General features: G+C 37.8%; 68 protein-coding genes and 1 riboswitch (1 of these 69 cut by a window edge). Of the genes, 17 read left to right on the plus strand and 51 right to left on the minus strand.

What is annotated here, in order from left to right; translation table 11 throughout:
* Positions 1-164: 164 nt before the first annotated feature.
* Positions 165-2,102, minus strand: a complete 1,938-nt coding sequence (ltaS, locus tag ACFX4N_RS04455; protein ID WP_013056729.1) for a lipoteichoic acid synthase — start codon at positions 2,100-2,102, stop codon at positions 165-167.
* A 669-nt stretch (positions 2,103-2,771) separates the two neighbouring features.
* Here ltaS and ACFX4N_RS04460 point away from each other — a divergent pair.
* Positions 2,772-3,224, plus strand: coding sequence for a hypothetical protein (locus ACFX4N_RS04460; RefSeq protein ID WP_013056728.1), 453 nt, complete (start codon positions 2,772-2,774; stop codon positions 3,222-3,224).
* Here ACFX4N_RS04460 and ACFX4N_RS04465 read toward each other — a convergent pair.
* Positions 3,221-3,739, minus strand: a complete 519-nt coding sequence (locus ACFX4N_RS04465; RefSeq protein ID WP_235567290.1) for a glycosyl-4,4'-diaponeurosporenoate acyltransferase CrtO family protein — start codon at positions 3,737-3,739, stop codon at positions 3,221-3,223. The genes ACFX4N_RS04460 and ACFX4N_RS04465 overlap by 4 nt on opposite strands.
* Complete coding sequence (locus ACFX4N_RS04470; protein WP_057273052.1) at positions 3,682-4,785, minus strand: glycosyltransferase family 2 protein; 1,104 nt, start codon at positions 4,783-4,785, stop codon at positions 3,682-3,684. Before ACFX4N_RS04470 ends, ACFX4N_RS04465 begins: the two co-directional genes overlap by 58 nt.
* A 136-nt stretch (positions 4,786-4,921) precedes the next feature.
* Between ACFX4N_RS04470 and ACFX4N_RS04475 the strand changes: the two genes are divergently transcribed.
* Entirely contained in the window at positions 4,922-6,433 is a 1,512-nt protein-coding gene (locus ACFX4N_RS04475; RefSeq protein WP_029321365.1) for a phytoene desaturase family protein, read from the plus strand.
* 31 nt (positions 6,434-6,464) lie between these two features.
* Here ACFX4N_RS04475 and ACFX4N_RS04480 read toward each other — a convergent pair whose 3' ends face one another.
* Positions 6,465-7,217 carry an SDR family NAD(P)-dependent oxidoreductase gene (locus ACFX4N_RS04480; RefSeq protein WP_057273051.1) on the minus strand — a complete coding sequence of 251 codons (753 nt, stop codon included), beginning with the start codon at positions 7,215-7,217 and terminating at the stop codon, positions 6,465-6,467.
* 220 nt (positions 7,218-7,437) lie between these two features.
* Here ACFX4N_RS04480 and ACFX4N_RS04485 point away from each other — a divergent pair, with 220 nt between their 5' ends.
* Complete coding sequence (locus tag ACFX4N_RS04485) at positions 7,438-8,811, plus strand: MATE family efflux transporter (RefSeq protein ID WP_057273050.1); 1,374 nt, start codon at positions 7,438-7,440, stop codon at positions 8,809-8,811.
* 79 nt (positions 8,812-8,890) lie between these two features.
* Here the strand turns inward: ACFX4N_RS04485 and ACFX4N_RS04490 are convergent, their stop codons facing one another.
* Both ACFX4N_RS04490 and ACFX4N_RS04495 read right to left on the minus strand, forming a co-directional pair.
* Positions 8,891-9,169: an AbrB/MazE/SpoVT family DNA-binding domain-containing protein gene (locus ACFX4N_RS04490; protein ID WP_025752053.1), complete on the minus strand. Its 279-nt coding sequence runs from the start codon at positions 9,167-9,169 to the stop codon at positions 8,891-8,893.
* A 374-nt stretch (positions 9,170-9,543) separates the two neighbouring features.
* The gene (locus tag ACFX4N_RS04495; protein WP_013056721.1) at positions 9,544-9,924 is read right to left on the minus strand and encodes a replication termination protein; all 381 of its coding nucleotides are present in this window, start codon (positions 9,922-9,924) and stop codon (positions 9,544-9,546) included.
* A gap of 229 nt (positions 9,925-10,153) precedes the next feature.
* Between ACFX4N_RS04495 and ACFX4N_RS04500 the strand changes: the two genes are divergently transcribed.
* Positions 10,154-10,588 (plus strand): Hsp20/alpha crystallin family protein, encoded by a 435-nt coding sequence (locus ACFX4N_RS04500; RefSeq protein ID WP_013056720.1) that lies wholly within the window; start codon positions 10,154-10,156, stop codon positions 10,586-10,588.
* A gap of 42 nt (positions 10,589-10,630) precedes the next feature.
* On the opposite strand, the gene ACFX4N_RS04505 is transcribed toward ACFX4N_RS04500, so the two are convergent.
* On the minus strand, positions 10,631-11,392 hold the full coding sequence (locus ACFX4N_RS04505) for an anti-sigma factor (protein ID WP_057273049.1): 762 nt from the start codon (positions 11,390-11,392) through the stop codon (positions 10,631-10,633).
* On the minus strand, positions 11,389-11,955 hold the full coding sequence (locus ACFX4N_RS04510) for an RNA polymerase sigma factor (protein WP_013056718.1): 567 nt from the start codon (positions 11,953-11,955) through the stop codon (positions 11,389-11,391). The genes ACFX4N_RS04505 and ACFX4N_RS04510 overlap by 4 nt, the downstream gene beginning before the upstream one ends.
* A 149-nt stretch (positions 11,956-12,104) precedes the next feature.
* Between ACFX4N_RS04510 and ACFX4N_RS04515 the strand changes: the two genes are divergently transcribed.
* Positions 12,105-12,503 carry a thiol-disulfide oxidoreductase DCC family protein gene (locus ACFX4N_RS04515; RefSeq protein ID WP_013056717.1) on the plus strand — a complete coding sequence of 133 codons (399 nt, stop codon included), beginning with the start codon at positions 12,105-12,107 and terminating at the stop codon, positions 12,501-12,503.
* Positions 12,504-12,662: 159 nt separating this feature from the next.
* Here ACFX4N_RS04515 and proC read toward each other — a convergent pair whose 3' ends face one another.
* The 4 genes from proC to ACFX4N_RS04535 are packed head-to-tail and all read right to left on the minus strand — an operon-like array spanning position 12,663 to position 15,437.
* Positions 12,663-13,466, minus strand: coding sequence for a pyrroline-5-carboxylate reductase (proC, locus tag ACFX4N_RS04520; protein ID WP_057273048.1), 804 nt, complete (start codon positions 13,464-13,466; stop codon positions 12,663-12,665).
* A 3-nt stretch (positions 13,467-13,469) separates the two neighbouring features.
* Positions 13,470-14,132 (minus strand): bacillithiol biosynthesis deacetylase BshB2, encoded by a 663-nt coding sequence (gene bshB2, locus ACFX4N_RS04525; protein WP_013056715.1) that lies wholly within the window; start codon positions 14,130-14,132, stop codon positions 13,470-13,472.
* 23 nt (positions 14,133-14,155) lie between these two features.
* Entirely contained in the window at positions 14,156-14,503 is a 348-nt protein-coding gene (locus ACFX4N_RS04530; RefSeq protein WP_013056714.1) for a YojF family protein, read from the minus strand.
* 46 nt (positions 14,504-14,549) lie between these two features.
* Positions 14,550-15,437: a 5'-3' exonuclease gene (locus ACFX4N_RS04535; protein ID WP_057273047.1), complete on the minus strand. Its 888-nt coding sequence runs from the start codon at positions 15,435-15,437 to the stop codon at positions 14,550-14,552.
* 243 nt (positions 15,438-15,680) lie between these two features.
* Between ACFX4N_RS04535 and ACFX4N_RS04540 the strand changes: the two genes are divergently transcribed.
* Positions 15,681-15,992 (plus strand): hypothetical protein, encoded by a 312-nt coding sequence (locus tag ACFX4N_RS04540; RefSeq protein WP_016763842.1) that lies wholly within the window; start codon positions 15,681-15,683, stop codon positions 15,990-15,992.
* Positions 15,993-16,042: 50 nt separating this feature from the next.
* Here ACFX4N_RS04540 and ACFX4N_RS04545 read toward each other — a convergent pair whose 3' ends face one another.
* Both ACFX4N_RS04545 and panE read right to left on the minus strand, forming a co-directional pair.
* Positions 16,043-16,843, minus strand: coding sequence for a GIY-YIG nuclease family protein (locus ACFX4N_RS04545; protein ID WP_013056711.1), 801 nt, complete (start codon positions 16,841-16,843; stop codon positions 16,043-16,045).
* Complete coding sequence (gene panE / locus ACFX4N_RS04550; RefSeq protein ID WP_057273046.1) at positions 16,843-17,772, minus strand: 2-dehydropantoate 2-reductase; 930 nt, start codon at positions 17,770-17,772, stop codon at positions 16,843-16,845. The genes ACFX4N_RS04545 and panE overlap by 1 nt, the downstream gene beginning before the upstream one ends.
* A gap of 252 nt (positions 17,773-18,024) precedes the next feature.
* Here panE and ACFX4N_RS04555 point away from each other — a divergent pair, with 252 nt between their 5' ends.
* The gene (locus tag ACFX4N_RS04555) at positions 18,025-18,945 is read left to right on the plus strand and encodes a CobW family GTP-binding protein (RefSeq protein ID WP_013056709.1); all 921 of its coding nucleotides are present in this window, start codon (positions 18,025-18,027) and stop codon (positions 18,943-18,945) included.
* A gap of 33 nt (positions 18,946-18,978) precedes the next feature.
* Here the strand turns inward: ACFX4N_RS04555 and ACFX4N_RS04560 are convergent, their stop codons facing one another.
* A complete protein-coding gene (locus ACFX4N_RS04560) occupies positions 18,979-19,137 on the minus strand; it encodes a hypothetical protein (RefSeq protein WP_013056708.1) in 159 nt (52 codons plus the stop codon).
* Between the two features lie 297 nt (positions 19,138-19,434).
* Here ACFX4N_RS04560 and ACFX4N_RS04565 point away from each other — a divergent pair, with 297 nt between their 5' ends.
* On the plus strand, positions 19,435-19,761 hold the full coding sequence (locus ACFX4N_RS04565) for a MerR family transcriptional regulator (protein WP_013082852.1): 327 nt from the start codon (positions 19,435-19,437) through the stop codon (positions 19,759-19,761).
* Between the two features lie 91 nt (positions 19,762-19,852).
* On the opposite strand, the gene rarD is transcribed toward ACFX4N_RS04565, so the two are convergent.
* From rarD to ACFX4N_RS04635, 14 genes are all read right to left on the minus strand, one after another.
* On the minus strand, positions 19,853-20,779 hold the full coding sequence (gene rarD, locus ACFX4N_RS04570; RefSeq protein WP_013056706.1) for an EamA family transporter RarD: 927 nt from the start codon (positions 20,777-20,779) through the stop codon (positions 19,853-19,855).
* Between the two features lie 136 nt (positions 20,780-20,915).
* Positions 20,916-21,485, minus strand: coding sequence for a cob(I)yrinic acid a,c-diamide adenosyltransferase (locus tag ACFX4N_RS04575; RefSeq protein WP_013056705.1), 570 nt, complete (start codon positions 21,483-21,485; stop codon positions 20,916-20,918).
* A complete protein-coding gene (locus tag ACFX4N_RS04580) occupies positions 21,485-21,907 on the minus strand; it encodes a bifunctional adenosylcobinamide kinase/adenosylcobinamide-phosphate guanylyltransferase (RefSeq protein WP_029321350.1) in 423 nt (140 codons plus the stop codon). Before ACFX4N_RS04580 ends, ACFX4N_RS04575 begins: the two co-directional genes overlap by 1 nt.
* Positions 21,859-22,476 (minus strand): histidine phosphatase family protein, encoded by a 618-nt coding sequence (locus ACFX4N_RS04585; RefSeq protein ID WP_057273044.1) that lies wholly within the window; start codon positions 22,474-22,476, stop codon positions 21,859-21,861. Before ACFX4N_RS04585 ends, ACFX4N_RS04580 begins: the two co-directional genes overlap by 49 nt.
* On the minus strand, positions 22,434-23,207 hold the full coding sequence (gene cobS / locus ACFX4N_RS04590; RefSeq protein WP_013056702.1) for an adenosylcobinamide-GDP ribazoletransferase: 774 nt from the start codon (positions 23,205-23,207) through the stop codon (positions 22,434-22,436). Before cobS ends, ACFX4N_RS04585 begins: the two co-directional genes overlap by 43 nt.
* Entirely contained in the window at positions 23,204-23,764 is a 561-nt protein-coding gene (locus ACFX4N_RS04595) for a bifunctional adenosylcobinamide kinase/adenosylcobinamide-phosphate guanylyltransferase (protein ID WP_377260904.1), read from the minus strand. The genes cobS and ACFX4N_RS04595 overlap by 4 nt, the downstream gene beginning before the upstream one ends.
* A complete protein-coding gene (cobD, locus tag ACFX4N_RS04600) occupies positions 23,761-24,840 on the minus strand; it encodes a threonine-phosphate decarboxylase CobD (protein ID WP_057273042.1) in 1,080 nt (359 codons plus the stop codon). The genes ACFX4N_RS04595 and cobD overlap by 4 nt, the downstream gene beginning before the upstream one ends.
* Positions 24,815-25,801: an adenosylcobinamide-phosphate synthase CbiB gene (cbiB, locus tag ACFX4N_RS04605; protein ID WP_057273041.1), complete on the minus strand. Its 987-nt coding sequence runs from the start codon at positions 25,799-25,801 to the stop codon at positions 24,815-24,817. Before cbiB ends, cobD begins: the two co-directional genes overlap by 26 nt.
* Positions 25,802-25,805: 4 nt before the next feature.
* Positions 25,806-26,414: an adenosylcobinamide amidohydrolase gene (locus ACFX4N_RS04610; RefSeq protein WP_013056698.1), complete on the minus strand. Its 609-nt coding sequence runs from the start codon at positions 26,412-26,414 to the stop codon at positions 25,806-25,808.
* Between the two features lie 88 nt (positions 26,415-26,502).
* Positions 26,503-27,462: an ABC transporter substrate-binding protein gene (locus ACFX4N_RS04615; RefSeq protein ID WP_013056697.1), complete on the minus strand. Its 960-nt coding sequence runs from the start codon at positions 27,460-27,462 to the stop codon at positions 26,503-26,505.
* A 258-nt stretch (positions 27,463-27,720) separates the two neighbouring features.
* Positions 27,721-27,853, minus strand: a riboswitch (cobalamin riboswitch).
* A 90-nt stretch (positions 27,854-27,943) separates the two neighbouring features.
* Complete coding sequence (locus tag ACFX4N_RS04620) at positions 27,944-28,258, minus strand: thioredoxin family protein (RefSeq protein ID WP_013056696.1); 315 nt, start codon at positions 28,256-28,258, stop codon at positions 27,944-27,946.
* Positions 28,259-28,446: 188 nt separating this feature from the next.
* Positions 28,447-29,049 carry a YpjP family protein gene (locus ACFX4N_RS04625; protein ID WP_025752035.1) on the minus strand — a complete coding sequence of 201 codons (603 nt, stop codon included), beginning with the start codon at positions 29,047-29,049 and terminating at the stop codon, positions 28,447-28,449.
* 383 nt (positions 29,050-29,432) lie between these two features.
* Complete coding sequence (locus ACFX4N_RS04630; protein WP_041816686.1) at positions 29,433-30,209, minus strand: class I SAM-dependent methyltransferase; 777 nt, start codon at positions 30,207-30,209, stop codon at positions 29,433-29,435.
* Positions 30,210-30,343: 134 nt separating this feature from the next.
* Positions 30,344-30,781 (minus strand): BrxA/BrxB family bacilliredoxin, encoded by a 438-nt coding sequence (locus ACFX4N_RS04635; protein WP_057273040.1) that lies wholly within the window; start codon positions 30,779-30,781, stop codon positions 30,344-30,346.
* 240 nt (positions 30,782-31,021) lie between these two features.
* Between ACFX4N_RS04635 and ACFX4N_RS04640 the strand changes: the two genes are divergently transcribed.
* Entirely contained in the window at positions 31,022-31,888 is an 867-nt protein-coding gene (locus ACFX4N_RS04640) for a polysaccharide deacetylase family protein (protein ID WP_192100714.1), read from the plus strand.
* 30 nt (positions 31,889-31,918) lie between these two features.
* Here the strand turns inward: ACFX4N_RS04640 and ACFX4N_RS04645 are convergent, their stop codons facing one another.
* From ACFX4N_RS04645 to ACFX4N_RS04670, 6 genes are all read right to left on the minus strand, one after another.
* Entirely contained in the window at positions 31,919-33,043 is a 1,125-nt protein-coding gene (locus ACFX4N_RS04645) for a conserved virulence factor C family protein (protein WP_192100713.1), read from the minus strand.
* A gap of 63 nt (positions 33,044-33,106) precedes the next feature.
* A complete protein-coding gene (locus ACFX4N_RS04650) occupies positions 33,107-35,002 on the minus strand; it encodes an ABC-F family ATP-binding cassette domain-containing protein (protein WP_013056690.1) in 1,896 nt (631 codons plus the stop codon).
* Positions 34,983-35,636 carry an HD domain-containing protein gene (locus ACFX4N_RS04655; RefSeq protein WP_013056689.1) on the minus strand — a complete coding sequence of 218 codons (654 nt, stop codon included), beginning with the start codon at positions 35,634-35,636 and terminating at the stop codon, positions 34,983-34,985. The genes ACFX4N_RS04650 and ACFX4N_RS04655 overlap by 20 nt, the downstream gene beginning before the upstream one ends.
* A 124-nt stretch (positions 35,637-35,760) precedes the next feature.
* The gene (locus ACFX4N_RS04660) at positions 35,761-36,237 is read right to left on the minus strand and encodes a glutathione peroxidase (RefSeq protein WP_025752029.1); all 477 of its coding nucleotides are present in this window, start codon (positions 36,235-36,237) and stop codon (positions 35,761-35,763) included.
* Positions 36,238-36,298: 61 nt separating this feature from the next.
* A complete protein-coding gene (locus ACFX4N_RS04665; protein WP_025752028.1) occupies positions 36,299-36,817 on the minus strand; it encodes a hypothetical protein in 519 nt (172 codons plus the stop codon).
* Positions 36,818-37,095: 278 nt separating this feature from the next.
* The gene (locus tag ACFX4N_RS04670) at positions 37,096-38,784 is read right to left on the minus strand and encodes a formate--tetrahydrofolate ligase (protein WP_328125906.1); all 1,689 of its coding nucleotides are present in this window, start codon (positions 38,782-38,784) and stop codon (positions 37,096-37,098) included.
* A gap of 352 nt (positions 38,785-39,136) precedes the next feature.
* On the opposite strand from ACFX4N_RS04670, the gene metA reads away from it, so the two are divergent.
* Positions 39,137-40,048: a homoserine O-acetyltransferase MetA gene (gene metA, locus ACFX4N_RS04675; protein WP_013056685.1), complete on the plus strand. Its 912-nt coding sequence runs from the start codon at positions 39,137-39,139 to the stop codon at positions 40,046-40,048.
* 214 nt (positions 40,049-40,262) lie between these two features.
* Here metA and ACFX4N_RS04680 read toward each other — a convergent pair whose 3' ends face one another.
* Positions 40,263-40,979 carry a hypothetical protein gene (locus ACFX4N_RS04680; protein ID WP_057273035.1) on the minus strand — a complete coding sequence of 239 codons (717 nt, stop codon included), beginning with the start codon at positions 40,977-40,979 and terminating at the stop codon, positions 40,263-40,265.
* Positions 40,980-41,082: 103 nt separating this feature from the next.
* Between ACFX4N_RS04680 and ACFX4N_RS04685 the strand changes: the two genes are divergently transcribed.
* A complete protein-coding gene (locus ACFX4N_RS04685; protein ID WP_025752024.1) occupies positions 41,083-41,328 on the plus strand; it encodes a hypothetical protein in 246 nt (81 codons plus the stop codon).
* Between the two features lie 10 nt (positions 41,329-41,338).
* Here the strand turns inward: ACFX4N_RS04685 and ACFX4N_RS04690 are convergent, their stop codons facing one another.
* The 5 genes from ACFX4N_RS04690 to ACFX4N_RS04710 form a co-directional block, all read right to left on the minus strand.
* Entirely contained in the window at positions 41,339-41,536 is a 198-nt protein-coding gene (locus ACFX4N_RS04690; RefSeq protein ID WP_029321332.1) for a hypothetical protein, read from the minus strand.
* 345 nt (positions 41,537-41,881) lie between these two features.
* The gene (locus ACFX4N_RS04695) at positions 41,882-42,133 is read right to left on the minus strand and encodes a hypothetical protein (protein WP_034275938.1); all 252 of its coding nucleotides are present in this window, start codon (positions 42,131-42,133) and stop codon (positions 41,882-41,884) included.
* Between the two features lie 21 nt (positions 42,134-42,154).
* Positions 42,155-42,397 carry a hypothetical protein gene (locus ACFX4N_RS04700; protein ID WP_029321328.1) on the minus strand — a complete coding sequence of 81 codons (243 nt, stop codon included), beginning with the start codon at positions 42,395-42,397 and terminating at the stop codon, positions 42,155-42,157.
* Between the two features lie 312 nt (positions 42,398-42,709).
* Positions 42,710-42,898, minus strand: coding sequence for a hypothetical protein (locus tag ACFX4N_RS04705; RefSeq protein WP_013056683.1), 189 nt, complete (start codon positions 42,896-42,898; stop codon positions 42,710-42,712).
* Between the two features lie 84 nt (positions 42,899-42,982).
* Positions 42,983-43,393, minus strand: a complete 411-nt coding sequence (locus ACFX4N_RS04710; RefSeq protein WP_029321326.1) for a hypothetical protein — start codon at positions 43,391-43,393, stop codon at positions 42,983-42,985.
* A gap of 160 nt (positions 43,394-43,553) precedes the next feature.
* Here ACFX4N_RS04710 and ACFX4N_RS04715 point away from each other — a divergent pair, with 160 nt between their 5' ends.
* The gene (locus ACFX4N_RS04715) at positions 43,554-44,285 is read left to right on the plus strand and encodes a polysaccharide deacetylase family protein (protein WP_057273032.1); all 732 of its coding nucleotides are present in this window, start codon (positions 43,554-43,556) and stop codon (positions 44,283-44,285) included.
* 464 nt (positions 44,286-44,749) lie between these two features.
* On the plus strand, positions 44,750-44,914 hold the full coding sequence (locus ACFX4N_RS04720) for a hypothetical protein (RefSeq protein WP_013056680.1): 165 nt from the start codon (positions 44,750-44,752) through the stop codon (positions 44,912-44,914).
* 123 nt (positions 44,915-45,037) lie between these two features.
* Here ACFX4N_RS04720 and ACFX4N_RS04725 read toward each other — a convergent pair whose 3' ends face one another.
* Both ACFX4N_RS04725 and ACFX4N_RS04730 read right to left on the minus strand, forming a co-directional pair.
* Positions 45,038-45,733 carry a peptidoglycan-binding protein gene (locus ACFX4N_RS04725; protein WP_057273031.1) on the minus strand — a complete coding sequence of 232 codons (696 nt, stop codon included), beginning with the start codon at positions 45,731-45,733 and terminating at the stop codon, positions 45,038-45,040.
* Between the two features lie 132 nt (positions 45,734-45,865).
* Entirely contained in the window at positions 45,866-46,615 is a 750-nt protein-coding gene (locus ACFX4N_RS04730) for a Cof-type HAD-IIB family hydrolase (protein WP_057273030.1), read from the minus strand.
* Between the two features lie 245 nt (positions 46,616-46,860).
* On the opposite strand from ACFX4N_RS04730, the gene ACFX4N_RS04735 reads away from it, so the two are divergent.
* Positions 46,861-47,703, plus strand: a complete 843-nt coding sequence (locus tag ACFX4N_RS04735) for a sulfurtransferase (protein WP_192100711.1) — start codon at positions 46,861-46,863, stop codon at positions 47,701-47,703.
* Between the two features lie 75 nt (positions 47,704-47,778).
* On the opposite strand, the gene ACFX4N_RS04740 is transcribed toward ACFX4N_RS04735, so the two are convergent.
* The 4 genes from ACFX4N_RS04740 to ACFX4N_RS04755 form a co-directional block, all read right to left on the minus strand.
* Entirely contained in the window at positions 47,779-48,423 is a 645-nt protein-coding gene (locus ACFX4N_RS04740; protein WP_057273028.1) for a FusB/FusC family EF-G-binding protein, read from the minus strand.
* Positions 48,424-48,558: 135 nt separating this feature from the next.
* Positions 48,559-48,828, minus strand: coding sequence for a CD3324 family protein (locus ACFX4N_RS04745; RefSeq protein ID WP_013056675.1), 270 nt, complete (start codon positions 48,826-48,828; stop codon positions 48,559-48,561).
* 375 nt (positions 48,829-49,203) lie between these two features.
* Positions 49,204-49,332, minus strand: a complete 129-nt coding sequence (locus ACFX4N_RS04750; RefSeq protein WP_013056674.1) for a YuzL family protein — start codon at positions 49,330-49,332, stop codon at positions 49,204-49,206.
* Positions 49,333-49,397: 65 nt separating this feature from the next.
* Positions 49,398-50,078 (minus strand): class I SAM-dependent methyltransferase, encoded by a 681-nt coding sequence (locus tag ACFX4N_RS04755; protein ID WP_029321310.1) that lies wholly within the window; start codon positions 50,076-50,078, stop codon positions 49,398-49,400.
* Between the two features lie 104 nt (positions 50,079-50,182).
* On the opposite strand from ACFX4N_RS04755, the gene ACFX4N_RS04760 reads away from it, so the two are divergent.
* Together ACFX4N_RS04760 and ACFX4N_RS04765 are read left to right on the plus strand one after the other, a co-directional pair.
* Positions 50,183-50,407, plus strand: coding sequence for a DUF3892 domain-containing protein (locus ACFX4N_RS04760; RefSeq protein WP_013056672.1), 225 nt, complete (start codon positions 50,183-50,185; stop codon positions 50,405-50,407).
* Positions 50,408-50,419: 12 nt separating this feature from the next.
* Complete coding sequence (locus ACFX4N_RS04765) at positions 50,420-50,566, plus strand: hypothetical protein (protein WP_013056671.1); 147 nt, start codon at positions 50,420-50,422, stop codon at positions 50,564-50,566.
* A gap of 304 nt (positions 50,567-50,870) precedes the next feature.
* Here the strand turns inward: ACFX4N_RS04765 and ACFX4N_RS04770 are convergent, their stop codons facing one another.
* The 3 genes from ACFX4N_RS04770 to ACFX4N_RS04780 form a co-directional block, all read right to left on the minus strand.
* Positions 50,871-51,746, minus strand: a complete 876-nt coding sequence (locus tag ACFX4N_RS04770; protein ID WP_029321308.1) for a helix-turn-helix domain-containing protein — start codon at positions 51,744-51,746, stop codon at positions 50,871-50,873.
* A 395-nt stretch (positions 51,747-52,141) separates the two neighbouring features.
* Positions 52,142-53,233, minus strand: a complete 1,092-nt coding sequence (gene ribD / locus ACFX4N_RS04775; RefSeq protein WP_057273027.1) for a bifunctional diaminohydroxyphosphoribosylaminopyrimidine deaminase/5-amino-6-(5-phosphoribosylamino)uracil reductase RibD — start codon at positions 53,231-53,233, stop codon at positions 52,142-52,144.
* Positions 53,230-53,973 carry a GTP cyclohydrolase II gene (locus ACFX4N_RS04780; RefSeq protein ID WP_013056667.1) on the minus strand — a complete coding sequence of 248 codons (744 nt, stop codon included), beginning with the start codon at positions 53,971-53,973 and terminating at the stop codon, positions 53,230-53,232. The genes ribD and ACFX4N_RS04780 overlap by 4 nt, the downstream gene beginning before the upstream one ends.
* 362 nt (positions 53,974-54,335) lie before the next feature.
* On the opposite strand from ACFX4N_RS04780, the gene ACFX4N_RS04785 reads away from it, so the two are divergent.
* Positions 54,336-54,659 carry a winged helix-turn-helix transcriptional regulator gene (locus ACFX4N_RS04785; RefSeq protein WP_014460492.1) on the plus strand — a complete coding sequence of 108 codons (324 nt, stop codon included), beginning with the start codon at positions 54,336-54,338 and terminating at the stop codon, positions 54,657-54,659.
* Between the two features lie 118 nt (positions 54,660-54,777).
* Here ACFX4N_RS04785 and ACFX4N_RS04790 read toward each other — a convergent pair whose 3' ends face one another.
* Positions 54,778-54,951, minus strand: the 3' portion of a protein-coding gene (locus ACFX4N_RS04790) for an MFS transporter (RefSeq protein WP_050690042.1). Its footprint extends 1,035 nt past the window's final position; the window shows 174 of its 1,209 coding nt (coding positions 1,036-1,209); its start codon lies off the right edge, out of view — the gene reads right to left on this strand; it ends in the stop codon at positions 54,778-54,780.

Genomic DNA, 54,951 nt, shown 5'->3' on the forward strand with positions numbered 1-54,951 from the left:
CTTTCACTCCTATCTCAAATGTGACCGAACTTTTAAACGTATACATATTATACCATTGTCTTCCCGTCTCTTAAAACGATTACTGTTATAATTTATATACGGATAAAACCTTTAAAGGTTTCATAAAACAAAAAAACAGGCAGCTATTAAAAGCTGCCTGTTTTTTATTGATCTTCGCGCTTGTTGTAATCATACTTCGAACGTTCAATTGGTTTGAACCCTTCTGGTGTATGAAAGCGGAGTAAATCTCCGTAAACAAGTTTATCTGATAGTTCTAGCTTTTTCTTAACTAGTTCATCATACTTATCATACTGTTTCGCTTCCTTATCTGAAAGCTGCTTGCCCGTTGCGTTGTCATACACTTTCTGATCAACTTTTGTTACCTTAGGTGTAACAAAGTCACCGTTACGGAAAGGTACAACTTGCTGATGTTCTTTTGATAATAAGTCTGTACCAAAGTCAATATAGTCTTTTGTATCAAGACCTAATAAATGCATCACTGTTGGACGAACATCTACGTCTCCGCCATACGTATGATTTACGCCGCCTTTAAGGCCTGGTGAAGTAATAAATAATGGTACGCGCTGCAGTTGAGCTTGTTCAAAATCATTGATGTTTTTACCCATTACTTTGCCCATTGCACGCTTATGGTTTTCAGAAATACCGTAGTGGTCACCGTACATCACGACCATCGTATTGTCTGCTAAACCAGAGGCCTGTAAATCCTCAAAGAATTGCTTGATTGATTCATCTAAATAACGAGCCGTTTGGAAGTATTGGTCAACTGACTTATCTCCCGTATTGTGAGGTCCAATCGTTTGGTCTTCCTTATCTAGCGGATAAGGGAAGTGGTTTGATAACGTAATGAACTTCGCGCTAAATGGCTGCTTTAAGCCTTTTAGGTACGGCATTGATTCTTTAAAGAATGGTTTATCTTTTAAACCATAGTTCAGCGTATCTTCGTCTGACATATTGTAATAAGCTGAATCAAAGAATTTTTCTACACCCATTGATTTATACATTTCATCACGGTTCCAGAACGATTTTCCATTTCCGTGGAACACAGATGTTGTATAGCCTTGCTGATCTAGAATACCAGATAGCGACTGATAGGTGTTATTTGCTTTTGTTGTAAATACAGAACCTTGAGGTAAGCCGAATAATGAGTTCTCCATCATGAATTCAGCATCTGACGTTTTACCTTGCCCTGTTTGATGGAAGAAGTTATCGAAATACATTGTGTTCTGATCTTTTAATAGTGAATTTAAGAATGGCGTTACTTCTTCACCATTTAACTTATAACCAATCATAAATGACTGAAGTGACTCTAATGAAATATAGATGACGTTTTTGCCTTTTGCTTGACCGAAATATTCTTTGTTCGGCTCAGCATATGTTGCTTTTGCATAGTTCTCTACCTCAGCCACATCACTGCTATCTGCTAACGCGCGCTGTGCTGAAGATTTCGAGCTCTGGATGATGTCATAGATCGTATAGTTATACGTTCCTAAATATTTTACTAAATAGTTGCGGTCAAATGTTCTTGTTAATAGTTGAGGACGATCCATTTCCGCTAGTGCGATGTTGGCACTTAAGAATAAAATCCCTGATAAAAATACACCTGTCACAGTACGTCGACTAATTGTTGCTGGTAAGTCAACTTTTTTCCATAGTACTAAAACTAAAAGAATAAAGAAATCTGTGAAGTATAAAATATCAGTTGGGCTAATTAAAGCCATGGCACTGCCGCCTAATTGACCAAAGTTGTTTGACTGAGTCAATACAGGAACAGTAATAAAATCATTAAAGAAGCGATAGTATACTACATTTGCGTACAGGATGAATGAAAGTAAAAAATTCATTCCAAGCAGTGCTCGTACTTTTCCGCGCCCTTTAAATAGTAGTGCAATGGCAAAAAAGAAAATTGCCGAACCAATTGGGTTTATGAAAAGTAAGAACTTTTGCATAAAATTATCTAACCCTAAGTTAAATTCGATACGATAAACGGTATACGTTTTAATCCAGAACAACAAAACTGCAATTAGAAATAACGGCAGCTGTTTCGAAAAAATATTTTTACCGTTTGTCATGAGCTGTTTCATATTCCCACCTCTGTCTCTATTGAAATTTAAGCTCACTTTTATTTTTATAGTAAATGTAAAAAGAAATCTCTCTTACAAAAAATGTAAGAGAGCTAATCTGTTCTTTCACATTTTAACTCTTTTAAAAAAATTGTCAACACCGCTACGTATAATTTTCACCAAACGTGAGAAAATAACTACTTTCTTATTCCCAGCTCTATCGGCTTTCAAACACAAATGTTTTCTGTGCTTTTTTCTTCTCACTATTTAATACGGACAACTTCTCTTTAAGTTTCACTATTTTATATTTATTTTTTATTTTGTCCACTATACATATAAATTTAACACTTGCCTTAGTTTTCCTTCTCCTTTACAAGAGAATGCATAAAAGTACTTGTGAATATTTGTTATATCAATACCTCTTATTTTCTTTTCTTTCTACAGTAAACCACATATTTTGAGTTATTTCTTTCTTTAAATTTGAAAAAAATGTGTCAGTTTGCATCGAAAATTTTTATTTTTTTACCTTTTTGTTTATAATATAAATTATAAATATTATTTGAAATTTCAGATCTCTTTAACATCTGATCTAGAAAGTGCATTTTTTATATAAAATTGGAATTAGTACGGGCTATGCATGCTTGTATACCTAGAAGTTTAAACGTCTTACATTTTTATAAAGGAGAAAAAATGAAAGAATGTATTGTTTTCATTACAAATATTATTAATGTATTGCACGACGGATTAATTTATATTTTTTATTTACTAGGATTTTCTCTTTCAGATAAAGAACTTCACTTCTGGATTATTGGTATTATTGGACTGCTCACGTTTTTAAGCGTTTATATGATCTTTAAATTATTGTCAAAGTGGAAATTTAGTATTACAGCTATTTCTTTTATCTATACCCTTACCGTTATGCTTGTCTTAGTTTTTGCCATTGAAATTCAGCAAGGAATTACCACCCGGGGCAATATGGAATTTGATGATGCCATAGCAGGTTTATGGGGGTTTTTAGTCTTTTTTAGTATTTATATCGCCTTTGCTTCTTTTTTTCTTTTATCCAAGAAGTTATTGTCTTCGAATAAGGAGAAAAAAATAAAAACCGAGGCCCCTACTCGGAGCCAAAGGCACGTGAATTAATTTCGTTTGAGTTTCAAAACGACTTGATGAATTCGTATTCGATTATATCGTTGAACCAAAATAAACGGTACGTTTGCAACAATCGCATAAATAACCATCCAAACACCTACAGAAGGAGAGTTCCATATAAAAAAAAGAATAGAAGGAAGTATGCTGATCCAGTGAGTTAACTCTGCTCGATTTGTTTCAATTAAAAAAAGCTGTGCATATTCCTTCGTTCTACTCTCCCATTTCTTTTTATAAAATCCTCGTTTAAATAGCTTTCCTCCATCAGGAAGCCACGGTTTCCATCGGTGTACCCCGAATTTTTTATATAGCCCAACTGTTTCCCAGCTTTGAACCTTAAACAGCGCAAGGTCCTTCTTTAAATAAAAGGGAGAAATTTTTGTGCATCTGTAGGCGATCAACATGTGAATCACAAACCATGCCATGATATTAATTAAGAGCTGAGCACCTGTCATTTTATCACTTTCTTCTTTTTTTCTTCTTCTATAGATATGCTGCGTTCTTTCCATTTAACTTGCTTTCTCACTGCTGTTTGGATGAAAGACCATACGAATAGACCCAGAAAAAACAGCACATGAATAGGAAATAAGCACAAAGAAAAAAAAGGAAACGAACCTATTTTTCTTAAGCTATTAAATAAGAGACTTACATAGCAAACATAGCTGCTAATTGCCAAGCCTGCATGTTGATTCCATAGAGTAGGTAAAAAAAGGACATAATTAATCATGCTAGTAAGCCACAAACTTACTAGAAATAAATAAATGGCTTCCGTTTTCCCCGCACCTGAAGCAAAACTTTTACTCCACCCTCTTATAAGGCTTTTCATACCATTTGGATACATGCGCATGGAAAGAGCTCCCTGTCCACTCATACACGTAATAAATTCACCTTGATTGTTCATTTTCTCAACCAGCGCCATATTTTCAACCACTTCTTTTTTTATCCCTTCGTGGCCTCCGCTTTGAAAGTAGGAGGCTGCGCTGCAAAGCAAGCACTGCCCGAAACCGACAGAAGGACTTTTCCAATTTTTAAAGGGGTGAAACGCGCCAATCGATGCAAACGTAACATAGTGAAATAAAGCAGAAAACATTTCATAAGGCCTCTTAACAAGATGATAAGGATGAACCGACAGCACGCCCCCTTGCTGTTGATAATAGAAAAATACTTTTTCAATTCCGTCTTTCTCTACTGTAATATCAGCATCTAAAAACAAAAGCACCGAGCCTTTTGCTTCTCGTGCTCCATTCCAGCATGCCCATGACTTTCCTAGCCACCCAGCTGGAAGTGCGCCAGGGTGCACTACTTTTACGCCAAATGCTTTGGCTACCCTCTCAGTATTATCTGTTGAGTTGTCATCTACAACAATCACTTCAAAGTCAGCGTTCCGTAACTGGAGTGACTGCAATAAAAAGGTAAGGTTTCTTTCTTCATTTCTAGCTGGAATAATAATGGACAAACATGACATATCGTTTCTTACTATTTTTACACGTTTAAATGTAGGGATAGTGATGACAAGCGTACCTGTCAAGACAAGAGCAACCAGTAAAAAAGACATCCTTTTCTCCTTTCCTTCACGTATGAAAATTAGCGAACTGGACAAAATAAAAAGTTGTAGACCTATTTTTATTTTGCGTGAAGTCATTTTATACACATTGTTGACAACTCGCTTTTGTTTTATAAGGAGGAAAAAGATGAAAAAGAAAGTAATTGTTGTAGGCGCAGGTTTAGGTGGTCTGTCAGCTGCTATTCGTCTGTCAGCTGATGGATATGATGTAACAGTCGTTGAAAAAAGCGAGCGAATTGGCGGTAAGTTAAATATTCGCAGCGGCAAAGGGTTTTCTTTCGATACGGGACCTTCTATTTTAACAATGCCGTGGGTGCTAGAGCAGCTGTTTGACAGTGCAGGCCGCAATATCCACGACTACTTGACAATAGAACGAATTGAGCCTCAGTGGAGAACTTTTTTCCAAGATGGAACACAAATTGATTTGACCAGTGACCTTCCTCGCATGCTTCAGCAGCTTCAAGAACTTGCTCCAGAAGACATTGAAGGTTTTTTTGACTATTTATCTTATGCAAATAAAATGTACGAATCGAACTTAAAAAGTTTTTATAAAAAAAGTTTATCTGGACTGCACGATTTACGAACGATGCACACGGTAAAAGAACTGCTTCAAATGGATCCAATGAGATCTATGGATGCTACTACACGCAAATATTTTTCAAACAAACATTTGCGTCAATTGTTTAATTTTTTAATTATGTACATCGGCTCTTCTCCTTATCATGCACCGGCTGTATTAACACAGCTTGCTCACGTTCAGCTAGGATTAGGTATTTATTACGTAAAAGGCGGAATGTACAAAATTGCTGAAGCGATGGATAAGCTCCTTCAAGAACTTGGCGTCACTGTACATCTAAATACGCCGGTAAAAGAAATCACAACAAGCGGAGCAAAGGCAACTGGAATTACACTAGAAAATGGCGAGAATCTATCAGCAGATATTGTGGTATCTAATCTAGAAGCAATTCCAACTTACCGCTATTTATTAAAAAATCATGCGCAAGCAGCTAAACAAACTCAGCAGCTTGCAAAATTTGAACCTACTGTTTCTGGCCTTGTTCTTTTATTAGGGGTTAACAAACAGTACAAGCAGCTTCAACATCATAATTTCTTCTTCTCAAAGGATCAGAAAGAAGAGTTTGATACAATCTTTAACAAAGGTCAAGTAGCCATGGATCCGACAATTTACATTGGCGTATCGTCTAAATCAGACCCTACGCAAGCTCCTGAAGGAAAAGAAAACCTGTTCGTTCTTACTCATGTACCTCCTTTAAAAGAAGGCGACGACTGGGCTGCATTAAAAGACCGCTACCGTGATGTCGTATTGAAAAAGCTTGAGGCAATGGGATTAGAAGACTTACGTTCAAGCATTGAGTTTGAATATACGTTTACTCCTAATGATATCCAAGAGCTTTACGGTGCTAACGGCGGGTCCATTTATGGCGTAGCAACTGACCGTAAGAAAAATGGAGGTTTTAAAATTCCGGCAAGAAGTCAGCTTCTTTCTAACCTTTATTTTGTGGGCGGCTCTACACACCCTGGAGGCGGCGTGCCAATGGTGACATTATCAGGTCAGCTTACAGCGGACGCAATTAATGAAGATTTTCAGATTCCTCGTATGCAAAAAGATATTGGATAATGAAAAAGTGCAGGAAATTCCTGCACTTTTTTTAAAAGTTCATTTTTGACTGTCCACCGTCTACGTTTAACGTCGCACCCACTATCCATGAAGCTTGAGACGATGCTAAAAAAACAACGGCGTTTGCCACTTCTTCCGGCTCTCCAAAGCGCCCTGCTGGTATTTCATTTTCAACAAACTGCTTAATCTTTTCCGGATTTTCATCCATTCTTTTTTTCCAATTACCCGTTTCATGCAAAATGCTTCCCGGCGCTACTCCATTTACACGAATTCCTTTAGAAATCATTTCATCTGCAAACGACTTTGTAAAGCTGATAAGCGCTGCTTTTGCGTTATTGTACGTGACTTTCCCTCCACTTTCCCTTCCGAAAATAGACGTAACATTAACGATTGCCGCATCTTTTGTCATATGCGCCGCTGCTAGCTTGCTCAAGTGGATAGCTGAAAAGTAGTTAAGCTCCATCGCTTCTTTGAAAAGGGATAAATCTGTTTCCATCGCAGTGCTTCCATTACTTCCTCCAGCGTTATTAATTAAAATATCAATGCTTCCGAAGTCGCTAATGAACTTCTCAATTAATGCAACTCTGTCTGATTCGTTTGTTAGGTCTGCTGTATATGTACGCACGTTTTCTAATTCTGACTGTGCATCCTGTAACGCTTCCTCTCCTCTTGCCGCAATTCCAACATTTGCTCCTTCTTGAATAAACAAAGCAGCAATAGCCTTCCCAATTCCTTTTGACCCGCCGGTAATAAGTACATTTTTACTTTGCAACTGTAAATCCACACGTATCCCTCCACGTTAAATGATAATTACTATACTTTCTATCATAGCTCACTGCATGTCAAAATTAAAATCATATACTGTTTTACCTTTTTATTCCTTTTAAATCGCTGCGTTTTATGGATACATTCTTTGAATTTATTGTCAGAACTCTTAGCAAAAACAAGCCACGGCGTGATATAATGCTTTTTGGTGTAAATGTTTTCAAATTGGGGGTTTTTTAATGCAACAAACGTTTTCAACATCTCAAAAAGTTAAGCAGTTCGTTTTTATTTTATTTCCGATATTGGTCACCCAGTTTGGAATGTTTTCAATGACTTTTTTTGATACGATGATGTCAGGAAGGGTAAGTGCAGATGACTTGGCAGGGGTAGCAATTGGTTCAAGCTTATGGGTACCTGTTTTTACAGGGCTAAGCGGGATTTTAATGTCTATTACGCCAATTGTTGCACAGCTTGTCGGAGCTAATCAAAAGAAAAAGGTTCCGTTCTCCGTCATTCAAGGGCTTTATGTGTCCATTTTAATGGCCGTTGTTATTATTTTAATCGGTTTTTTTGTTGTTGATCCTATTTTAAAAGGGATGAATTTAGAAGCAAACGTAATGCGCATTGCCAAACAGTATTTAATTGCTTTATCTTTTGGTATTATTCCGCTTTTTATTTATACGGTTTTACGAAACTTTATTGATGCTTTAGGGCAAACTCGTACGTCTATGCTTATCACCATTTTAGGGTTTCCGGTTAATGTAGCTTTAAACTATGTATTAATCTTCGGTAAGCTGGGCTTCCCCCACTTGGGTGGAGTAGGCTCTGGTTATGCAACTGCCGTTACGTATTGGTGCATACTCATTGTATCCATTGTAATTATTCATAAAAAAGAACCTTTTTCTAACTTCGATTTATTTAAAAGATTTCACCGTATCTCTTTTTCTACTTGGAAAGAAATATTAAAAATTGGTTTACCTATCGGTTTTTCGGTCTTTTTCGAAACAAGTATTTTTTCAGCCGTCACGCTGTTTATGAGCTCGTATAATACCATTACAATCGCTTCTCACCAAGCAGCTATTAATTTTGCCTCATTTCTCTATATGATTCCGCTGAGTATTTCTATGGCTTTAACGATTGTTGTGGGATTTGAAGCGGGTGCTAAGCGTCATCAAGATGCAAGAAGCTATAGCAGGATCGGTGTAACTATCGCTGTTGGCATGGCTTTTGTTTGCGCAGGTCTTTTATTTACTCTTCGAGAATCAGTAGCTTCTTTGTATACAAAAGATGCAGATGTACTTGCATTAACTTCTCATTTTTTGATTTATGCAATTTTCTTTCAGCTTTCTGATGCTCTTCAAGCTCCTATTCAAGGCGCTCTGCGAGGATATAAGGATGTAAATGTTACCTTTTTAATGTCCTTGGTATCTTATTGGGTAATTGGTCTACCTTTAGGCATTGTTTTAGCAAAATACACCGATTTGCAGGCGTTTGGCTATTGGATTGGACTAATTGCGGGGCTTGCTGCAGGAGCAACAGGACTTGCGTATCGTTTGATAAAAATACAAAAAAAGCAGCTGCTAGAGGAGAATAAATCTTCTCGAACGGCTTAATCAAAAAAAGAACGTTCTCAAAAGAACGTTCTTTTTTAGTTTAAAGACGGATTGATATTCTTCCTTATACTAAAACTTCTTATTTATTTAAGGTACGCTCTAACTCTTGTAAAAGCTGTTCCGCACCTTTTTTACTTAACACAACGTTTCCATTCCCAAAGGTTAAGTTTTCACGCGTAATTTCCCCAGTTACTAAGCAAGCACCATACGGGCTATACTTTTGTAAAATAATAATATCTTCATCAACATATATTTCTACTGGATCACCTGTGTTGATATTTAAAATACGGCGCAATTCAATAGGAATTACTACGCGACCCAATTCATCTACTTTTCTTACAATTCCTGTAGACTTCATAAAATCCATTCCTTTCATAGTAAACAAATAATATCTTCTCGATACAAATCTAGTCAAATTCGTCAGAGTTGCTAAAACCAAAATGCTTCAATGATGGTCTGATAACGGTTTATAAGTTCTTAAAATATGGCAAATAACGCATTAAATAGATTTATATACACTTTGTATCATATCAATTCGTACACTATTTATGAATAGTGCATAATCTTTAAAATCGAATTCATCCATATATGTTAAAAGTGTGTATTTTATCCATAATATAACTATATATCCATCTTTTACACTACTTTGTACCCATTTTATAACTTTTATTCCGACATAAGACGACAAAATCAGCTATAGAAAAAACGTGTCTTTTCTAACTAAAGACACGTTCATTTGGACCCGAAGTTGTCACGAATAGCTTTTTGAATCATAGCTTCACACCGCTCCAGCTCTACTTTTAATTGTTTTTTATATAATTTAGCTTTCTCTTCTCCCTCATTTGTAAATGTATAATAAACCACTTCTTGAAGCTTCATTCCTTCTTTTTTACGCTTCACCTGTTTGAGGACACCGTCTTCAATCAAGTCATGAAGAGCTTTGTATACTTCAGAATGATTAGGTTTGAACCCAAAAGGTCGAAATTCATCTCTTAACACATCTAATAACCGAAGGCCATACAGACGCTCTTGTTCTGTCATCGTAATCATATATAATTTTAAGAAAGCACGTTGTTTTAATAGAAAACCACTGGATGTACGCTTTTCTCTCATCTCAACTTCCTCCTTCACATACTTGCTTTCATTCAGGATAATAGAAAGCTCTATACGTAATTATACTTTTTTTATTCTACATAATCCTTCTTTTTCACTCAAAATCTCTTTTTTTTCTCACATTTTTTCACTTATTTACGTGTTTTTCTCATTCTTTATAAGCAGGCATTGAATTTTCTTTTTTTCATATATATAGAAGGAATTTACGTGAATATAAGGAGGGGTTCCTTTGAGTAAAAAATATGAAGAGATTGATTGGGGTTCGATTCAGCATAAGGTAGAAGATATGCTTGGAAATCACTTTTGGAGCGATTTAAATCACATCTTGCCCAAGCGATTTCCAAACGTCGACTTATATGAAACCGATAAAGAAGGCATTATCGTCGTTGAGGTTCCTGGACTGCATTCAACTAACGACATTCAAATCAAGTTGGACGCAAATATATTAACAGTTGAAGGAAACGTTCCTTATGCTTATGAAGCATCTAAACAAAAGTTAAAGCTCAACGAACGCCATACAGGCATATTTTCTCGCACGGTCAAACTTCCTTTTCACTACACAGACGAACCAGTTCGCGCTAAGTACAAAAATGGATTATTGGAAATTCGACTGAATAAGATAGAAAATGATCAAACCATTGCCATACAATTTGAAGATGATTAACTGCACGTAACAAAAACCCTTCTGTTAGCAGAAGGGTTTTTGTTAGAGCGCTGAACTTAACACAATGTTTCCTTTTGGCGTCTTATTATTCGCATTCGGTTCTAAAGTAATCGCCATAACATCCCACTTTTCAGTCTGTTCTTTTTGGCTCATCGTATAGACCACTGTCCCGTTTCCATTTTTATCTGTTACAAAAGCACCTGCCGGATGAGGCTTATCACCTTTTATGAGCCACACCTGATAGACTTCATTCCCCTTTACGTTTTTCAAGTTATTCGCTTGAATGACCACATTTAAATTTCCACCTTTTTTCGTAAGAGATGCTGTTGCTTCGCCAGAAACGTTCGGCTCTGCCTGCAGCTTCATTGTTTTTTCAGATGTAAGAGGTTCGTTTTGAGGAGCAACCGAAACATTTGGTTCTTGTTTGCCTTTGTCTTCATCTTTCAACAGAAAGTAGCTGTTTCCTGCAAGGGATAAAAGAAGTGCCGCAGCTAATCCAATAATGATGGATTTTTTATTTGATTTCTTAGACGCAGCATGTTGTTTTTCATTTTTTAAAGCTATTGGTTCTCTCTTTGTCTCCCCTTGATCTTCTTCGAATACATTCGCAAGTATTCGCTGTTTCATTTCTGGCGGAGGAGATTGTTCTGGTGTCAAATACGTTAGATCTCCAAGAACTTCCTCCAGTTCTCTTAGTTCTTCTTGACAGCTTTGACAGTTTTTCAAATGCATTTCAAACTCTTTTTTCTCATGGGAAGTCAACTGATCATTATAGTAATCAATTAGTTTATTGCACATACTCATGAATCAGCTCTCCCTTCTGCATCAGTACCTAAATATGTTTTTAATTTCCGCAACGCTAATCGCACCCTACCCTTTACTGTTCCTAATGGGATTTGCTGCTCTTCTGCTACTTTTTGCTGCGTTAATCCCTTAAAATAAACGGATTGAATAATCTTTTTTTGGTCTTCAGACAATTTTGATACAGCGTGCCGTACTCTCTGCTGTTCTTCTTTCCACTGAAGCTGCTCGTCAATCTGAGGATGATCATCTTCAATAAAATCAAAAATCTCTTCTGAGAAAATAGGATCGGTTTTTCTTTTTCTCACAATATCAATCGCGGTATTTCTTGTAATCGTAAACAGCCATGATGAAAACTTCCCTTTTCCATCGCTGTAAACTCCCTTTCCTCTCCACAGCTTAATAAATACTTCTTGAACAGCTTCTTCAGCAATATCAGAGCTATTTGTTAACCGGTATACAAACGAATAAAGAATTCGCTCATACTTGTCATACAGCAGTTCAAGGGCTTTTTTGTCTCGTTCTTTTATTCTATTGTATAAGACAACGTCGTTTTGCTCTTTCATACCCTTCTCCTTTAACTCTTATGAGTCCTTATTATATAATCGAATTACCTTTGAATTCGGATCACTTTCACATCTTTTAAAAGTACCTTTATTTTTCAAAAATGACAAGTAATTATACTTTTTTTATGGAATAGGAGCGAAATTGTCCAATGAAACATTTAATTCTTTTTGATGGTATATGTAATTTATGTAATAGCAGTGTTCAATATATTATTAAACATGATGAACAAGCTTTGTTTTCTTTCGCTTCTCTTCAATCAGATTTCGGAAAGCAGCAGCTAGCCTCTCACGGCTTACTTCCTGAGCAATTAGACAGCATTGTATATATTCATGGAAACCAAAGATATGTAAAATCAACGGCTGCTTTAAAAATCGCCAAGCGCTTAGATGGACCCGTTAAATTTTTATATGCTTTCATTATCATTCCTGCACCTATTCGAGATATAGTATACAACTGGATCGCTCGCAACCGATATAAGTGGTTTGGCAAACAGCAGCACTGCATGCTCCCAACTTCTGATACGAAAAAGCGGTTTGTTGATGACTAAAAATGCTTGGGACATAGAGAAAAAACAGTTCTAAAGAGGACTATATTTATGTTAAGGAAGTCTATTCATTAAAAAATCCGAACTGATTCAACATTCTAATGAAAGAATGCTGAACTATAGTTCGGATTTTTCAGCTAACATATGGTTGTACGAGCTTTTTTAGCTTCCACCCATTGCTTTTTTATTCGTTGCTTCAATTGCCTGCTTTATTATTAAGGAAAAGTCTTGTTCTTTCATCACTTTTAACCCTTCGGCAGTAGCGCCGCCTGGAGTTGTTACTTGCTCTCTTAAAGACGCAGGATCTTTGGTTTCATGCAACATTTGTACAGAGCCATACATCATTTGAATAACTAAATCTTTGGCTGTTTTTTCGTCCACACCGTAAGCAGTAGTTGCATCAATTAACGATTCTGCAAAATAATATAAAAATGCCGGTGCACTGCCAGTTACAGCCGTTAGCTCATGTACTTCTTTCTCTGAACACTCATGCGCTTCACCAATTCCTTTTAAAATCATTTGAAGCACTTCTTTATGCTCTTTTGTGGCAGAAGTTCCAAGTGTATACAGTGACATCGATTGTCCAATCATAGCAGCTGTATTTGGCATAATCCAAGCGACAGGCGTATCCTGCGGAAGATGACTTTCTAAGTAACTCGGACCAATTCCTGCCGCTAACGTTACGACAAATTGTTGATTTAAATGAGTCGAAAGTTCCTTGAGCACGGAAGGATGGGCCTCGGGAGGCATCGCTAAAATAATAACATCCGAATTGTCAACTTCTTGGCGCCAATTTTGCGTCGTTTGTACGCCGTACGTTGTTTCAACACGCTGTAACCGCTCAATATCTCCGTTGTTTGACATCACCACTGTCTCAATACTGTCAGCGCTGCTCGTAACCAAACCAGCCGCTACAGCTTCAGCCATTCGTCCTGCTCCAATAAATAAAATTCGCTGTTTTTTCATCTGTTACTCCCAGTTATATGTCCAGAATTCTTCTCTAGTTAATAAACGTTCCATTTGCGGATAGTCAGATAAGCGATCGAAGTCAATTGCGTTCATCATTCCTTCTGTTTGAGAACGATGGGCTTTTAACGCTTCAATTTTTTTATCTTTCATCGCTGTTACATCAAAAATAACATCTGGTTCTCCAATATGTTCAATACGATCTTTTGAAAACGCATGACACCAAACAACCGGACGCTTTTCTTTTGGCATACGTTTTACCGCTTGAATCGTAGCTGCACCCGTAGCATTATGATCAGGGTGTACCGCAAAGCCAGGGTAATGCGTTAAAATGTGAGTCGGCTTTACATCGTTAATGATTTCTTCAATTTTATCTGCAAAAACATCAATATCAAGAAATTCCAGCGTTTTATCACGAAGCCCTAGCATACGCAAGTCTTGAATATCTAAAACGTTCGCTAAATCTAAAAGTTCTTTTTTTCGGATTTGAGGTAAAGTTTCACGGTTAGCAAACAGCGGTCTACCCATATTTCGTCCCATTTCACCTAGCGTAACACAGGCATATGTAACGGGCGTTCCTTTTTGTCTAGCTTGCGTGATCATTCCTGCTGCTCCATATGCTTCATCGTCAGGATGCGGAAATACAATTAATAATCTTTCTTCCATGTTCTATTCTCCTCTCTTTTCTGTTATGAAAACGGATGTTCACTTAATTGAAGGGCAACTGCTAAACGACCTTCAAAGTCATGCCCAGCTAGAAGAAGTCGGCCTTCTTCATCAATTTCCCAATCTGTTAATCCCTCTGCATAAATCCATCCTAAATCAATTTGAAGACCTACACGATAAGGACCTTCTCCAGTTATCTTTCCGTTTGAAATAGTGACTTTACCATTGCGAATAAAAGCCCCAACTGTCATTACTTTTTCATTTACGTGTGAAGCATATGCACCGTTTGTCGTTTCAAGGTGTACATATACGTCTTTATTTAAAAATGTTTGTATTTTTTTTTGGACTGTTTCTTTATGAATTGGTTGCACGCTTGTTACTCCTTTCTCATGTTCATAAATTGTATTGTACTAAAAATCATGAGCGAATCCTAATGTTTAGTTCTAGACTTTGAATTTCTTTATTCCATCGTTCATAATCATACATAAATGTTAATTCTTCCCAAGTCAACATACTGATTTCTTGAATGTCTATAATAATCTCAGCGAGTTCACGACTAAGCATACCTAGTTCTTTTCCTTCGACCAGCTTTTTTTTGTAACGATTAAAAGCTGGATCTAATTGTTCAATTTGTGCATAAATTTCATGGATAGAGCCATATTGTTGAATAAGAGGCAGTGCGGCTTTTTCTCCTACACCAGGAACGCCCGGAATATTGTCAGATTTGTCACCAAGCAATGCTTTTACGTCCACCCATTGACGAGGATGAATATTGTATTCTTCTTGAAAGTGCTTAAAGCCATAAACAAGATCGCCAACCTGCTTTTTGGCAATAATTTGCGAAATATGTTGATCTAGAAGCTGAAGCAAGTCTCGGTCATTGCTATAGATGTACCCTGGACTTTGCTTTTCCTTACTCCACTTGCTTGCAAGTGCTCCAATTAAATCATCTGCTTCATAAGAAGACAATGACATTTGATAAATGCCTACTGTGTCAAAAAATTGTTTTAACGTTTCGTACTGCTGAATCAGCGGCTCAGGCAGCTCTGCTCTTGTTTGCTTATATAGGGCGTATGTATCTTTACGTTTTGTATCCTCACGCTTAACATCCCAAGCGACGAAAATATGGCTTGGCTCATATTGGTGAATCAATGCATGCATTTTTTGAATCGTTACTCTCAGGGCATTTGTAAATTGGCCCTTACTGTTTCTTGTCAACGCTGCTTCATCTCTGCCATAAGAAGTAGCAAAATAACAGCGGCTTAATAAATTAAATCCATCAATTACTAATAGTGTTTCGTTCACATAGTCACGTCCTTTGAAAACTTTGCTCCTTTAGCTTTTAGAGCAAACATACTATAGCACTTGTTCTTTGCACGCGTCAATGAAGCGCAGAAAGCTCAAAACACGCCCATTTTTTTCTCTCAATGTAAATGTAGTATAAAGATGTTAAATTGTTGTTATGATTTATTCGTTTGACTTTTAGAACTTTTGACTATCCTATAAAATGAGGATGAAAGATCAATCCTACAAATGAAGGTGAAAAAAGTGAATAAAAACACGATGATTAAAACATTAAAAGTTATATCTGTTGTGTCGCTTCTCGCTTTGTTATTTATCATTGCTTATGATCGTTCCATGTCTACATCCATGATTATTTTGTTCAGTTCGCTCATTTTCTTTGTATTTGTACTTAGCGACTTTTTTTTCGATCGCAAGCCGTGGGGATTAAAAGGCCTTCAATTATATATATCACTGATGTTATTCATCATTGCCATTTTTGAAATGCATCAAGTTGTCAGTTCACTTTGCGTTATTTCCATTATGGCTCTACCAAAAGTTATTGACGAATTAGCTTAAGTGTGAATGATAAATGATAAAATCCATGATCACAATGATCATGGATTTTATTACGTTTTGAGTAATTTTTCAGAGATGCGAAGAGCTTCTTCTATGCCAAATTTACGCACTAAACTGATGGCTTCCTTTATTTCTCGTTTTTTCAAATCATGGGTCGGATTTAAATTTAACAACACTTGAATAACAACTAAATCCCGCATCGTAAACATCATATTCTTTTTCATATCTCGCTGAAATGTATACTGCTCTTTTAAGAGCCGGTCACTTATTGCTAACACTTTCGACTCCGGAAGATGTAGCTGCGCTCCTGCTTCTTGACAAGACCACAATTTTTTCACTCGATCTTCAGCATTCATATTTGCGACTCGTGCATATGTAATATCGCTGTTTTCTTGACGAATCTCTATCTCTTTCAACGTTGGCTTTAGCACCGTTTTTCGCTTGGAGACTTTTTTCTTATCAACTCCTGTATCCCTGAGGACTCTGCCGTGAACGGTGTAAATGTCGTATTCATTTTCTCTTTTTACATCTTGTTTATTGTATTTTGGAAAATAACCATTTACAAGCATCGTTCTCAGCATATCTAATTCTTTTTTTAATCCATGAACTTCAATATATCCAACAGCATAAATTTCTTTGTGGAATTTTTTTGTGTTGCTAACGCCTTTTCCTGCAACGTGAGCTCTTACTCTTTCTAATAGAGAGCCCGTCGTTGTTCCGATATACAAAAGCCTGCCGGGTTTATCAAAGAAAAAATAAATGCCGGGAGCGGAAGGCAATTGTCCTATTTCTGCTGTACTTAGCAGCTTCTGCAGTACCTGCATGACTGCTAAATCAATTTTCGCTGTCATTATTTTTGATAACCTTTTAACATTTCTTCATACACTTTTAGATGCGTATACACAGTTTGAAGAAGGGGTACGTGTATAGACGATTTTTCAGCTAATGTCAGCAAATATCCTTGAAGGTGGTCTCCTTCAATTTGAAAACTTTTTTCCATATCACGCTGCATCGATGACTTCATGTCATACGTCATTTTGTCCATCGTATTCATATGCTGTTCAATAATCCCTTCAGCTAATGGTGCATCGTATGCCATCATAATATTTTCAACTTCTTTAAAAAGCTCTTGTACGAATTGACGCCCTCCTTTTGCCGCTAGCACTGGGCCAACAGGTGCGCGCATAAGAGTGGTCATGCCTGACATAACCGTAATAAATAAATACTTATGCCACATATCCTGTTCAATATATGAACTTTTTACAAACAAAGCTTTTGTACCACTGAACGCTTGCTCAATCAGTTGTAATCTTTCTGTTTCCTTCTGCTTAAATTCACCGAATACAAGTCTGTGAGCGGGACTCGTCTGGACGACATCTCCATCTTTGTTTAAAGTTGTTTCAATAAAACACAGTCCTCCAATGACTTTTTCTTCCCCAAAAGCTTCTTGTAAAGGAACGACGTGAGCCATACCGTTTAACAAAGGTACGACAACTGTCTGATTCCCTACAAAAGGACGCACATCCTCAATTGCTTGTTTAAGATGATAAGCCTTAGTTGTGAACAAAATAACATCATAAGGCTCTTTCATCTCAGATTTTGTAATAGCTTGTACAGGTGAAGTGAAGTCACCGTGTATGCTCTTGATAACAAGTCCATTTTGTTCCAGCTCTTTTTTTCTGCGTTCTCTAACAAGAAAAGTAACATCCTCTCCTTTTTCCACAAGCCTGCCTCCAAAATAACCTCCAACACCGCCTGCGCCTAAAACTAATATTCGCATAACTTTTGCTCCCCTTTTTCTTTTTCTTTTATTGTAGCACAGCTAGTTTGAAATTTTATAATATTCTTATTTCATTGTATTTTGAGTTTTTTACAAAAGATAGCCATAGCGCTTTTAAAGTTGTTATAATGAATACAAAAAAGCATAAAAATTTACGCATAGATATTTATCCCCTCTTGGATATACTATTTACCAATCCGTAATCGGAAAAGTTTCGATTTAAACAATGTTATTTACATAGGAGAGACTGAAATGAAAACAGAAATCTACATTTTATCTGGATTTTTAGGCAGTGGAAAAACAACGTTACTTAAACAGCTGCTTCAGCAAGAAAAAGATCGTAATCGCAACATTGCTGTTGTGATGAATGAGCTTGGCCAAGTTTCGATTGACTCAAATGAAGTAGAAAAAGACACGCCGTTAAAAGAATTGCTAAACGGCTGCGTGTGCTGTACTATTCAAGGTCAATTTGAAACTCAGCTTCATTCACTTCTACAGGAGAACACATTGGATGCTATCTATATAGAAACAACCGGAGTTGCACATCCCATTGAAGTGTTGGATGCCTGTATGTCTCCTCTTTTTGCGCATCAAGTCACGATTAAAAGTATTATCACCACACTCGATGCAACAAGGTGGAAAGAACGTGGGTCCTTAAGCATTCAACTTCAAAAACTTCTTCAAGAACAAGTAAAACATGGGGATGTAATTTTATTAAATAAAACGGACATGCTGTCTGAGGCAGAAAAGTCTTCCCTGCTTTTTGAGGTTCAATCAATTAACGCTCGTGCAATAACATTATTAACGACATTTTCCCGCGTGAAGCTTGACGTGATTCAAAGAGCTCAGCTGTCTCAAAAACAGCCGCACCATAAGGCTCATGTTGAAGATCATCTTCATTTGAAAACATTTGTATATGAGTTTACAAAAAAAGTGGATCTTGAATTATTTGAAAATTGGCTGCGCCAAATGCCAGATACCATCTATCGTATTAAAGGCTATATGCGCTTTACTCATTCGGATGATACGTATTCGTTTCAATATTCATACGGCATGCCTCTATATATGAAAGAAATGATGAAGCTGCCCACCACTCTTGTCTTTATAGGGGAAAACCTCGACCACACTAAGATGAAACAAGAATTATTTAATCTTGAACAGCAGTCCAATTAAAAATCCCGCCTAGAGCGGGATTTTTTTTATTACTTATAAACAGGCATTTTGTACTCTGCGCAAAATTTCATATGCACGATTTCCAGCTAACTCTGTCAACTCTTCAAATTTTTCATCTCTTTTCAAATCAAGTTCAATAATTTCTTTTGCCAGCTCAATAATCTCTTCTTTTTTCAATTGTTGCACAGCCATTTAAAACGCCCTTCCCTTTTAGAATTTATGTATATTCTCACATTTATTTTCTATTCATCATTTTGAAAGCAAGTGGTTAACCACAAAGCTTTATCCTGTATGGTTAACCACTTGGGATCGAGTTAATCATTAGTTTATAGGACTCTTTTCCCTATTTCATTATTTATGTCACTTTTTCTCACATAGTAATTCAAAAATATAACATATATATGTTAGAATGTATTACATGTTATAAATTTTTGTATTTTTTTCCTTTATAATAATAACATACTACTACGTACTCAGGGGTGAGGGAGATTGTCTACGAATGAAGCGTCATATCGAGATAAAAAAGTCATGTCTATTGGGATTGTAAAAGAATTAACCGGTTTATCAGAAAGGCAAATTCGCTACTACGAGAAAAGAAGCCTGCTCTTTCCGGACCGAACCAATACGGGTATCCGGAAATATTCGTTTTCAGACGTCGAACGATTAATGGATATTGCCGATCGCATAGAAGAAGGAGTTCAAACGAGTGAAATACGCACAGAACTGGCCAAAAAAGATGAAGCGAGAAAAATGAAAGAAGTAAAAAACCAAATGCTTCAAGGTCAGTTGAACGCTCATTTCAAGCGGAAGCTATAAAGTATACATACGGTGACTTTCCCGTCTCCGTTTTTATTTCTTTACGGCAGACAAAAAAGCGCATATCTAAAGATATCCGCTTTTTTGTCCGTTAAGCTGAGCGCCCTTTAAAGAATTTCGGCTGATGAGAACTCATGAACTTAGTTTTAGATAAAATGAACATAACCGATCCGCCCCAAATGAACAAAAAGGCAATCATCTCTACGCTAGAAAACGGTTCATGATACACGAATACCCCTAATAAAAGCGTCATGGTAGGAGCAATGTACTGTAAAAAACCGACCATCGATAGCGGAATAAGCGGGGCCCCTTTAGCGAAATATAATAGTGGCATAGCTGTAGCAACACCGCCTCCAATTAAAAGAGCACTCAGATCAAGCGACTGAAGGGAAAAACTTGAAGATCCTTTCACTAAAAGAAAAATAAAATAAATAACTGCAATAGGTGCAACCATCATCGTTTCAATCGTTAATCCTACTTTTGCTTCTAATTGAATAGTCTTTTTTACAAGACCGTACAAACCAAAGCTAAACGCTAAGCTTAATGATACCCATGGGATATGCCCGTATGTAACTGTCATAACGATAACACCTATAGCAGCTAATCCAACAGAAGCACCCTGCCAAAAATTAAGCTTCTCTTTTAAAACGACTATACCAAGTAAAATACTAACGAGCGGGTTGATGTAGTAACCTAAACTTGTTTCAATAATATGATTATGGTTAACCGCCCAAATGTAAACGAACCAGTTGATGCTGATCAGCACTGAAGCCACAAATAAAATGACCGCTTGTTTCGTATTACGAAATAATAAACCAAGCGTCTTCTTTAAAGCACTCATTTGCTTTGTCACAAGCAAAAGTAAAAGCATAAAAACAAATGACCATATGACACGGTGAGCGAGTATTTCATTCGCATTCACCTCGCCAAGAAGCTTCCAGTAAAGCGGAAAAAGCCCCCACATAACGTAAGCGCTGGCTGTATAAACAATACCTGCTCGTTTAGAATCTTGATTCATTTCTCAACCTCTTTTCTTTATCTCTCTGTCTCTTATCATTATAGATGCATTTACCTCTTTTTTATAGCTTTATTTTGCCTATCGAAATAGCTCATTAAAAAAAACGATCGCTTTTAGCTCGACCGTTTTTTATACCTTATTTTTTAGGCTGTTTAAATACTTTGGCACTGCGAATATATTCTACATCTTGTACATTTTCTCGCGCGTTAGCGATTCGAGCCGCAGCAAAGAAATAATCGGATAAACGATTTAAATACTGAAGCACCGCCGCATTAATTTTATACTCACGCTGCACGCCAACAACAAGCCGTTCTGCGCGGCGTGTAATCGTCCGGCAAATATGAAGCGTTGTCGCTGCAGGTGTGCCTCCAGGTAAAATAAAACGCTCAATGGCCGGCGCTTCTGACATATAGACATCAATGCGCTTTTCAAGTACTGATATCATGTCGTTTGTTACTTTGTACGGATGATCATCTTTTGCAAATGCTAAATCACTTCCACAGTCAAAAAGCTCATGTTGAATCGTAATTAGCTCTTCTTTTACATCTTTTAATGTTGTTTCATCCAGCTGATAAATCGCTTGACCTACAAAGCCATTTAGCTCATCAATCGTACCGTATGCTTCCACTCGAATATCATCTTTATTTACTCGTCCTCCAATTAAGCTTGTCTGCCCTTTGTCCCCTGTTTTTGTGTAAATGTTCATTATATTTCCTCCTTCAATCGATTAGCAATTCCGTACCAAATGTGATCTACTTTCCGGGCATATGCCGCTAAATGCTGATACGCATACCCGCATTCATCTCTCCACTGCCGCTCTGTTGGATCTAAAGGAACAATCCCTTTGCCGACTTCAGTTCCAATCACTATTAACTTTTCCCATACACCGCTGTCTCTCCACTTCTGTATTAACTTTTTAACAACAAGGTGCGGAGACTCCAGCTCGCTATGTATTAATTCCTTAACATAGTGCTCAAATCCTTCTAGCACTATGTAACTTTCTTCGAACTCAAGCGCTGGTAAAACAGGGTCTTCATACAAACAATGCCATTTTACCGACTCACTGGCATAATGCTGCTTCACCCATTTTCTTTTGCCGGTAAATGCACCGCCGAATACGAAATGCATGCTCTTCTCTCCTTTGCCTGTTTGTATGATGTACACGCTACTGAAAAACCTTCTCCATAAGAAAAAGAAACATCCCAAAGCGACGCTGTCTGTTTAAAGTGGGATGCAAGTAAACGCAGTGGTCCGCCGTGTGAAACAATAGCAATGTGACGCAATTGCTGACTGGCCGCCAAATCGACCGCTTCTTCCCACGCTGCCCAAATTCGGTTTGAAAAGCTTGAGAAGCTTTCACCATTCGGAGGCGTATGTTCTGTCCAGTGATCAATCCAATTTCTATACGCCCGTATGTTTTTTAAATCTTCATACGTCTTCTCTTCCCAATCTCCAAAATGCAGCTCACGCCAATTTTTACTTTTAACCACCTGAGATTTTGGAAAAACAACTGCACTTGTTTCTAGCGCTCTTTTTAAGTCACTGGAAATAACGAGCTGAGGTTCTAGAAAAAGCTCTTTCAATTCATTTTTCCCTTCTATACTTAAAGGCGGATCACTCCACCCTATATATTTTTTCTGTTGATTTTCAAGCGTCATGCCGTGACGAATACATGTGATAACCAAAGAATTATCCATAAAAGCGTTTCTCCTCCTTCAATGGTTGCCCCTATAACATCTCCTGTTACGCCACCAAACTGCGAACGATAAAATCGTATCCAGAGCCATAGAAAACCGGCAAAGAAAAGAATAATGAATTTATTGTCCATAAAAATAACGAAAATAGCAACTAAGAATAGGCTCATGATGATAAATCCGTAAATAGACCGTTTGGTGACTCCTTTTTGAAAATATGCAGCCAGACCCGTCTCTTTAGCGGGCTTATCTCTCAACAACAAAAAGGCTGCTCCAATTCTTGGAAGCGTAAAGACAATTAAGCATGCCCAAATTGATAAAGAAGAAAGAGACACTAATTCATAGATCGCACTAAAACGCAGCAGCAGCAGAACCATAAGAGAAAGAATAGCAAAAGACCCAACGTGCGGATCACTTAAAATCTGCAGTTTTTTTTCCTTTGACTGATGAGAAAAATACGCATCGCTTACGTCCATCCAGCCGTCTAAATGAAGGCCACCCGTTAAAACAAGCGGTAAAAGCAAAACTAAAATACTATCAACAATCGTAGTGATAGGTGAAGATTGAAGCAGCTGTAAAAAGCTATAAAACATCAAGCCTAGTAACATACCAATCCAAGGCAGCACAAAAAGTGAGCGTGCCGTTCTTTTTTCAGTCCATTGAACGGTTTTAGCCAGTGGTAAGATCGTAAAAAACTGGAGAGAAATTCGTAGTATAGCTATCCATTCTTTCATATATCTACACATTCCTTTCCTTTTTTAAAACGATAAATTCCCGCTTCTACACAAATAGCCACATCTGCTTTTTCTACAATATACTGATGTAATTTCCCTAACATCTTCATATAGCTATATGTGGGCTCTTCTAATACGCCCGCTTCAAACAGTTCATTAGATACTAGCACAACCGGCTGAGACTGCGCAAACAGCTTATCGAGCGTTTCTATCATATGAAGAAAAACCGCTTGTTTCCCTTCTTTTGTTTGCCACCTTCTTTCTGTTAAAAAAAGCTCATTGGCAAGCCAATTCGTGACACAATCCAAAAGTATAGCATCATCACTTTGAAGATTTGGCAAAATTTGTTGTAAATTTACAGACTGTTCGATCGTTATCCAAGGCGTGTTCGCTGCTTGGCGTTCTTTTTGATGAAGCTGGATGCGTTTTTGCATTTCCTTATCTGTTTGCCTGCTTGTGGCAATATAAACAGCGCGCTTTGTACAAAAAGTTTGAACCATATTCTCCGCTCCACGTGATTTTCCGCTTCGAACGCCTCCGCTAATAAAGATGATCATATTTCATCGAGTCCTTGTTTGATTATTTTAAGTAAATAGTCATTTTCTTCTTTCGTTTTCACGGCCAAACGGATATAGCGTCCATTTAAAAATGGAAAGTTTTCAGTATGACGAGCTACCACGCCATGGCTTGCTAAATAGACAAGCCATTCGCGCGTTTTAATAGAAGACGGAACGCTGCAAAGATAATAGTTTGTTTGAGAAGGAGAAACCAAAAGCCCCCATTCCTTTAGTTGACTCAAGATCCGCTCCCGTTCTTGTTTAATATAATGTACGGTTTTTTTCACAAAATCTTTTTCATCCACACATATCATTCCTACTTGCTGCGACAATCCATTTACACTCCAAGGAGGCTGCTTTTTAGACATCTTGCTAATGATTTTTTCATTTGCCAAAATATAGCCAAGACGAAGCCCGGCAATATTAAACATCTTTGTCATGGAACGCACCACAATGATATGCTCATAATCCAGAATAAGAGAATCAAATGAAGGCTGATGTTCGACAAAATCAATGAATGCCTCATCAATTATTAAGTATGTACCATGATGAGCAGCAGCTTTTACTACTTTCATCCATTCCTCATGACTATACATAACACCCGTTGGATTATTTGGATGGCAAATCCACAGTACTTTTATGTCCGGAAGAATACTCATAATCAACTCTATATCCCAGCTCCAGCCATTTTCTTCAGCTAAAGGAACGTATGTCACTTCACATCCATAAGCTTTACTTGCCTGTTCATATTCAACGAAGGTCGGCTGTACAATCCCTGCTTTCTCTCCTGAAAATAACGAAGCAATAAGGAAAAACGCTTCAGCGGCGCCATTTGTAGGCAGCACTTGAGCAGCTGAAACATGATGATGAGCTGCAAGTTTATTTTTCAGCTCTGTTACTTGAGGATCAGGATAACTAAACGCTGCATCCTTGAATTCGTTCCACTTTTCGTGAAGCACAAGGGGAGCCCCTAAAGGATTTGTATTCACGCTAAAGTCTTTTATATGCGATAAATTCTCGGCCCCTATTGCTTTTAAAAAGACATTAGGATTAGCTCCATGTGTAGGTAATAGCACTAATAACTCCTCCTAACAAAAGATATAATAACCACGTAGCATAGACCGTCCTTTTCATAATGAAAACAGCTTGTTCAATATGACCGGCTTGCAGGGGAATGAGTGGTTCACCCATTTTTGCACGATTAGATTCTATGCCTTTATATGTATTAAGCCCGCCGAGTTGAATACCTAAAAGAGCAGCCACTGCGCTTTCCCCGTATCCGCTATTTGGGCTTGGATGCTTCTTAGCATCACGCTTAATCAAACTCGTTACATGCCCAAGAGAATACTGGCTTTTTACTACATTAACAGCCGTCATCACTACTGCAGTTAGCCGACTTGGAATATAGTTTAATACGTCATCGGTTTTTGCACTAAAGTAGCCGAACAGAAAGTAGCGGTCATTTTTGTACCCAACCATCGAATCACATGTGTTAATAGCTCGGTAAAAAAAGGCTAGGGCTCCTCCTCCTATAAATGCATAAAAAAGCGGAGCTGTAATACCATCACTTGTATTTTCAGCCACGGTCTCTACCGTCGCTCTGGCAATTTCTCCTTCTGACAAACGATCTGTATCTCGTCCCACAATCATACTTACTTCATATCTAGCTTTCTCCATATCTCCTAGCTGAAGCGGCTTTTGTACCTTATAAGCAGCTTCGCTTAAAGAACGAGTGGATATAGTAGTCGCAATCATTACGCCCTCTACTAAAACACCTGCTATAAAATCAACTCCGTACAAAGCATGGAGGAACAAAAAGGGAACAACTCCTGCTAGCACAGCCATACTTATCACAAGAAGCAATCCTTTGAATCGTTTTCCTACACCTTTATTTAATCTGGAATCCATCCAATAAATCCACTTGCCAAACCAGCGAACGGGATGCGGCCAATTTTCGGGGTCGCCTATCATTCGGTCAATTAGTAAAGCAATCGTCATGGCCGTCATGTGTGCAATTATCGCTTGTGTAATACTCATTTTTTCACCTCTTTCCCTTAAGTCCCTGCTCTAAGCTTATTTTCACCAGCTTGGCTACCGCTTGACCTAAAGCGGTCATAGAGCCTGCATATTCATATAATGGTCCTTGCTGAGACGCTGCAACTGAGATGCTGTCCGTAGATGTTCCCGTAGCAATCGTCTTTGTAGCTGGATCTATGACCCCCAGCTGTGACAGCGTTTTTGTTTTAGCTTCTGTGGCCGCAATAAAAAGCTGTAAAAACGCAGCATCCGTAAGCGTACCTTCCACGAAAAAAAACATATTAATTGTACCGGGAGAGGAATAGAACGGGACAGCTTCGTCAGCTGTAATATCTACTGCGTTTCCTACTCCAGCCGTTATCACGGAAGCTACTCTTACTCCGTAGCCTTCATAACAGTAAACCGCTCTTTCTTTTAACCAAACGGCTGTCATCAACCCTACGATTTGCTCATGGCGTACATTTTCTTTCATCAAATATTGCTCATACTCCATAGAAGGAGTATCTGAATAATAGTCTTTGTGAACAAATCGATTGTAAAAGGTGTCCGTTTCCGTAATACCTGTTCCTAAAACCCCTGAGCTGTATGTTTTATAAGAAGTCTCGGTTTTCATGATTAAAAGCTCAGGCCGTTCTTCAATTTTAAGATGTGAAAAGGGACCAATCCCCTTTTCAATTCGAACTGGAATATGGTCCCTCTTCTTATTTATTGTACACCTCAGGGTATACTGCTTTTGCTAAGTCCTCTAAGCCATCTACAATACGAGGTCCTAAGCGGTTGATTTTGTTTTGATCAACCTTCTCGATGTTACCCTCTTTTACAGCAGTCATGCTGCTCCAAGCGGGACGCTTCATAATCTCATTTTTGTCTGCATCATACGTTGCGATAATAACGTCAGGGTTTAACTTAACAACTTGCTCTTCAGAAAACTTAACCCAACCCTTTTCACTACCCGCTACGTTATCAGCACCGATCATAGTAAGCATTTCGTTCATGAACGTACCTTTTCCTGTTGTATAAATCTCAGGAGCTCCTGATACCTCTATCCATACTTTTTTACGATCTTCTTTTGAAATCGTTTTTGCTTTTTTCTCAATTGAAGCTACTTTTTCTTTCATGTCTTTAATTGTTTGATTAGCTTCTTTTGTTTTACCTGTTAATTTACCGATTTGCGTAATAGAATCATAAACCGTATCAAACGTTGTTGAATCTTTTACAACAAATACCGGAATACCCGCACTTTCAATTTGTTTAAATACTTCATCCGAAACGCCCATACTTGAAGCGTGTGCCAGCACTAAATCAGGATTTAAAGCAATAACTTTTTCTGCATTAACGTTCATATCTCCTACCTGCGCTTTTTTCTTTACGCTTTTAGGATAATCATCGTTGCTTGTAACACCGACTAATTCTTTTTCAAGGCCAAGGGCATATACAATCTCCGTATTACTTGGCATTAATGAAACAATTTTCTTAGGCTGTTTTTTCAACGTAATTTCTTTATCACGCGCGTCTTTTACCTTTACTGGAAATGCAGCTTGTGACGTTTGTGCCGTATCTTGCTTCGTTTTTTTATCACTGTTGCTTTGGCTGCCTGCACCGCATGCAGCAAGTACGATGACTAACAGTGCAATAATGGAATACGAAAGCCATTTTTTCATCTAAATACTCCCCCTATATATTGTTCATTGTGAATACGAAACCTCCACGTTAAAGAAAAAGCAAATGATCATGCAAAAAGCAGCGCTATCCCGTTTTTCCGCTTTGACTATGTATACTGCTCGCCGGCAGCTTCAAAATAAAAAAGCTTTACTTTCAATTGAAAGCAAAGCAGGTAACGTCAAGATAAGCAGGAAAAGAATCCGTTCACTATACTTGATATGTATGTTCATTACCCTGCTTCACCCTTCCTCGAAGGTTTCACAGCTAACAATAAGGCAGGTCTCCTGACTTACGCACAAAGCGCTTACAGTGGCGGGACCGCGCTGGTTTTTCACCAGACTTCCCTTTTCACTCAATCTTTAAATTGAGACCTTATTGCTTTACGATTATTCACTTGTCCTAGTATACCCCACTCATGGAAAAATGGAAATAGCCATTCTCACAAAAAAAGCTGCGAGAATGCTCTCGCAGCTTAAGGAATTAAAGAGTTGCTAAAAATTCACGGACCGCTTCAGGCGTTTTAGCATTTGCACTGTGCAAGTGTGCAATTTTTTCACCGTTTTTATATACAAGAAGAGAAGGAATACCCATTACATTGTTTTCAGCAGAAAGTTCTTCAAACTCATCCTTGTCAATTTTAAACCATGCTTTATCTGTATTTTCGTCAACGATTTCATCAATGAACATATCCAAACGTTTGCAATCAGGACACCACGTTGTCGTAAAAATCCCAACGCTTAGTGTTTCGTTCTTAATTTGTTCGCGAAATTGTTTTTCTTCCGTAAATTGTTTCATTGTGTTACCTCCAGCATCTATTCGTTCCTTCTCACTATTCTATGGTAAGAAGTCTGACTTCATTATAAACGATTTTTTTATCGTTGTGCTAATGTTTCAGCTTATTTAGACCATAACGGTTTTAGACGTAAAAAAATGCTAGCTTAAAAAAGCTAACATTTCGAAATCGTAGAATGTTGTGTCTATTATCAGCTAAACCATTTAGGCGGCATGTTTCGGTTCCAATAAATTTTCCCTAAATCATAATGCTTTTGAAAATTATCTGCAGCCGCATGATAGTGAAAATTAAACCAGTATCCATCTTTTGGAGGATTTTCACGCCGTACGTGAAACCGTATTAAGTCCTGACCGGTCTCCCGGTCATATACATGGAAAATCTTTTCACCATAGCCAGCAGCAGGATGCTCGCTTATCTCGAGATTCTGAATTGACTGTTCACGTTCAGTGCCAATGTCGGTCAGCACTTCTTCAATTTTAGGTAACACTGCTTGACGAAATTCATCTTCAATGACAGGCCCAATTTTTGTTCCGAATTTTTCCACTGACTGTTTTTCAGCTGATTCCATTGCATACGTAACAAATGATGAAACGTCTTCATATTTTGGTTCTTCATATGGCAAATGAATATCTTCTATAACAGCTGTGACAGGAGTTGTTTCTCTTACATACCCTGCTTTATGTTGCTTGTCCGCTTTTGCATCATCAACGTATAAATATTCTGGTGGAGTGACAAGCCCAAATGTAAATACTGTAATAAATACAACTAGCATTCTTTTTATCCATCTAGGCATTCGTATCTTTCCTTTCTCATCTTTTCCCATATGGTCTTTTCATATCGTAAAATTCATTGTTATAACTCACTAGGTATTGTAACATACTTATTAATTTTTTACCTATATTTGCTTATTCATTTATGCTGCCTACGGGCATTCGAAGACTTTTTAGTTAGCACCTTCCTTCTTCTGTTTGAGGTTGTCACACCGAGCGGAAACCTATACAAGATATTCCTTTTTTGCTGGATGCTTAAACACAAAAGTATTTTTATGTTCAAAAATATATCATACTTTTATGAACTTTAGATGAAATTCATAAAAAAAACTTCCAAAACTTTTTAATTCCTAAAAGGTTTTGGAAGTCTTTTCAATGATCGGAATCCATTTTACTTTTTTGTTTATTATTGTATATCAATTGTCCCGTAATGAAATTTTGATGTTTTTCGTTTTTGTACGGTAAATCCATGTTCTTCAAAACGACTGCTTTTCCAATGATCTTTTAGCACGATCTTTTGTTTGGCTACTCTTTTTGCTTCTTGTATAGCCATTGGCGTCAGCGTAGTATACAGTGCTATTGCTTTAATACCGTTAATTCCATTCGATTCATCAATTTGCTCTTGAAACATAGGATCAAAGTAGACAACATCAAAAGAATTATCTTCACAACACGCCAAAAACGATTCAAAATTTTGATGAACCACGTTTATACGCTTCATTGCATCGTTCAACTCTTGTACGTCACTTTCCCAATTTAAAAGTCCTTGTTTGACTAAATAAGCTACATAGCGGTTGCCTTCTAGTCCGACAACTTTCCCGCTTTTCCCTACCGCTGCGCTCGCCATCATACTATCCGATGCAAGACCAAGTGTACAGTCAAGCACGCTCATTCCTTTTTCTAAACCAGCAGCTTCAATAAACGGATCACGTTCTCCGCGCAGCCATCTCTTCACTCTAAACATAGCGGAATTTGGATGAAAAAAAATAGGTTCCTCTTCGTTTTGAACGTGCAACTCTACTCTATTCTTACCGACAACCAGCACGTCTGCAGCTTGAAGATTCTGAAGATCTGCAACGGATTTCTTCTCTCTTACTACAAAAGGTATACTTAAATCAGCGGCTACTTGTTTGGCTTTTACAATCATCTGTTCATTTGTTCGACCAGCAGTCGTAACAATCACTTTCATAACTCCCCCTACACTGTTTGGCTATTTACATAAAGAAAAAGGATGCCGATAGACATCCTTTTTCTTATAAAGTATATGCGATTTTTCTCTAAAAATCTATATACTAGATGTGACAAAAGCAGGACATTTTATGAACAGTGCTGCTTAAAGCCATTTAAAATGTTTTCAAAAATAACTTCTAACGGCTGACCTTCAATTTCATGTCGAGGAATAAAATGAACGACTTCTTTTCCTTTTAAAAGCGCCATAGACGGTGATGAAGGCTCAATGTCCCCAAAATATTCACGCATTTTAGCTGTTGCTTCCTTATCTTGACCGGCAAAAACAGTTACCACTTGATCTGGTTTTTGCTCAGACTGTAAGTACGCTTGCGTTGCTGCAGGACGTGCTAAACCAGCAGCGCATCCACAAACTGAATTAACGACAACAAAAGTTGTTCCTGCTACGTTTTCCATAAAATCAACTACGGCTTCCTCTGTTGTTAATTCTTCATAACCAGCTTGAGTTAATTCTTGACGCATTGGTTTAACTAACTGACGCATATATTCTTCATATGCCATTGACATATTAACATTCCTCCTAACAATCATTCACGCTAAAAGCATACTATAAAAACCAGGAAAAATCTAGCTACTCACTCTTCAAATCCTTATCGTTGTCCCATTCTCATTTTTCATTTGACAAAAAAGATTAAAACCGGGTCATATCATCTAATTTTTTTCCATAAAAATGTCGATTTTTACTATTAATATTCCATTTTTTGTACTATAGTAGTAAATAGTAGTTTAGTAGAAAGGATTTTCAAATTGAACCAACGATTTAAGCCAAACAAACGATTTTATGCATTTTTGTCTTTAGTGTTAGTGATCGTCGCTTCTTTGTTTTTTATTACAGAAGCCAAAGGAAGTGAACCCGCTGCATCTCAGCAAGTCTTAGCATCTACTGCTTTGCCGCTGAAAGAAGCTGCATCTTCAGCACAGCCTGAGAAGCTGCTTAATACACTTCACCGTAATATGTATGTAGCGAATACGTTAAACGATCAAAATCAAGCTCTTACACAGCCTGTCTACCTTACGTTTGACGATGGCCCAACACCTGATACCCTTCATATTTTAGATGCTTTGCGTCAATATAACGTAAAAGCAACTTTCTTTATGTTAAAGTATCAAATTGACGCTCACCCTGAAATTGCTAAAAAAGTAGCACAGGAAGGACATGCCATCGGCTGTCACGGCGTTTCTCATGATATTCATGTCATGTATAGTGAAGACGGCGCCGCGTTAAAAGAAATGCAGGAGTGTCAAGCGACAGTTAAGAAAGTAACCGGTGTTGACAGTAAGTTAATCCGCGTTCCTTACGGCAGCGTTCCTTATTTAAAAGAGCCCCACCGTACAGAGTTGCTAAGCCACTTTAAATTATGGGACTGGAATGTAGACAGCGAAGACTGGGCACTTCGTTCTGCACCTAGAATTATTCAGGGCCTTGAACCTCATATTCAAGGGGTTAACTCCAATGGAAGAACACCAGTCATTTTATTTCATGATAAATCCTTTACGGCACAATCCCTTCCTGCTATTTTGACTTACTTAAAGCAGTCGGGCTATCAGCCTATTAAAATTGATAACACTATGCAGCCTATGCAGTTTCCAACTCCCGCTGCAAAACAGTCGTAAAAAAAGATCATTCAAGTGAATGATCTTTTTTTATGCTTTTCTGCTTTCCGTCATTTGTTTCCAAACAGAACCTTTTGCTTCTTCTCCGCCTTCGATACGTTCAATTGCTAGCTTGATTTGTAAATCTACCTCAAATTCTTTATCATTCTCTGCTGCTTTTAATGCAGGAAGAGCCGTCTCGTCCCCTACCTCGTATAAATACATAGCTGCACGCCAGCGAACAAGCTTGTTTTTATCACCAAGAGCTTCACACATTGCCGGAATACCTTCTTCAAAACCTAAATCTGACATGCAGTCTCCAGCAGTACGGCGCACAGTGACTGATTTATCTTTTAATGCTTTGTATAAATAAGGCAGTACCGCTTTTGATTCAATCATTCCTAAGTAGACCGTAGCTAAGCGGCGAATAGATGCTTTTTCATCATCAAGCGCTTTATTTAAAACGTCTAAATCAGCTTCTGTTGGATCCATTTGTTCTAAATGGGCATAGCGCACTGACCAATCGTTGTCTTCTAGCATTTCTTCTGTAACTTTATAGGTTTTACGCGACTGTACAACTTTTCCGCCTTCTTTTTCTTCTTGTGCATTAGACACAAGGCGAGTTAATCTTTCTTGCGGATATGCTGCTGCTAACTCTTCCACTACTTCGTCTCCGATAGCCGATAACTCTCCATAACGAACGCCTTGTTCTTTCCATTTCCGTTCTAATACCACATTATCTGAAAAACGTTGAAGTTCTGCTACCGCTTTTGCAAATCGCTCGGGCAGACCAAAGCGCTTTTCTTCATTTCCGTCCGTTAGCTTGACTTGCATCGGTACATTTTTGAACATTTGAACTGACACATTGACCTCACCAAAATGCTCAATCATTTTGTGCTGTTCACTGTTGCTTTGCAAATCTTCACCAAACGCTGCACGAACTTGCGGCAAAATTTGCTTCCAGTCATATTTGGCATTTCGCTCTACTGCCAAGAAGTCCGCTACGTGGTAGACTCCTTTTACCCCTTCTACTTTCAAAATGTCTTGAACAACTTCAGGGGCTGCTTCAGCATTTTTTTCCGTATAGTTATTGCTTTTTCCGCCTGATAGCACTTCGTCTAAATTAATTTTCATTGTATTCGGACTTGGCGTTGGCTCAATTGATTTAATGTTCATGTCGTATCGTACTCCTCTCATTAAAATTGTAGCATGTGGCTTATACTCAGTCTAACGACTTGTTTACGCGTTTTCAATTTCTTCAATCAGCTCTGAAAGCTCTGCCCAGCGATCAAGCAGTGCACTTAATTCTTCATTTGCTTTTTCTTGTTCTAACGATAGGTTATGCGCTTTTGTATAATCGCTGCCCACCTGTTCAATTTCACTTGTTAAGCGTTCAATTTCTTCTTCTTTTGCTGCAATATTATCTTCGATTTCTTCCCATTCTTTTTGTTCTTTATACGTTAAACGACGCTTTTTCGTTTTCTCCGGCTGTTTTGGCTTTTCTTCTTTCACTTTAGCCTGCTGAACCATTGCCTGCTTCTTCATCGCTTCTTCCAATTGATCTGTATAAGCTCCAAAATAAATCGAAATGTTTCCTTCTCCTTCAAAAACTAGTAAGTAATCTGCTACTTTATCTAAGAAATAGCGATCATGCGATACGGTGATAACAACACCTGGAAATTCTTCGAGATAGTCTTCAAGCACCGTTAGCGTTTGAGTATCCAAATCATTAGTCGGCTCATCTAGAAGCAATACATTCGGCGATGTCATTAATAATTTCAACAAGTATAAACGACGGCGCTCTCCTCCGGACAACTTTTGAATCGGTGTTCCGTGCGTATGTGAAGGAAATAGAAATCTCTCAAGCATTTGCGAGGCAGAAATCATTTTCCCATCCGTCGTATGCACAACTTCTGCCGATTCTTTAATATAATCAAGCATGCGTTGATTCAAGTCCATATCATCGCTTTCTTGGGTATAGTAAGCAACTTTAACCGTTTGTCCTCTGTCAATTTCACCGCTGTCCGGCTCAATGCGTCCTGCAATCATATTCAAAAGAGTAGACTTTCCGCTTCCATTTTTTCCTACAATTCCAATTCGATCTTGTTTTTTCACGATGTGCGTAAAGTCTGAAAGAATGATTTTATTTTCATACGTCTTAGACACATCTTTTAATTCAAACACTTTTTTCCCAAGGCGACTGCCTGCTAAACTTAAATCCAGTGATTCTTTTTCAGAGGAATCGATTTTCCCTTCTAATTCATCAAATCGCTGAATACGCGCTTTTTGCTTAGTCGTACGCGCTTTTGCTCCTCTGCGAATCCAAGCCAATTCATTGCGGTATAAGTTGCTTAATTTTGCTTGAGTTGCTTTTTCCTGCTCTTCTCGAATCGCTTTTCCTTCTAGAAAAGCAGCATAGTTTCCTTTATAGCTATATAAATTTCCACCGTCTAATTCAAAAATTCGGTTTGTAACAGCATCCAAGAAATAGCGATCATGAGTAACAAGCAGCACGGCTCCTTGATATTTGGATAAATATTCTTCGAGCCATTTAACGGTCTCATAATCTAAGTGGTTAGTCGGCTCATCTAAGATCAGTAAATCAGGTGTTTGAATTAGACTTTGCGCAATGGAGACGCGCTTTTTCTGTCCACCTGAAAGCTCACCGATTTTTGCACTCATATTTGAAATTCCAAGCTTCGTTAAAATCGACTGTGCGTTAGAATTGGCTTCCCACGCGTTCATCGCATCCATTTTCTGCTGCAAATCATACAATGTTTGCTGATTTTTTTCGTTTGCAGAGTCTTGCTCTAACGCATACAGAGCTAGCTCATAGTTTTTTAATAAGTTAAGAAGAGGCGTATCTCCGCTGAAAACTTGCTCCAAAACCGTTAAGTCTTCATCAAAATCCGGATGCTGCGGTAAATATGTCACGCTGTAGTCTTTAGCATGAACAATATCTCCTTCGTCCCCGAGCTCTAAACCTGCGATAATTTTAAGAAGCGTTGATTTCCCTGTTCCGTTTACACCGATTAAGCCGATTCGCTCATTTTCCGTAATGGTAAATGTTAGTTGATGAAACAGCTCTTTTTCTCCATACGTTTTTGTTAAGTTTTCAACAGTCAGCATTTTCATAATGATAATTCCACTCTTTCTTAAATTGAACTAAAAATTCTTTCATATATGTATGTCGCTCTTGCGCTAGAGACCGTGCTGTTTGAGTATTCATTAACGCAGTGAGCTTTAATAACTTTTCATAAAAATGTGCAATAGCCGTTGATTTCCCGTGTCTGTATTCTTCTTCCGTCATCTCACTTCGTACAGCAATGTTTTCATCATACAAAACCGTGCCTTTAGCACCTGCGTACATAAACGTACGTGCGATACCAATTGCACCGATCGCATCTAAACGATCTGCATCTTGAACAATTTGACCTTCAAGCGTAGCCATAGCCGGACGGTTTCCGCCTTTAAATGACATCGTTTGTAAAATGTGAACGATATGCTTGCAGTTCTCTTCTTCTACCTGCTGACTCTTCAGCCACTCCCGCACTTCTTCGTACGCCTTTTCAACATCTTCCACTAGCTTATCATCTACAACATCGTGTAAAAGCGCAGCTAGTTCGATAACTTCCCGATTGCCGCCTTCTTTTTTATATAAAAGCACTGCATTTCGACGCACGCGATCGATATGCTGCCAGTCATGACCCGTTGTGTCATGCGCAAGCTTTGCTTGAACCCACTTTTCCGTTTCCACTATTTTATTCATTTGCTCACCTCAATTATATCCACCATTATTTTAGCACAAAGTAAGGCGCTCGTCTCACTGACAGCGGATCACCGTTTGAAAATCCTCGCTGAAAAATAAAAAACAGATGGAGATCCACCTGCTTTTACAGCAATTCTTTTATATCCTTTTGAATATCTTTTGGTGCAGTTTGAGGTGCGTATCGCTTCACGACTTCACCTTGACGATTCACTAAAAACTTTGTGAAATTCCACTTTATCCCTTTGGAACCTAGTAGACCCGGTGCTTGTTCTGTTAAGTATGTAAATAACGGGTGTGCATGCTCCCCTTTTACATCTACTTTTGCAAACATTGGAAACGAAACGCCATAGTTTAACTCGCAAAATTGTTCAATATCATTTGAACTTCCTGGCTCTTGACCACCGAACTGATTGCAAGGAAAACCTAGAACCGTTAGGCCGTTTTCTTTTTCTTCTTCGTACAGCGCCTGCAAATCTTTATATTGAGGGGTGAAGCCGCATTTGCTAGCTGTATTCACAATCAACAGCACGTCACCTTGATAGTTAGATAGCGATACGTCTTCGTCTTTAATTGTTTTTGCCGAGTATTCATACACGCTCATCAAAACGCCTCCTTTTCCCTATTGTAATTCACTTTATTTCGGAAGTACAACTGAAACGCTCTTATGATTTGTCGTAAAGAACCTTTAGCTGATCAGTCGTTTGCAGCATGTAATCAATCATCTCGATTAAATCTCCTACTTGGTCTTCGTAAATAAATCGGTTAAAGGTTACCTCAATATTGTTTTCGTATTCGCTTCCTCCGACTTCATGAGTAATACGCTGCTTAACAACTCTTGTTGTTCCCCAGATCCTCTCACACATTTCCTGTATGTTTTGAAACTCAGCTTCTTCAAACGGTTTTTGTTTTTTCAGCTGAAAATGAATATAAACTGTACACCCTGGTTTTTCTACACGGGAAGGCGTTAATTCGGCATGAATGTTGTCTAGGTCGGTTGATAAAGTTAGCGACGCGGTACAGCAAAAATGCTGTTGAAAAGAAATGCGGTACGTTCGAGTAAACTGAGCTAAGTCTACAAAATCTTCGCGATTCGTAACAGATACTTGCCCAGATAAGTCAAGATCATAGATCTCTCCTTCTACAACAACTTTTAAATTATCAAATACAATCGGATCAAACATTTCAACTACTTCCTTTTTTATAAAATACGAACAGTCAGCTCTTCTTCTTTCTTGCCAAATTAATTCATAACATACCTGTTATTTTATTTTATATTACAAGAAAGAGATTGAGACACAACTAAGTCCACCCAATCTACATCTAGAAGCCACTACACCCATGAAACTTATTTTTACCATAACTATGAAAAAATCCGAACGAGTTTGATTCTTCATCAAGAATCTTGCTTCATCGTTCGGATTTTCCTTCAACTAAAATACTCTTACCCTAGCCTCTTCTCTTAAAAAATCCCTAGTGCATGTCCATTCTCGTCAATATCCATATTGAGCGCAGCAGGTTTTTTTGGAAGTCCAGGCATTGTCATAATTGAACCTGTTAGCGCCACGAGAAACCCAGCTCCGAGTGAAGGACGGAATTCCCTTACCGTAATCTTAAAATCAGTTGGTCGCCCAAGCTTCGTCTGATCATCACTTAACGAATACTGCGTTTTGGCCATACAGATCGGCAGATGATCCCAACCGTTTGCTTCAAATTGCTGTATTTGCTTTAACGCTTTTGGAGCAAAATCTACGCCTTTTGCTCCGTATACGGTTTTAGCAATAGCTTCTACTTTTTCTGGAATCGAAGCTGACACATCGTAAAGAGGAGAAAATTGACTTTCTGTCTCGTTCATGACTTCAAGAAGTTTTTCAGCAAGCATGACGCCGCCTTCTCCGCCTTTTTCCCAAACTTCTGTTAAAGCAACGGGAACATTCTTTGAAGTACACCAATTCATAAGCGCTTCTACTTCGCCTTTTGAATCCGTTACAAAACGGTTCACGGCTACAACATAAGGAACGCCGAATGCTTGAATCGTTTCAATATGCTTTTCAAGGTTTTCAATTCCCGCTTCTAATGCCTCAATGTTTTCTTCATTTAACCGCTCTTTAGGAACGCCTCCATGCATTTTCAGAGCGCGAATTGTCGCAACGATTACCACCGTTTCTGGTTTAATATCTGCCATACGAGCTTTAATATTCAGGAATTTTTCTGCGCCTAAATCTGCCCCAAATCCCGCTTCTGTTACTACATAGTCGCCTAGTTTTGCAGCCATTTTTGTTGCAATGACGCTATTGCAGCCGTGGGCAATATTAGCAAAAGGACCTCCGTGAATGAGAGCTGGAGTATGTTCCAACGTCTGTACAAGGTTTGGTTTAATCGCGTCTTTTAAAAGAAGAGTAAGCGCTCCTTGTGCACCTAAGTCTGCAACCGTTACAGGCTCATTATCCATGTTGTAAGCTACCACAATAGACGCTAAGCGACGTTTTAAGTCTTGTAAATCTGACGCTAAGCAGAAAATAGCCATAATTTCTGATGCCACCGTAATATCAAATCCATCTTCTCGAGGAACACCTTGCATCGGACCACCTAATCCAATGACGACCTGACGCAACGCGCGGTCGTTTAAATCTACCACTCGTTTCCACGTGATTTTACGTGTATCAATACGCAATTCATTTCCTTGATGCATATGGTTATCTAAAATAGCTGCCAGCGCGTTGTTAGCTGTTGTGATGGCATGCAGGTCTCCAGTAAAGTGTAAGTTAATATCCTCCATTGGAAGCACTTGAGCATAACCGCCGCCAGCGGCACCTCCTTTAATTCCCATTACCGGACCAAGAGATGGTTCACGCATGGCGACAATCGCTTTTTTACCTAATCTATGTAATGCCTGAGCTAAGCCAACCGTCACTGTCGACTTCCCTTCTCCTGCTGGAGTTGGATTAATAGCTGTAACTAAAATCACTTTTCCATCTTGTTTTGTGTGTAAACGTTCCATAACGGACAAAGAAAGCTTGGCTTTATAATGTCCGTACGGCTCTAGCTCGGCCTCTAAAATATCTAGCTGCTCGGCAATCTCTTTAATCGGTTTAATCGTTGCCTCTTGTGCAATTTGCAAATCACTTTTTATTTGCTTCTTAGTTGTCATATAAAAACCCCTTTTCTGCTGAGAATTCTTTTTACACACTTCATCAAAAAAGGATAAAATCCATTTTCTGGGGGAGATATGAAGTTTAATGAATACAGGAACGACTGTGCTATAAATTTTACTGAGTTTCAGTCAAGCTAAAAAAGCATAGCAACGCTCCAGTTTAACCTTATTGTACCATTTCATTTTAGCCATTACGCATATTAATGCTCTTTTTTTTTCAAAATTCAATTGCTTAATATTCTGTATATTCCTATAATAGTATATTGTACATAAATGTTGAACCTCATCTTCACGTGAGAAAGAACATTTATACGCGTCATTACTTCGAAATCGAATAGGAGGAATTTTATTGCCTATTAATATTCCACGTGATCTTCCGGCAAAAGAAATTTTAGAAAAAGAGAGAATTTTCATCATGGACGACGTGCGCGCGGTTAACCAAGAAATTCGCCCGCTTAATATTGTTATCCTAAACTTAATGCCGGAAAAAGAAAAAGCTGAAACGCAATTATTACGTTTACTCGGGAACTCACCGCTGCAAGTGCATATTACACTTCTTTACACAGCAAGTCATAAAGCAAAAACAACGAGTAAAAATCACCTAGATCAGTTTTATAAAACGTTTGAACAAATTAAAGAACGAAAATATGACGGAATGATTATTACAGGAGCACCTGTAGAACATATACCATTTGAAGAAGTAAACTACTGGAAAGAACTTCAAGAAATTATGGATTGGTGTAAAACAAATGTGACTTCTACCCTTCATATCTGTTGGGGAGCTCAAGCCGGACTTTATCATCACTTTGGCATTGACAAGCGACCTCTTTCTGATAAATGCACGGGTGTATTTACACATGTTGTATCGAGTGAAGAACCGATTAAGCTGCTGCGAGGATTTGATGATGTCTTTTATTCTCCTCATTCTCGTCACACCGACGTCGACATGAATGAAGTAAAAAACCATCCTGACCTTGAGCTTCTTTCCTACTCTGAAGAAGCTGGTGTTTATATGGCTATGTCTAAAGACGAAAAGTTTGTTTTCGTTACAGGTCATCCAGAGTACGACGTTCAAACACTGCAGGAAGAATTTCTTCGAGATACAGAAAAAGGGCTAGAACCAAAGCTTCCGGAACACTATTTCCCAAACAATGATCCTGACAAAAACCCTTTAAAAACATGGCGTTCCCATGCCAACCTGCTGTTTATGAATTGGTTGAACTATTATGTTTACCAAGAGACTCCATATCTGTGGGAATGAAAGAACCGATCTGTCCCAGTGTTCAATTAAATTACGCATGCTCTTTTTTATGTTAAAACTGCAGCAAATGAGAAATAAAATAGAAAACCTGCTGCTCGTTTAGAGAAGCAGGTTTTCTATTACTAATTCTTCTTTATTCCGCAATTAAAGCTTTCTTTCAGAAATTCAGCATCAACAACACTGCTTTTGAAATCCAACATTCACATACTATTGCTCATTCCCCCTTTTCATCTTCATTTAGTTTTGTTTCATCCATTTCCTTTTTTTGTTCTTCTATCATTGTGTCCAGCCATTGGGGCGGCTTACCGTCTTGGCTTTCATTGTATACTTCTGATATATCTTTTTCTTCCAAAGAGGATAAGATGTCCTGAATGTCATTTTGGTTGCCTAAAATATTGCCAAATCCTTGACTCACTTTTTTATGACTTCTGAAGTTTGTCGGAAAGTTATTGCCAAAATTCACAGCTGAAGCATCTTCAATTGTGCCAATGTGGATGTCACCTATGCTAAAAGCTGATTCTAGAGCTTGATCAGGCTCCCCCATTTCTTCCGTATGGGTTAGTGTATAAGGGACACTTCTTTCATTAATTTTAACTGATATTTCAGAAGGACCCTTTTCTTTATTATTCTGACTACCCGATTTTCGACTGACATCAGATTCATTTGTTGTTTTTTTACCTTTCTTTCCCGGCGCTTGATATTGATTCGTTTGCGAAGGAAAAGTATTACCAATATTCAAAGTTCCACTAAGTTCCTTTACATCAATGTGCTCTAAATAATAAGACAGTTCGTCCAAGTTTAGTGTTTGAACGTTCTTTATATCTAAATGAAAAGAATGGACCGTTTTTTTTGAAAGTTCATTCATGTTTTTTTCTAAATCTTTAAGCCTTTTTTCAATGTTTTGGAGTATATTCAGCACCTTTTCATCCATAGAGTTTGACCCCTTATTTGATTTAACACTTTTAGCCCATCTACAACATATAATAGTGTATTAGATGACTTCTATTAATGTCTCATATGTATCGGGAGGAATTATGAAAATACATCTTCGTTCTCCTCAGATCGTTTTTGATGATCTCACCGTAAATGCGGTTAAAAACAACGCAGGAGTTTTTATAGGGAAGAATGTGCAACAAAATTGGGAAACTACGATCAGCAGCAGTAATTCAGGTTTCGGCACAATTTTGGGAGATGATAATCAACTATCCTATAACACACATCTTGTTCTTGGTGAAGATGATGTAAATGATTCTTTTGAACAGGTCAGAAAGGAGGATTGACTCTACGTTTTTATTCATCATTCTTTTTAGGGATTTTCGCAATGGTGGTATTATTTAAAATTTTATTAGAATTACCAACTACTTTTCCGAAACCATCAGAAATTCGACTTTTATGATTCCACTTATATTGAATATTAACGCCGTAAAATAGGCCTGAACTATTTTGAATTTTGTTTACTTTAATCGAATGATAGTGAATATTAGCCATAGACAACACCTCACAGACAGAAGTTTGCTTCATCTGATTCAATATAAAACTGAAAATACATTATCTTATGTTTAAATTCTTATCTATTTACCTCAAATTGAATGTCTCTTTAACCATTTGAGCTTTTACGTCTTTTCTATGATACTTACTCCGTTTACGATAAAAGTATTCCTGTCATTACCTTTTAGTCTATGTTAATAGCTGCGATTACACCCTAAAATAAGCTAGCAAAAAACCATCTGTATAAAAGATGGTTTAACTCTATTACTAATCTATTCTCGCCACTCTAACAGAATAATTAATAGAGTGCTTAAACGGGTATTTGCGGAACCCGTTTTTCCTCATTTAACTTTGTGTAACAGGGGCGTTGTTGACATCTATATTTTCAGAAAAATAGGAATCAACGACGTCATTATCGTTAATGATATTTACAATTTGAGAGGCAAAGTTGTTATAGCCGATTATTTCACCAAACCCCGTATTACTTTTCCAATTTACTTGCCAATCTGATTGAGTATTTTCCCCTGTGAAAATACCAGAATTAGTAGAAATATACGTAACATTAAGATTAGTAAATTTTATAATCAACTTTTTCAACTTCTTTCGTCTTCTGTTTTCCTAGAACTGAGAAACTGGTTGAGGATTAATATTTTCCGGCTGGGTAATTGGCGTGTCACAAACATCCTGATCATTAATGATATTCGTACTGCCCAATATAGCTGAATTTACAGCAAATCCGTTTCCTAAGTTAAATTTACCTTGGGAATTCCAATCTGGCTGGCTATTTTGTCCCGAAGCAATTACTGAATTGGAAACCATGCTCACCACATTTATTTGGTTAAAAATGACGGAAACAGGCATTAGTCCATTCCTCCGTTTTTTTAAAATTTTAATGTAGTATATGCGTTCTTTTAAAGGATGGTTCAATCGATTTTCTGCAGTTACAAATGTTAGTCATTTCTACAGCCACTAATTTTAAATGTTCTTCTCATAAGCCGTTTTGCACTACCCCTAATTAGCAAGCGTGAAATGGGGAATTTCTCGATTATCTTGGCTAAAAAAAGTATTTAGTCATCGTTTCTTTTTTGTACACAGCTATGTTTTTCTCTTTAATTCGCATTTAGAACATAGTTTTACTAAAAAATAAAACACAATCTTTTAAGAGATTGTGTTTTATAGCTCTTTAATATATTCAATGACAGAGTCTGGAAATTCATTTCGACTTCCGCAATTTCCACAGTAAAATCCGCTATATTCGTCTGTCGCAACGTACTGCCTTAAAAGAAACAATGTTAACCTGTTTGGGAGACCGCATTCTGTGCAAAACGCCAAGTACTTGCTGCGCTGTCTGTTTGCTGACATACGTTTCATCCTTTCGATTAACTATAGAAAGCGTTTTCTTATTTATATGGAGCTTTCTTATCAGTTTATGACAGCAATTACGGCCTATCTCCAATTATTGTCGCGGCGAGAAGAGCGAAAAAAGCGCAGAATTAAATTAATGACAAGCACAATAGCCAAAATATTAATTAATAACCCAAAAATCCCGCCTAGTGCCCCCATATGACCAAGCAAACCGCCAAATAAAAGTCCTGCTAGCCCTCCATACAGAAGTCCACGGGCGAATCCCCCGCGGTTTGAACGAGTAACGCCTCGATTTACCGTTCCATTTCTGCGGTTTGAAAAATTAGACCTTGGCTCATTTTGTCTAACGCTTGGCTGTCTATTAAACGAACGCTTTCCCGAACGATACGACCTTGCACTTGCGTTATAGTCATCGTGATAGGAAATATATTCAGCTAAGGGAGATAAACTTAGCGAAAAGATTAATGCTACAGCGATCAGTATTTTTTTCATCTGTTTTTTCCTTTCTTGACCTAATAGTAACTGTTTATTATAGTGCGCTGTTTCATGCATATCATACGTTTTGGAACAAAAGGGCAATTCAGCTTCATACAAATTTTTTAATCGGGTATCATAACGTTATACTTTGTCCTAGAAAGGAGCGTGCATGTACATGATACGAAGAATTAGTATACTGCTTTTCACACTGTGCTTCTTATTTAATGGAGCCCTTCCTGCACTATGTAAAGCGGAACAAGTAAAAAATATAGCTGTGCGTGACCGTTTGCTTTATCAAGGTAATAACCACCTAAAGCAAACCGCCCTAACATTTGATGATGGACCGGATCCGCGCTTTACTCCACATGTATTGGATCAATTGAAAAAGCATGGTATTAAAGCAACCTTTTTTCTTATTGGGGCAAAAGCTCACGAACATCCTGAGCTGGTGAAGAGAATGGTAGCTGAAGGTCATGCTGTTGGGATTCATACCTATTGGCACCCCAATTTACTAAAAGAATCGACTGAAAAGTTTCACTGGGAAATTGCCAAAACTCAGGCTATTATTAAAAACATTACCGGTTTTGAAACACAGCTGTTTCGTCCTCCATATGGAAATTTAACGCAAGAAATGATCAGCGAGCTGCCAAATGAAAATGTCTATGCGATTAACTGGTCTTCTGATTCATTAGACTGGAAGCAAATCCCAGAAGCAGAAATCACCAAGAATGTATTTAAGAACATGCACGCCGGAACAATTGTTTTGATGCACGACGGAGGCCATTGGACCATGGACCTTTCCAACACCGCAAAGTCGCTGGATACCATCATTCCTAGACTTAAACAAGAAGGATATCATTTTGTGACCGTCCCAGAACTTTTGCACATCCCTTATCCAAAAAATTAAGCTCCAACGAGTTTCTGATTTAGAAACTCGTTGGAGCTTTACGATTTCCCTTAATAGAAAGTAAATATGCCCCTCCTACAAAAAGAGCGTGTCAAAAGATCTAATTCAAATCCATCTTAAAACTCAAAAATATGCCTTATTTCTTCAAAACGTTATCATACTAAAGATACAAAATGAGGCATTCTTTTTTTGTTCCATCGCTCTACAATAGAGGGAATTTACGGATAACCTCTAAAATAGGTTTTAAGTTGCATGATTAGGAGTAAATATTACTATAACTACTCTCATATTTTTAGACAAGCTGCATATAGATAAAATGAGAGAGTCGAACGCATTCCACATATCCCTAAATTTCTTCTTCTCACAAAAAAATTGACGAACTTTTTTTGTCAACAGGTGCGTATAGATATGATAGAATTCCTATATAATGACCTGGATTCATTTCTAAACAAGGAGTTTTGACTATGATTAATGAACAAGAGACGTTGTTATTTATTAAAGAACTTGGCCGCTTGTTGAAAGACTATCAAAACTGTTCAAACGCCTCTGTAAAAAGTGAAATATATAAAGATATCGTGTTGTTGAGCAATGTTATCCAGTTAGATCACGTGAACGTTTCTTACGCTTAGAAAATCCTTTTTATTTCTTTATAAATTTCAGTTTTTCTACTATAACTACAGAAAAGGAAGAAAAGAGACGATTTCCATCCATCTCTTTTCTTCCTTTTCTCGTTCTCATATTTTTATAGTTATTTAAAACATAGTTTTATTAAAATTGCTATAGAGTTTTTCGAGTGTCTTCGGTCCAACTATTCCATCTACCTGCAGATAAAGTGCTTGTTGAAAAGCTTTTACCGCTTTGAGAGTGGAAGACCCGAATATACCGTCTGCTCCTCCAGAAAGAGAATAACCTAAGTGAATAAGCATACGTTGAATTAACTGTACATGATTTCCTCGATCTCCGTATTCAATTAGCACTCTTGAAGCCTTTTCCGTCTGTTTCTCAGGTTTTTTTCCACTTCGAAGCTCCGACAAAGATAAACCGAATGTATATTGAAAATGAGGGTAATCTTTTAAGCTTGTCCAATCTCCTCCCCATTCCAACCCGATCCTTTTTCCTATCTCTCCCGCTTTGTTCCATCTTCGATCAATGGTCCAGTCAACTTCTCCGTTGTCATCAAGCAGCGCAATATCAAAAGCTAGTCCATAATTATGATAAGAATAGCCGCCTTTAGCATTAGTCACGATACTTCCTGGTGTTGTTCGGCCTTTTGAATATAGTTTATGCTGCTGCTCTATCGATCTAAATCCTTCAGTTATCACAACAAATATGCTTTCTTTATATGCTTGCCTAATGAGCTCGTACGATTTTTCTTGCACTATTTCATGTACATTCTGCAACTTATTTTCTGCTTTTTTTAACAGCTTGTCTAATGATAAACCGCTCATACTCCCCACTCCTTAACTAGATGGCTTCTCCTTATATATACGTATAAGACGAACTCTAAGGGAGGCATCCAGTATCAGTTTATGCGGGAAGTAGTTAAATGGTGCAACAGTGCCTGCTGTGTAGAGCTGCTGTTATTTCAGCACCCAGTGGCTGATAGCCTTCGCTACTCCGTTATTGACATTTGTATCTGTCACCCAGTCCGCTGCTTCTTTTACAGCTTCCTGAGCATTTCCCATGGCGATTCCACAACCTGCCGCTTCAATCATAGCCATATCATTTAAGCTGTCTCCCATTGCAATGACTTCATCCATTGAAATGCCCAAACGTTCACATACCGTCATAATCCCTTTTGCTTTGTTAATACCAAGTGCATTAATTTCTAGATTCGTTAAACTAGAGTTGCTGATTTCAAAATCTGAAATGCCTGCTATTTGTTTCAGCACTTCTTCTCGTAAAGCATCATCTGGAATATCGTAGCCAAACTTCAGCCATTCCTGTGAAGCAATATCTTCTGGAAATTCATCTCTCCATACTTTATCCGTAGTCACAGCCCAAAAGTTAAGCTTATGCTCTTGCGTTAAATTCCACATTTTCTCAATGTGTGAAGCATCAATTAACTTTCGTTCTACAAGCTGTCCAGATTCATCCCAGATTTCGCTTCCGTTTACTGTAATAAGGTAAGAAGACAGCTCAAGAGATTGCGCGTATTCACGGCATGTTAAAAGAGAGCGTCCCGTACTTAATACCACATGAACACCTTGTTCTTGAGCTTTAGCAATGGCCTCACGATTTTCTTTAGAAATTTCCTGCTGATTGTTCAGCAGCGTTCCATCCATATCTAGTGCAATCAGTTTAAATTCTTTTTTTTCATTTGTTGGCATCTTTCTCTCTCCTTCTTATGAATAGTAGATATAACATTACGCTGAACATTTGGCTTACACTATGTAACTCTTACTACAACTGTAGCACAGGAGCATTTCCCTCTGCATCAGATAAGTGCTGAAATGGTCAATTATTCTACGGGGAATAATTGAAGGAAAATAAAATAGCTTTGCCGTAATTTATATTTAACGCTTTTTATTTTTATTTATTTCAACTAGAATGTTGGTAAAAGGATGTGAATATTATGAATACTATTATTTCACCACGCGAATTACATACTGCATTGCAACAATCCCAACAATCCATTATTTTGCTTGACTGCCGATTTACCCTTGGAAAGCCTGAGGCAGGCTCAGATGCTTATCAAAATGAGCACCTCCCGGATGCTCATTATTTGGATTTAGAAAAAGATTTGTCCTCTGTGGCTACTTCCCACGGAGGCAGACACCCGCTGCCCGATGTTCAAAAGCTAGCTCAGAAGCTCGGCAGCTTAGGAATTAATTCTGATTCCAGAGTCGTCGTTTATGATGAACAAAACGGGATGATGGCTTCAAGAGCATGGTGGCTACTGCGATATATAGGAATTGAATACGTACAAATTTTAAATGGAGGTTTTACTAACTGGAAACAATCGGGATATGAAACAACTAAGAGCGTTCCAGCAGCTTCTCCTCAAACTTTTGTACCTTTCGTTCAACAAGATTGGGGACTTGCAGGAGTTGAATACGTAAAAGAGAATCTTCATAACCCTAATGTTGTTCTTGTCGACTCTCGTGAAAAAAAGAGATATCTCGGCTTAGAAGAACCCATTGATTTTGTAGCAGGACATATTCCAGGCGCCATTCATTCTTTTTGGCAAGATGTGTTAACTTCAGAAGGTTTATGGAAAACAGATAAAGAGTGGAAGGAGATGTTTTCTGCTATTGATTCTCACGCTGAAATCATTGTATACTGCGGATCGGGTGTATCTGCTTGCCCTAACGTTTTAGCTTTAAAATCAGCAGGTTTTCCAAATGTAAAATTATATGCCGGCAGCTGGAGCGATTGGATTAGCTATCGTGACAATCCAATCGAGAAAAACAGATAGACAAAGAAGGCTCAGTCTCACCAAAAGTATAGGGACTGAACCTTCTTTTTTTGTATTCTTCTTATTAGCCGCATGTTATTTGCTGAGCCTTAACATAAAATCATGAAGCCGCTCTAAGGTAAGCAAATTTTGATTACATGCTTCGCTATCTTGACAAATATAATTTCCTCGTTGTGTAAATGTCCCTTGAACAGTTCCTTTGATTTCAGCAGTGAACATACCGACTTCCTCGTAGCTGTGGCAAAGCGTGCATATTCCTTTTTGATTGATAGGCTTAAACGTTCCTTGAATACCTTTTAACTTCTCGATATACGGCTCCTGCGCTACGATAAACTTTCTGTTTGAGCCTTTATCGATCCAGCTAACATAGGAAATGCTCGTTAGATCAATGCTATCAGCAGAAGGGACTTTTAACTTTTTCACTTTTGGAAACAACTTTTTCACGCCAGCTTCTGTAAAAGATTTAAATGGAATCACGTAAGGCTTTATCGTTTCTAAAAACACCTCTGCTTGCTCCTTATTTCTAACTTCAGCAACTGACAGCAGTAATTCTTCCTGTTCCTCGCTAAGAACATCAAACACATTTAATACTTTTTCTTTTGCAAGAGCTTTTAAAGCCTGCAGCACATCAGAATTGTTTACTGTTCCATGCCCATTGATAAGGATTTGCGTTTGGCTTTTGATAAAGTTATATTGATCATTTCTTATAAACGCTTCCACGTTCTTCACTCCTTCTTCATTTAATCAGCTACTTTTTACTTTACCGTACAGATTCCTTTTATGAAATGTAAAAAATAAATCAGAAATAAACTATACCTAAAAAAGCGCGGGCATTCAGTTGCCAGCGCTTGATTTCTACCGTTGCTTTTTATATACAATTTTTTTGATGGTTTCGGTTGATAAAAAGTATTCACGGGCTAGTTCCTCAATTGAAGTTCCTTTTTCAAAGAAATTCTTAATCCGTTCGTTTCGCTCGTCAATCAACTTTCTTCCACCAGAGCAAGTTCCCCATTTTCTTTTTGCCTTCTGCGGCTTTGGAATATAAATGGTTTCTCCTTGAATATATTTTTGAATTTCACTAATCAGCTCTTCAGGTAAAACATTTGTTGCTTTTACATACGTCATTTCTGCCAGCTCCTTATGTGGTTTTGCTTATACAATAAGGGGCAAAGCCGTATATATTAGAAATGAGATATGCGCGGTTAGGCGATGTCTATTACTAAACCGTCCACCCCATGCAAAGTATCGCCTTTCTAATATCAGGCTTTGCATGAGACGCTGCAGTATCTGGTAAACATCTTTTATTTACCATTTATTACACCTCCACTTTACATCGACTGTAAACCAAACTTGTATAAAATTACAATTATTGGCTCAGATTTTATTATAAGCTATCTATAATCTTGCACACAACACCTTCTTACTTATAAAGATGACACCAAAAATAAAACGAACTTGCAGTGAGCTCGTTGTTCTCCCTGCAAGTTCGTTTTATTTTTGTTATGAACGCTTCTGCTTTTTGTTAGCTGAACTGCTTTGAACACCTTGTTCAGAAGTGGTCGTCCCTTGTCCTTCTACATTTGGTGAACCTAGCTCTGATTTTGAGCGGTCTTTTTTAATTTTACTCATGTCACTCACCTCCAATTTGTAGTGTACCCTTTGTACAGCTACATATAAGGAGAGGTGTGCTGTTTTTATTGTTTCTTGAGCATAAATAGCCATAGAAACGTTAAAGCTTGCTTTAATTCATTTGGGAGCTGTCCAATCAGCTTATCAGTAACATTTCGCTTATATACACCTTCGCCATCGATTACTTCCCATCCATTTTCTTTTGCAAGCTGTTCAAACTCCCACGGCATCATCGTATTGCAAATGACGTGTTCACCATATAATCGTCGAAAGCTATTGGTACGAGGCTGAGCAGTTGGTCCAAGAATACCTACGCATGCATATCCTCCTGGTTTTACAACTCGGTACAATTCCTTCAAAGCTAATCGAGGATGCTCGGTCCATTCTAGGGCGTTGATTACCATAACCCCTTCTACTGATTCAGAAGAAAGCGGCAGCTTCATAATATCAGCTTGAGCGAACGACAAATTTTCACTTTTATGCAGCTGGGATGCTTTTTGAATCATTTCTTCCGATAAATCAAGACCGATTGCTTTATATCCAGAAGCAGCTAGAAGAGACGTTCCAAACCCATCACCGCAGCCCACGTCTGCCACCATACCACCTGATTTAAGATGTTTTTGAATAAATGGAATCACTGTTTTCCGACTTCCGTTTTTCCACATTTCTTCACTTCGGCTATTCCAAAATGATACTTTTTGGTTCCACTCGTCTTGAGCTTGATCATGCCAATTAAATGTTGTCATTTTTTATCCCCTTTGTACTCTTTTCTTTACCTTATCACTTTTTGCAATGAATAAAAACGACTATTTCAGCAACCATATAGATGTAAAGGAAGGTGTTTATTTGTATGAAAGAACGTTTCGTTGCAGTACGTAAAAATGCAGACGGTGACCTCTTAGAATTCCAAACAGCTTCAGGAGACGTTTTAACCTATGAAGAAGCCTTAAAGAAAGTAGAAGCAGGGGACGTTGAGCATGTGAGTACCTTTGTAGGGAAAGATGGCGGTACGTATATTCGCAGCATTCCTGATCATGACAAAACAAATAATCTCGATGCATTGCCATCGTTTTAAAGGAGAATGAAGATGACTAAAAAGAATAACAAAGGAAGCGCTAATCAAAGTAATCCAAAAACGCAGCACCATCTTGTAGAAATGGGTGAAGAAATTTCAAGCGGGGATAATTCAAAAGGAAACAAACGCAATAAAGATCAGTCAAGTAAAACACAATAAAAAAAGCCGTGCTTCTTAGCACGGCTTTTTCTTATTAATGTTGGCTAGGAAGACCTAATGTTGAAAAATCTCCTGTTGCTACGCTTGTTCCAACTGACGCAACACCTGCTACTAATGTAAACGCTAATGCCATACCGACTAATACTTTTTTCATAATTATTTCCTCCTCTTTCTTTGATTTGACTCTAGTGTATCACAGGATAAAAGTAGATGAATTCCTTTCTATCAGCATTTATCCCCTTAAAACCACGGATTTCCTCCATTTTGATAGAAATTTCTCAAAAATTATAATGATAGGAATATTTTAAACAAATAGAGCTTCAAGTTCTTTTTCTACTAGCTTGACGAATCGCTCATTTCGTTGCAGGGTGAAAATGGTCATAGACTTTTCCATATATTCTTTACCTTGTTCAATTTTACCTAATTTGATTAAGCTCTCTCCTGCTTGGTAATGAAGTTCTCCAAATAAATACATTGATTCATTACTAATGCACAAATCGATTCCTCGGTTGCTATATATTAATGATTCATCATAGTTACTCATATCTCCAAGCGTTTTGGCAAGTGCATTTAAAATTCTAATTTTTATATTTTCGTCTTTTGTTTGGGGCAGCTCATTTAAGCTTTTGAGTGCTGTTTGATATGTATCTAGAGCCTGTTCATACTCTTTCTCTTCATAAAGAATAATCCCAATGCTATTTAAAATTTCAATTTCTCTTTCCTTATAAAACGTTGCCGATTGCTTAGTAAGATCGATCGCTTGGTACATTTTAGACAGCGCATCTTCTTTGTTGTGATGAATGTAATACACGCAAATACCTTCGTGCCACATTAAAAATTGCTTGTTCAGCGGGTTTTGAAACAGGGGACTTTCTTTTTCTTTTACAATGATATTATGAATAGCATCATAATCTCTCTGACGAATATATTGACGAATTAACGATTGAACCGCATCTACGTAATCAAGTCGAGGTGATTCTACACTATCAAAAAAGTAGTTAACATCTACGCCAAGGCGCTTAGAAATTTTATAGAGGGTAATGCTTGATGGATATTCTTCACCGTTTTCAATTTTGCTGATTTGCGCTTGTGTACAAATGTCTCTTGATAATTCTTGTTGTGTCAACCCTGCCATTTTGCGAAGGTCTCTCATAACACTCCCAATTCTATACTCTCTCATCTCTTTTCTCACCCTTACTTTCACATAATATATTCTCTCTATAAACATATAGTGATTTTATTTAGATAGTCAACTGTAAACTCGTTAAAAATTTATACAATGTTTCGAAATTGACCATTCCCTATAATAGCAAATTAATCTATAATAGTAAAATAGTGTATTATTTCTCTTCTCTAAAAAATCCTGCAAAAAAATAATATTGAGACATAACGAAATCAATCCAGTCTACAGACGAACAAATAGGATGAATAAGCTAATATAGATCACTTGTTACACCGCTAAAAGCACCTGCATACATGAAACCTATGTTCACCATAACAGCAAAAAATCCGAACGATTTATCGTTCGGATCTTCCTTCACCTAACATATTTTTGTTCCATCCTCATTCACATTTTTATTTATAAACAGGATATCCAACAAATTTAAAGTCTTTGCCGATTGACGTCACAGAAAGACGCTCCACGTCCACTGCGTCCCACATTTTCTCTACGCCTTTTCCTTCTAGGAAAGTAGGAGCTTCTTTTCCTCCTGAAAGCTTTGGAGCCATATACAGCACCAATTTATCAATTAAACGATTCTCTAAGAATGCGGCATTCACTTCGCCCCCTCCTTCAATTAAAAGAGACGACACAAATTTCTCACCTAGTATAGAAAGCATATCTTCAAGATTTACTTTGTCCTCATCGCTTGTAACAAATACTTCGACGCCTTGCTTTTCGAGCTGTTCTTTTTTTTCTTTTGAATAGCCCTGACTTGTAAATACCCACGTTGGAGCTAAAGAATCTGTTGCTAGCTTAGATTCAAGCGGCATGCGCAGCTTTGAATCCATCACAATACGAATTGGACTGCGGCCGCCTTCAATGCGAGTTGTCAGCTCGGGGTTGTCCTTAATGACCGTGTTCACCCCTACTAAGATACCCGCTGTTTCATGACGCAGCTGATGTACATCCAAACGAGCTTCCTCAGACGTAATCCACTTGCTGTGAGAAGAAGCAGTTGCTATTTTACCGTCTAACGTAATCGCTGACTTTAATGAAACAAACGGCTTCTTCGTTACAATATACTTATTGAAGACCTCATTCATTTGACGTGACTCTTCTTCACATACACCTGTTATGACCTCAATGCCTGCGTTTTCTAAAATTTTAACTCCATTACCTGCTACTAAAGGATTGGGGTCTAAAGTTGCTATGACCACTTTTTTTACACCGGCTTCAACTAGCGCTTCAGCACAAGGACCTGTACGTCCGTGGTGTGAACAAGGCTCTAGCGTTACGTAAGCAGTCGCTCCTTTTGCTTGTTCGCCAGCCATTCGCAGCGCATGAATTTCAGCGTGCGGCTCTCCCGCTTTTAAATGCGTACCGATTCCAACGATTCGATTATCGTTTACAATGACAGATCCTACAAGCGGATTTGGATCTGTTTGTCCTTTTGTTGCTTTTGCGTTTTGTAAAGCTATATTCATATAAAATTCGTGATTGATCAAAGAAGAACCTCCTCTTTTAAGTGTCCTGAACGTTTAACTTTGGTGTCTAGATACTTTTCATTAAACTGAGATACATCTCCCCAAAGTGGAACGCGCCCGGATAAAAGTGCGCCGTTTTTCTCAAGCGCGATTAGCTTTTTCGGATTATTGGTAATCAGCGTAACAGGTTTTTGACGCAGCACTTTTAACACGCTGATGGCATCACTATAGCTGCGAGTATCATCTTCAAATCCTAACCCTTCATTCGCCTCTACCGTATCAAATCCGTTTTCTTGAAGAACGTATGCCATTGCTTTGCTGAATAGGCCAATGCCGCGTCCTTCATGATTTGCTAAATAAAATAGCGCTCCGCTTCCATTTTCGACGATCATTTTCATAGATTGTTTTAATTGAAAACCGCAGTCGCAGCGTTTGCTTCCGAATATATCTCCCGTATGGCAGATACTGTGCATACGAATTAGTGCCTCATGCGATTCTTGAAAATCTCCGTACACAAGAACACTCGATTGCTGCATGTCAGCTAAATTAGCTCCTTGCATTTTTTCAATAAGCTCTTCCGTACTTAAAGATCCTTCTTTTACATTATCAGAACGCAGCCATGAATACCAACTAAATACTTGTGTCTCTCCATCTAGATTCACCGGAAGCGTGATAGGTCCTACTATATAAATAAAATGATCATCATTTTTTACTACGTTAATTTTATCTTTTAAAATTGAAACAACTTTTTCGTTAATCACAGTCATTTCCTCCTCTTATGTGTCTTTCACTTATCTACTATTTTCACATTGTGTTCAATCTCTCACATGAACAAATATTTTTTCTAGCACTTCACTACATTTATCTTTTTTAATTGATGTATCAGCTTACTAAAAGTAAGTAACTTTACTTGCTTAAAGTATTATATGACGATACATTTATCTTGTAAAGCTTTTATGTTCTCTTTGTTACTTTTAGTAATTAACTTCTTTAATTATATAAATTATATAATCAAAACATAAAAGCGTAAAGTAATTTATGTTCTTTAAGTAATTAAATTACACAACACTAGATAAAATGCTGACTTTGTTTTATAATATAGGAAGAGAATGGAGGTAATAACATGGACGGTTTAGCACTCTGCCCACGTTTTGAAAAGGCTGTTACTATACTAACGAAACGTTGGACGAGTTTGATCATTTTTCAGCTACTTTCCGGCTCACAGCGGTTTTCTCAAATGCAAGAAGCACTTCCAGTAAGCGGAAGACTCTTATCCGAGCGCCTAAAAGAATTAGAGCATGAAGGAATCGTCATTCGTACGGTTATTCCGGAAACTCCTGTTCGAATCGAGTATTCGTTATCCGACAAAGGATTAGCACTAGCGCCGGTAATTCAGGAAATTCAGACATGGTCCAGTGAGTGGATTACAAAAGAAGAAGTGGAATAAAAGAAATCTCTAAAGAAATCAGGAGAGCTTCTATATCGATATGCTCACAGCCGTTTTCTTTAGAGCTCCATAAATAAAAAAGGCATGCTCCCCTTGAGCACGCCTTTTTTTATTTATGTTATTTTCCTAATGATTCATTTTGAGAAATAATACGCTGTTTCTGGCTTTTTCGTCCGTGCAATACAAGGTATACTGCTATAGCTAAAAGAGCAACAATGGAACAGAATACATACATTCCTTTATAACCGGCTGCTGTGGATAAAATGCCTAATAAAAAGGACCCTAAGCCCAT

It is taken from the genome of Priestia sp. YIM B13551, assembly GCF_042787905.1.
Taxonomy (GTDB): Bacteria; Bacillota; Bacilli; order Bacillales; family Bacillaceae_H; genus Priestia.

What these genes read in the sequence shown, in the direction of transcription:
- ltaS (WP_013056729.1), bottom strand. Translation starts at nt 2,102, where the DNA reads ATGAAACAGCTCATGACAAACGGTAAAAATATTTTTTCGAAACAGCTG.
- ACFX4N_RS04460 (WP_013056728.1), top strand. Translation starts at nt 2,772, where the DNA reads ATGAAAGAATGTATTGTTTTCATTACAAATATTATTAATGTATTGCAC.
- ACFX4N_RS04465 (WP_235567290.1), bottom strand. Translation starts at nt 3,739, where the DNA reads ATGGAAAGAACGCAGCATATCTATAGAAGAAGAAAAAAAGAAGAAAGT.
- ACFX4N_RS04470 (WP_057273052.1), bottom strand. Translation starts at nt 4,785, where the DNA reads ATGTCTTTTTTACTGGTTGCTCTTGTCTTGACAGGTACGCTTGTCATC.
- ACFX4N_RS04475 (WP_029321365.1), top strand. Translation starts at nt 4,922, where the DNA reads ATGAAAAAGAAAGTAATTGTTGTAGGCGCAGGTTTAGGTGGTCTGTCA.
- ACFX4N_RS04485 (WP_057273050.1), top strand. Translation starts at nt 7,438, where the DNA reads ATGCAACAAACGTTTTCAACATCTCAAAAAGTTAAGCAGTTCGTTTTT.
- ACFX4N_RS04490 (WP_025752053.1), bottom strand. Translation starts at nt 9,169, where the DNA reads ATGAAGTCTACAGGAATTGTAAGAAAAGTAGATGAATTGGGTCGCGTA.
- ACFX4N_RS04495 (WP_013056721.1), bottom strand. Translation starts at nt 9,924, where the DNA reads ATGAGAGAAAAGCGTACATCCAGTGGTTTTCTATTAAAACAACGTGCT.
- ACFX4N_RS04505 (WP_057273049.1), bottom strand. Translation starts at nt 11,392, where the DNA reads ATGAGTATGTGCAATAAACTAATTGATTACTATAATGATCAGTTGACT.
- ACFX4N_RS04510 (WP_013056718.1), bottom strand. Translation starts at nt 11,955, where the DNA reads ATGAAAGAGCAAAACGACGTTGTCTTATACAATAGAATAAAAGAACGA.
- ACFX4N_RS04515 (WP_013056717.1), top strand. Translation starts at nt 12,105, where the DNA reads ATGAAACATTTAATTCTTTTTGATGGTATATGTAATTTATGTAATAGC.
- proC (WP_057273048.1), bottom strand. Translation starts at nt 13,466, where the DNA reads ATGAAAAAACAGCGAATTTTATTTATTGGAGCAGGACGAATGGCTGAA.
- bshB2 (WP_013056715.1), bottom strand. Translation starts at nt 14,132, where the DNA reads ATGGAAGAAAGATTATTAATTGTATTTCCGCATCCTGACGATGAAGCA.
- ACFX4N_RS04545 (WP_013056711.1), bottom strand. Translation starts at nt 16,843, where the DNA reads ATGACAGCGAAAATTGATTTAGCAGTCATGCAGGTACTGCAGAAGCTG.
- panE (WP_057273046.1), bottom strand. Translation starts at nt 17,772, where the DNA reads ATGCGAATATTAGTTTTAGGCGCAGGCGGTGTTGGAGGTTATTTTGGA.
- ACFX4N_RS04555 (WP_013056709.1), top strand. Translation starts at nt 18,025, where the DNA reads ATGAAAACAGAAATCTACATTTTATCTGGATTTTTAGGCAGTGGAAAA.
- ACFX4N_RS04560 (WP_013056708.1), bottom strand. Translation starts at nt 19,137, where the DNA reads ATGGCTGTGCAACAATTGAAAAAAGAAGAGATTATTGAGCTGGCAAAA.
- rarD (WP_013056706.1), bottom strand. Translation starts at nt 20,779, where the DNA reads ATGAATCAAGATTCTAAACGAGCAGGTATTGTTTATACAGCCAGCGCT.
- ACFX4N_RS04575 (WP_013056705.1), bottom strand. Translation starts at nt 21,485, where the DNA reads ATGAACATTTACACAAAAACAGGGGACAAAGGGCAGACAAGCTTAATT.
- ACFX4N_RS04580 (WP_029321350.1), bottom strand. Translation starts at nt 21,907, where the DNA reads ATGCATTTCGTATTCGGCGGTGCATTTACCGGCAAAAGAAAATGGGTG.
- ACFX4N_RS04585 (WP_057273044.1), bottom strand. Translation starts at nt 22,476, where the DNA reads ATGGATAATTCTTTGGTTATCACATGTATTCGTCACGGCATGACGCTT.
- cobS (WP_013056702.1), bottom strand. Translation starts at nt 23,207, where the DNA reads ATGAAAGAATGGATAGCTATACTACGAATTTCTCTCCAGTTTTTTACG.
- ACFX4N_RS04595 (WP_377260904.1), bottom strand. Translation starts at nt 23,764, where the DNA reads ATGATCATCTTTATTAGCGGAGGCGTTCGAAGCGGAAAATCACGTGGA.
- cbiB (WP_057273041.1), bottom strand. Translation starts at nt 25,801, where the DNA reads ATGAGTATTACACAAGCGATAATTGCACACATGACGGCCATGACGATT.
- ACFX4N_RS04610 (WP_013056698.1), bottom strand. Translation starts at nt 26,414, where the DNA reads ATGAAAACCGAGACTTCTTATAAAACATACAGCTCAGGGGTTTTAGGA.
- ACFX4N_RS04615 (WP_013056697.1), bottom strand. Translation starts at nt 27,462, where the DNA reads ATGAAAAAATGGCTTTCGTATTCCATTATTGCACTGTTAGTCATCGTA.
- ACFX4N_RS04620 (WP_013056696.1), bottom strand. Translation starts at nt 28,258, where the DNA reads ATGAAACAATTTACGGAAGAAAAACAATTTCGCGAACAAATTAAGAAC.
- ACFX4N_RS04625 (WP_025752035.1), bottom strand. Translation starts at nt 29,049, where the DNA reads ATGCCTAGATGGATAAAAAGAATGCTAGTTGTATTTATTACAGTATTT.
- ACFX4N_RS04635 (WP_057273040.1), bottom strand. Translation starts at nt 30,781, where the DNA reads ATGTCAATGGCATATGAAGAATATATGCGTCAGTTAGTTAAACCAATG.
- ACFX4N_RS04645 (WP_192100713.1), bottom strand. Translation starts at nt 33,043, where the DNA reads ATGAACATTAAATCAATTGAGCCAACGCCAAGTCCGAATACAATGAAA.
- ACFX4N_RS04650 (WP_013056690.1), bottom strand. Translation starts at nt 35,002, where the DNA reads ATGAAAATGCTGACTGTTGAAAACTTAACAAAAACGTATGGAGAAAAA.
- ACFX4N_RS04655 (WP_013056689.1), bottom strand. Translation starts at nt 35,636, where the DNA reads ATGAATAAAATAGTGGAAACGGAAAAGTGGGTTCAAGCAAAGCTTGCG.
- ACFX4N_RS04660 (WP_025752029.1), bottom strand. Translation starts at nt 36,237, where the DNA reads ATGAGCGTGTATGAATACTCGGCAAAAACAATTAAAGACGAAGACGTA.
- ACFX4N_RS04665 (WP_025752028.1), bottom strand. Translation starts at nt 36,817, where the DNA reads ATGTTTGATCCGATTGTATTTGATAATTTAAAAGTTGTTGTAGAAGGA.
- ACFX4N_RS04670 (WP_328125906.1), bottom strand. Translation starts at nt 38,784, where the DNA reads ATGACAACTAAGAAGCAAATAAAAAGTGATTTGCAAATTGCACAAGAG.
- ACFX4N_RS04680 (WP_057273035.1), bottom strand. Translation starts at nt 40,979, where the DNA reads ATGGATGAAAAGGTGCTGAATATACTCCAAAACATTGAAAAAAGGCTT.
- ACFX4N_RS04685 (WP_025752024.1), top strand. Translation starts at nt 41,083, where the DNA reads ATGAAAATACATCTTCGTTCTCCTCAGATCGTTTTTGATGATCTCACC.
- ACFX4N_RS04690 (WP_029321332.1), bottom strand. Translation starts at nt 41,536, where the DNA reads ATGGCTAATATTCACTATCATTCGATTAAAGTAAACAAAATTCAAAAT.
- ACFX4N_RS04700 (WP_029321328.1), bottom strand. Translation starts at nt 42,397, where the DNA reads ATGCCTGTTTCCGTCATTTTTAACCAAATAAATGTGGTGAGCATGGTT.
- ACFX4N_RS04705 (WP_013056683.1), bottom strand. Translation starts at nt 42,898, where the DNA reads ATGTCAGCAAACAGACAGCGCAGCAAGTACTTGGCGTTTTGCACAGAA.
- ACFX4N_RS04710 (WP_029321326.1), bottom strand. Translation starts at nt 43,393, where the DNA reads ATGAAAAAAATACTGATCGCTGTAGCATTAATCTTTTCGCTAAGTTTA.
- ACFX4N_RS04715 (WP_057273032.1), top strand. Translation starts at nt 43,554, where the DNA reads ATGATACGAAGAATTAGTATACTGCTTTTCACACTGTGCTTCTTATTT.
- ACFX4N_RS04720 (WP_013056680.1), top strand. Translation starts at nt 44,750, where the DNA reads ATGATTAATGAACAAGAGACGTTGTTATTTATTAAAGAACTTGGCCGC.
- ACFX4N_RS04725 (WP_057273031.1), bottom strand. Translation starts at nt 45,733, where the DNA reads ATGAGCGGTTTATCATTAGACAAGCTGTTAAAAAAAGCAGAAAATAAG.
- ACFX4N_RS04730 (WP_057273030.1), bottom strand. Translation starts at nt 46,615, where the DNA reads ATGCCAACAAATGAAAAAAAAGAATTTAAACTGATTGCACTAGATATG.
- ACFX4N_RS04735 (WP_192100711.1), top strand. Translation starts at nt 46,861, where the DNA reads ATGAATACTATTATTTCACCACGCGAATTACATACTGCATTGCAACAA.
- ACFX4N_RS04745 (WP_013056675.1), bottom strand. Translation starts at nt 48,828, where the DNA reads ATGACGTATGTAAAAGCAACAAATGTTTTACCTGAAGAGCTGATTAGT.
- ACFX4N_RS04750 (WP_013056674.1), bottom strand. Translation starts at nt 49,332, where the DNA reads ATGAGTAAAATTAAAAAAGACCGCTCAAAATCAGAGCTAGGTTCACCA.
- ACFX4N_RS04755 (WP_029321310.1), bottom strand. Translation starts at nt 50,078, where the DNA reads ATGACAACATTTAATTGGCATGATCAAGCTCAAGACGAGTGGAACCAA.
- ACFX4N_RS04760 (WP_013056672.1), top strand. Translation starts at nt 50,183, where the DNA reads ATGAAAGAACGTTTCGTTGCAGTACGTAAAAATGCAGACGGTGACCTC.
- ACFX4N_RS04765 (WP_013056671.1), top strand. Translation starts at nt 50,420, where the DNA reads ATGACTAAAAAGAATAACAAAGGAAGCGCTAATCAAAGTAATCCAAAA.
- ACFX4N_RS04770 (WP_029321308.1), bottom strand. Translation starts at nt 51,746, where the DNA reads ATGAGAGAGTATAGAATTGGGAGTGTTATGAGAGACCTTCGCAAAATG.
- ACFX4N_RS04785 (WP_014460492.1), top strand. Translation starts at nt 54,336, where the DNA reads ATGGACGGTTTAGCACTCTGCCCACGTTTTGAAAAGGCTGTTACTATA.